The organism is Halomonas salipaludis (assembly GCF_002286975.1).
GTDB classification, from domain to species: domain Bacteria; phylum Pseudomonadota; class Gammaproteobacteria; order Pseudomonadales; family Halomonadaceae; genus Franzmannia; species Franzmannia salipaludis.
The window spans coordinates 394,948-452,618 of record NZ_NSKB01000005.1; the positions used below are offsets into that span (position 1 = coordinate 394,948).

Genomic DNA, 57,671 nt, shown 5'->3' on the forward strand with positions numbered 1-57,671 from the left:
GTCATGAAGTATCTGCACTCCCGCGAAATGAAGGACATGCACGATCGCAAGATCTGGTGCTTCATGGGCGACGGCGAGTGCGACGAACCGGAATCGCTGGGTGCCATTCACCTGGCCAGCCGTGAGCGGCTCGACAACCTGATCTTCGTCATCAACTGCAACCTGCAGCGTCTCGACGGCCCGGTGCGCGGTAACTCGCGGATCATGGACGAGCTCGAGGGCGTCTTCCGCGGTGCCGGCTGGAACGTGCAGAAGGTGGTCTGGGGCCGCTTCTGGGATCCGCTGTTCGAGCAGGACAAGAAGGGCGTGCTGCAGAAGCGCATGGACGAGGCGGTCGACGGCGACTACCAGAACTACAAGGCCAACGGCGGCGCCTATACCCGCGAGCACTTCTTCGGCAAGTACCCGGAGACCGCCGAGCTGGTCAAGGACATGTCCGACGAGGACATCTGGAAACTCAACCGCGGCGGCCACGACCCCTACAAGGTCTATGCCGCCTATCACGCGGCAGTCAATAACTCCAACGGCCGTCCCACCGTGATCCTGGCGCACACCGTCAAGGGCTATGGCATGGGCGGTGGCGACGGCGAGGCCGCCAACGAGGCGCACCAGCTCAAGAGCATGGAATACGAGGCGCTCAAGCGCTTCCGTGACCGCTTCGGCATTCCGCTCTCCGACGAGCAGCTCAAGGAGATGCCGTACTACAAGCCCGACGACGACTCGCCGGAAATGAAGTACATGCACCTGCAGCGCGAGCGCCTGGGTGGCTACCTGCCGCAGCGCCGCAACGACTTCGAGGCGCTCGAGATCCCGGCGCTGGAGGACAAGACCTTCGCCTCCCAGCTGGGCGGCTCCAAAGGTCGCGAAGTCTCCACCACCATGGCTTTCGTGCGCGTGCTCAACGGCCTGGTCAAGGACAAGAAGATCGGCAAGCAGGTAGTGCCGATCATCCCCGACGAGGCGCGTACCTTCGGCATGGAGGGCATGTTCCGCCAGCTGGGTATCTACACCTCCGAAGGCCAGAAGTACGAGCCGGTGGACAAAGGCCAGATCATGTTCTATCGCGAGGATCAGAAGGGCCAGATTCTCGAGGAGGGCATCACCGAGGCTGGCGCTATGTCGGCGTGGATCGCCGCCGCCACCTCGTACAGCAACAACAACCTGACGCTGCTGCCGTTCTACGTCTACTACTCGATGTTCGGCTTCCAACGCATCGGTGACCTGGCCTGGGCGGCCGGCGACCTGCAGGCGCGCGGCTTCCTGGTCGGCGGCACCGCCGGCCGCACCACCCTCAACGGCGAGGGGCTGCAGCACCAGGACGGCCATGGCCATATCCTGGCCTCGACCATCCCCAACTGCCGCAGCTACGACCCGACCTATGCCCACGAAGTGGCGGTGATCGTCCATGACGGCCTGAAGCGCATGTTCGTCGACAAGGAGAACTGCTTCTACTACCTGGCGGTGATGAACGAGAACTACGAGCATCCCGAGCTCGAGACGGTGCCCAGCGAAGACATCATCAAGGGCATGTACCTGCTGCGCGAGACCCAGGGCAAGAAGGGCCACGTCCAACTGCTGGGCTCAGGCACCATCCTGCGCGAGGTCGAAGCCGCCGCCGAGATGCTCAAGGAGGAGTGGGACATCGGTGCGGATATCTGGAGCGTGACCAGCTTCAACGAGCTGCGTCGTGAAGCCCTCGAGGTGGATCGCCAGGCCTTCCTCAACCCCGAGGACGAGCCGGGCAAGCCCCACGTCACCACCTGCCTGGAAGGGCGCAAGGGCCCGGCCATCGCCTCCACCGATTACATGAAGCTGTTCGCCGACCAGGTCCGCGCCTGGGTGCCGACCGACTACCATGTACTGGGTACCGATGGCTTCGGGCGTTCCGACACCCGTGAGAAGCTGCGTCACTTCTTCGAGGTCGATCGCAAGTTCGTTACCGTGGCTGCGCTCAAGGCGTTGGCCGACCGCGGCGAGCTGGACCGCAAGGTGGTCAGCGAGGCGATCAAGAAGTACGGCATCGATCCCAAGAAGCCTAACCCGCTGATGGTGTGAGCCGTTGACCCGCTGATCTGGAACCGGCGGCGTGCCGCGATAGGCCCGTCGGTTCCGAGCACGATTTGGAAGGAGCGCGACCTTGAGTAGCGAAATCATCAAAGTCCCCGACATCGGCGGTAGCACCGATGTCGAAATCATCGAGATCGCGGTGTCCGCAGGCGACGTCATCGAGGCCGAAGACACCCTGATCACCCTGGAGTCCGACAAGGCCAGCATGGACGTGCCATCGCCCAAGGGCGGCAAGGTACTGAAAGTGCTGGTCAAGGAGGGCGATACGGTCTCCGAAGGCGACGACATCGTCGAGCTGGAAGCCGAGGGCAGCGGCGACAGTGATGCCGGCAGCGCCGATCAGGGCGCGAGCAAGGCGTCCAGCGGCGAGCAGGCGGCGGCCGAACCGGCGCCCGCCGAGGACAAGCCGGCAGCCAAGTCCGGCGCTGGCGGCAAGCAGACCGTCGAGATCAAGGTGCCCGACCTGGGCGGCTCCAGCGATGTCGAGATCATCGAGGTGGCCGTTTCGGAAGGCGACGAGGTTGCCGAAGAGGACACCCTGATCACCCTGGAGTCCGACAAGGCCTCCATGGATGTGCCCAGCCCGCATACCGGCAAGCTGGTCTCGCTCAGCGTCAAGGAGGGCGATACGGTCTCCGAAGGCGACGTGATCGGCAGCATGGAAGTTAGCGGCGAGGGCGGCGATGAGGCCGAGGAGCCGGCTGCCGCCGAGCCCCAGCAACAGGCCGCTGAGCCCGAACCGCAGCAGGCAGAGGCCGCATCCGGCGAGCCGGAGCGCAAGGAGATCCGCGTGCCGGATCTGTCCGGCTCCTCTGATGTGCCGATCATCGAGATCGCTGCCAGTGCCGGTGACGAGGTCGACGAGGAAGACCCGCTGATCACGCTGGAGTCCGACAAGGCCTCGATGGACGTGCCGAGCCCCTACAAGGGCAAGCTGCTGGAGCTTACCGTCAAGGAGGGCGATACGGTCTCCGAGGGCGATCTGATCGGCTATATCGAGGTGGCGGGCAGCAAGCCGGCAGCCAAGGCCGAGCCGAGCGCGGCGAAGGCTGAATCACCCAAGGCCGAGGCGCCCAAGGCCAGCAAACCGGCGCCGGCAGCGGCCGGCACGCCGAGCCCCGAGGCCCAGATGGCGGCCCACAAGCCGCGCGACGGCAAGCTGGTCCACGCCGGCCCGGCGGTACGCATGCTGGCCCGCGAACTGGGCGTCGACCTGGGGCTGGTCAAGCCCAGCGGCCCCAAGGAGCGGGTGCTCAAGGAGGATGTCCAGGCCTACGTCAAGCAGGTCATGGCCGGCAAGGCCGAGACGCCGGCAGCGGCGGCTCCCGCCGCGGCTGGCAGCGGCATTCCGCCGATCCCCGACCAGGACTTCAGCCAGTTCGGCGAGATCGAAGAGAAGCCGATGGGCCGCCTGATGAAGATGGGCGCCACCAATCTGCACCGCAGCTGGGTCAACCTGCCCCACGTCACCCAGTTCGATGAAGCCGACATCAGCGAGCTGGAGGCCTTCCGCAAGTCGATGAAGGCCGAGGCCGAGGCCCAGGGCGCCAAGCTCACGCCGCTGCCGTTCCTGATCAAGGCGTGCGCCTTCGCCCTGCGTCAGTACCCGCAGTTCAACGTCAGCCTCAAGGCCGACGGCGAGACCCTGGTGTGGAAGAAGTACGTCCACATCGGCCTGGCGGTGGACACCCCGGATGGTTTGATGGTGCCGGTGATCCGCAACGCCGACCAGAAGTCGCTGATCGAGCTGGCCAAGGAGAGCGTCGAGCTGGCCAAGAAGGCGCAGACCAAGAAGCTCAAGCGTGAGGAGATGACCGGTGGCTGCTTCACCATCTCCAGCCTGGGGTCGATTGGTGGCACCGCCTTCACGCCCATCGTCAACGCCCCGGAGGTCGCCATCCTGGGGGTCTCCAAGGCGCAGATGAAGCCGGTATGGGATGGCGCGGCCTTCCAGCCGCGGCTGATGATGCCGCTGTGCCTGTCCTACGACCACCGTGCGGTCAACGGTGCCGATGCGGCACGCTTCACGGCGCTGCTGGGACAGCTGCTGAGCGATATCCGCCGCCTGCTGATGTAAGGCAGCGCGCGGTAGTCGAGACGGCGCCTGCGGGCGCCGTCTTGCGTATGGGCCACCGCCAAGGCGAGCGTCGGGCGCCAGACCAAAGTGCAACTTGTTGTTCAACCTTATGTATTGAAAGCTTTTTTATAAAAAGTGGCAGGAGTCTTCGGCGAATGGCCGGCTTGTCTAGGCGTCTCGCGCGGGGTATTGTCGCGCTAACTGTGCTTACCTCTGGTCATGGCCCACATTTATAAAAACGTTTTCAACTCGTTCAAGGAGCAGTACCCATGCGTTTGATCCTGTTGGGCGCCCCGGGTGCCGGCAAAGGCACCCAGGCCCAGTTCATCTGCGAGCGTTTCAAGATTCCGCAGATATCCACCGGTGACATGCTGCGTGCAGCGGTCAAGGAGGGCAGTGAGCTGGGGCTCAAGGTCAAGGAGATCATGACCAGCGGCGGCCTGGTGTCCGACGACATCATCATTGCGCTGGTCAAGGAGCGCATCGCCCAGCCGGACTGCGAGAACGGGTTCCTGTTCGACGGCTTTCCGCGCACCATTCCCCAGGCCGATGCCATGAAGGAGGCCGGGGTCAAGCTCGACCACGTGCTGGAGATCGCCGTGGCCGACGAGGAGATCGTCAAGCGCCTCGCCGGGCGTCGTGTGCACCCCGGCTCGGGGCGCGTCTACCACGTCGAATACAATCCGCCCAAGGAGGACGCCAAGGACGATGTCACCGGCGAAGCGCTGATCCAGCGCGACGACGACCGTGAGTCGACGGTGCGCAATCGCCTGGCGGTCTACCATGAGCAGACCGCGCCGCTGGTCGACTACTACCAGGCGTGGGCTGAGCAGGATCCCGAGGCCGCGCCGGCCTACCACCGCGTGGAAGGCGTGGGCAGCGTCAATGACATTACCCGCCAGGTGATCGACGCCCTGGAGGGCTGACCCAGCCAGTTGTCGGTAGCTGCAACGGCCCGCATTTTGCGGGCCGTTGGCGTATAATCCCGGCGTTCGATTTGCCCACCGAGAGCGATGCCCCATGCCCACCCTGCTGGCGTTAGACGCCTCTTCGACCGCCTGTTCCGTGGCCCTCTGGCACCAGCCCGCCGGGCGTGATGCCGACGTCGTGGCGCGCTTCGTCGAGGCGCCCCGTGAACACACCCGACGGCTGATGCCGATGGTCGACGAGGTACTGGCCGAGGCGGGCGTGGCGCTGGCCGACCTCGACGCCCTGGCCTACGGCCACGGCCCCGGCTCCTTCACCGGCCTGCGGATCGCCGCGGGCACTGCTCAGGGCCTGGCCTACGGGCTCGGCAAGCCGTTGCTGGGCGTCTCGACCCTGGCTGCCCTGGCGCTGGCCGGCCATCGTCGCCTGCACCTGCGCTACGTGCTGCCGGCGCTCGATGCGCGCATGGGCGAGATCTACGTGGGCGCCTACCGCTGCCAGGACGGCGAGCTCACCTCGCTGGCCGCTGAGGCGGTCATGCCCCCCGAGCGGCTGACGTTGCCGCCCGGCCATGAGGAGGCCGATTGGGTCGGCGTCGGCTCGGGGTGGACGCTGTGGCCGTCGATGAACGCCAACTTGCAGGCCGGCATCAGCCAGCACCTCGATGACTGGCAGCCCGCTGCCGAGGAGCTGGTGCGGCTGGCCGCCCAGCGCTACGCCGCCGGTGAGCGTACCGCCCCTGCGCAGGCCCAGCCGGTCTACCTGCGCGACCAGGTAGCGTGGCAGAAGAGCCGTTGAAGGCGATGGCCGACAGCGCTGAGGTGATCGTCTGCGGCGAGGGCCTCGAGCACCTTGCCGCCCGCTATGGCCTGGCTTGGCAGGCCGAGCAGTGCGCCGGGCTGAGGCTGGTGCGCGAGGCCAGGGCTCTGGTACTGGCCGGCGATGAAGGCCGCTACGGCAAATCGCTCAAGGTCGATTTCGTGGGCGGCAAGGCTGGCCATCGGCGCCGCTTCGGCGGTGGGCGGGGGCAGCTGGTGGCCAAGGCCTGTGGGCTTGGCAAGGCCGCGGCACCGTCGATCGTCGATGCCACTGCGGGCCTGGGCCGCGACGCTTTCGTGCTCGCCAGCCTCGGCGCGCGGGTGCTGATGATCGAGCGCGTCGCGGCAATTGCTGCCCTGCTCGAGGATGGCCTGAACCGCGCCGCCAGCGAGCCCGAGCTCGCCGAGATCAGCGCCCGCCTGGCGCTGGCCCACGGCGATGCCGCCCGCGAACTGGCGGCGCTGGTCGCCGCAGCGCATTTCTCCCCCCAGGTGATCCACCTCGACCCGATGTTTCCGCATCGCGACAAGTCGGCGCTGGTCAAGAAGGAGATGCGGGTATTCCGCGAGCTGGCCGGCGACGATACCGACGCACCGCGGCTGCTCGAGGCGGCGCTGGATATCGCCACCCACCGCGTGGCGGTCAAGCGACCGCGCAAGGCGCCACCCATTGCCGGCCCCGCGCCTGGCCACGCCATCGAAGGCAAGACCAGCCGCTACGACCTCTACGTTCACCGCTCGCTGTCGGCTTGAGTCTCGGGTGTCGCAGTGAGCTGCATCAGACGCTGGCGCAGCGCCGGGTCGAACAGCTCGCGGGCACGCTGGGCGGCATCGACCAAGCGCGCGTCGTAGCATAGCCGTTCATCCTGCTGCCATAGCCAGCGCTCCTCGATCAGGCTGTCGACGAGGCCTGCAAACAGCCGTTGATCGAAGAATTCCGGCGCATCGAGTCCCGACAGCAGCGCCAGGCGCTCGGCGAGCTGGCGGCCGCGCTCGGCGAGGTCGTCGCGGCTCAGCCGAGCGCTGGGGGCAGCCAGTAGCAGGTTGAGCAGCAGGTAACCGCGCTCCAGGGTCGGCTGGATCAGCTGGCTGAGCAGGCGCAGCTGCTCGAAGGCCTCGAGGTGCGGGGCCGGGCGCTGCCAGCGTTCGCCGTCATGGCTGAGCAGGCCCTGGGCGGCCAGTTGCGAGACGGCCTGGTCGAGGGTCTCGCTAAGGTCCTCGGGCACGGCCAGGAAGAGTTCGCGGGCGATGATCGGCCAGCCCGGCGCCAGGCGCTCGATCAGCTCACCCTGGTGCAGGGCGGTATGGTTGCGAAAGGCAAACGCCACCAGCGCCGGAGCGGCGAACAGGTGCAGCACATTATTGCGGTACCAGCTGAGCCGTTCGGCCTGGTCGGGACTCGCCAATACCAGCTCGCCGAGGGCCTGGTCGCGGCGCTGGACCATGCCCAGCTCTGCAACCCGCGCGATCCACTGGGCGGGGTCGCCGGCGGGGCGCTGCGTGACCGGGCAGCAGTCCGCCAGCAGCGCCAACTGACGCGACAGCAGCCGCGTCTCGATGGCTCGGTGAGGCGTGGCCAGCAGCACCAGCGCCACCAGATTGACGGCGTTGAGGGTGGCGGCGGCGTTGATGCGCCGTGCCAGTTCGTCGCCAAGCGCCGGTACCGCCTGGCTGAGCCAGTTCGGGCGGGTGCTGTGCTCGTGGCGCCAGCGAGGGGCGTGATGGTCGAGGAAGGCATCGGCGATCAGCGGTTCGCCGACGCTGACCGCGACGCGGCCGAAGGGTTCGCGCAGTTGCCTGGCGACTCGCAGCAGGCCCAGCGGCGACTCCTTGCGCTTCTTGCCGCCGTGCAGTTCGTGCTGATAGCTGCCGCCCTCGAGGATGCGCTCATAGCCGATATACACCGGGATGAAGGCCAGCGGTCGGCTGGCGTCGCGGCTGTGCGAGCGCAACGTCATGGCCAGCATGCCGGGCCGCGGTGGCAGCATACGGCCGCTGCGCGAGCGCCCGCCCTCGATGAAATACTCGAGAGGGTGGCCGCGGGCGATCAGGCGATGCAGGTACTCGTTGAACACGGCCCCGTAGAGGCGGTTATCCTTGAAGCTGCGGCGCAGGAAGAAGGCGCCGCCGCGGCGCAGCAGCCCGCCGATCAGCGGCATGTCGAGGTTGCGCCCGGCGGCCACGTGGGGCGGCATCAGGCCGTCGCGGTAGAGCACGTAAGAGAGCAGCAGGTAGTCGACGTGACTGCGGTGGCAGGGCACATAGACCAGGGTATGGTCGCCGGCCAGCGCCTTGACTCGTGCGAGCCCCTGGACCTCGACGCCGTCGTAGAGACGGTTCCACAGCCGCGTCAGCAGCTGGTCCATGAAGCGCAGCACCGGATAGGACATATTGGAGGCGATCTCCAGCCCATAGCGCCGCGCGCGGCGTTCGATGCGTCGCGGCGAACGGCGCTGGGCGCTGGCCACTTCCTGAATCACCTGGCGCACCGCGGGGCTTGCCACCACGCCGTCGACCAGGGTGCGGCGGTGGGAGAGGTCGGGGCCCAGTACCCGACTGCGCATGCGCCGGAAGTGCACCCGCAGCAGGCGTGCCGCCTTGCGGTTGGTGAGCGCATCGTCGCGACCGTCGCGTAGCTCGGCAAGGCGCAGCGGCGCACCGAAGTGCACCTCGACGTTGCGGCCGTTGACCAGCACCGACCACAGCCGGCGCAGGCGCCCCACCAGTTGCCAGTCGTCGTCGGCGAGCAGCTTGGCCAGGCCGAAGCGCTTGCCCGGCGCACGGCTCCAGAAGATGCTCACCGGCACCAGCTGGACATCGCTGCCCGTGGCGTGGTCGAGATGCTGCAGTGCGCTGAGGAAGGGCGCGCGGTGCGTGCGGTGTCGCCAGCCTCGACGCGGCGGGCTGAGGCTCAGGCGTGCAGGGTGCGCCCGCCCGGCCAGGGTCAGGGTGGCATCGGCGTCGGGCAAGCCGTGCTGGCGGCACAGCTCGCCGAGCAGCGCCGCATCGGAGCTGGCGGGATGCGGCAGTACATAGAGGGTGGGCAGTGCCGGGTCGAGGGCCAGGCTCGCCGGGTCGGGTTCGATCAGGCGCACCTCGACCCAGCGTGACAGCAGCCAGCGTAGCGGGTGTCGCAGAGCGTTCGCGGCCATTCCTTTGCCTTGTCGCGGGATGTCGGCACCAGTATAGCGGCGGCGCGGGCCCCGCTGCAGCTTTCGTTAGGCCGGCAAACGTGCGTCAATGCCGATTGACCACGGGGAGGATGTGCATGCGCGGGGTATGGCGAGAGGGCAACCGTTTCATGCTGCTGGCAGAGGCCAAGTGCTTCATTCCGGAAATGTTCAGCGCCATCGAGGCGGCCCGGGAATCGATACTCATCGAACTCTACCTGATGGAGTCGGGGCGGCTGGCCAGCGGCTTGATCGATGCCCTGGGGCGTGCCGCCGAGCGCGGGGTCTGCGTGATGCTGATGCTCGACGGCTACGGCGGCATGGGCCTGGCTGACGACGAGCGCCGTGAGCTGCGCGAGCGCGGCGTGGCGCTACGCTTCTTCAACCCGCTGGGCTTTCACTCGCTGGCGCGCAACCTCAGCCGCGACCATCGCAAGCTGGTGGTGGTCGACGGCGAGGTGGCCTTTACCGGCGGCTTCGGCGCGGTAGATGCGTTCCTCGACGCCTGGTACGAGGTGGCGGTGCGTATCGAGGGGCCGGTGGTGGCCGACTGGATGCGGCTGTTCTCGCGGGTCTGGGACTCGCCGTTGACCCGCGGTGACGGCGCGGCGCGGCTGGTGCGCCAGCTGGCGGTCGCCCCCCACGACAGCGACGACTACCAGGGCATGCGCGGCCGCGTGGTGTGGGGGCAGGGCTATCGCTACCAGGCCATCCGCCACTCGCTGCAGCAGCAGGTCTCGTCGGCGCGCCAGCGCATCTGGATCTGCACCCCCTATTTCGTGCCGACGCTGTCGCTGCGCCGACGGCTGGCGCGGGCCGCGCGGCGCGGCGTCGACGTGCGCCTGCTGCTACCCGGCGACGCCCACGACCATCCCGGCGTACGCTACGCCGGGCAGCGCTTCTACGGCCGCCTGCTGCGCGCCGGGGTGCGCATCTTCGAATTCCAGCCGACCTTCATCCACGCCAAGTTCTCGCTGGCCGACGACTGGTGCACCCTGGGCTCGTGCAACTTCGACCACTGGAGCCTGCACTGGAACCTGGAGGCCAACCAGGAGGTCGACGATCGCCGCTTCGCCCAGGACGTGGCGGCGCTGTTCGAACGCAACTTCACCACCAGCCACGAGATCGACCCCGTGCAGTGGGCCCAGCGGCCGCGCCTGCAGCGCCTCAAGGAGTGGCTGTTCGGCAGTCTCGACGGGATGCTGACGCGGCTCCGCTAACGATCGACGCCAAAACTTCTTATTGAAGCTCACAGCTAACGTATTCTCTATTAGCAAAGAGGGACGCCAGCGGCAGGTCGAAGAGGAGGTGTCGATGCCATGGATGGCATCGGTAGCGCCCAGGGAAGGTTTACAGCGCCTCCTCGCAGGCCTGCCGGTGAGTCAGTCCCGAGTTGCGATCTATCTGGGATACAGCTTTTAACGCTTTCCACGTCCGCCGCGAGCCTTCTTGCGCGGGCTGGGCTTGGGCTTTTCCGGCGGCACCCGGTAGTTGAGGTAGAGATCGAGCACCAGCTCGGGCAGCTGCTGGACCAGCCCCTCGAGGCGCGTCGGGTCGACCATCTCGGCCATGTCGGGCTCGTCATCGAACAGCCCGGAAAGCGCCATGAACGGCAGCAGCAGCGCCGCGGCACCCTCTTCGTCGCCGTCGAACCAGGCCGGTTCGTCGAGGAACACCGCCTCCATGAAGCCGGCGCACCAGTCGCCGATCGGCGTCTCCTCGGGGGGCAGGCCGGCCAGGGTCAGCTCGAAGGGCAGCTCCGGCAGCAGGCCCTGCTCAAGGGCTGAGACGGCGTTGGCCTTGAGCGTCTCGAGCAGGCCGATGATCTCGTCGCGCTCGGCATCATCGCTGAATGCCGGCTCGCCGTGGAACAGCTCACCGATCCATACCGCCGGATCGAGCTCGCGCGGCGCCACCGCCAGTGCCACCAGGTAGCCGTGGCTGCTGATCAGGTCGAGGGCGTCCTCGCCGACCCGCTCCGAGGCGAGGAAGTCATCGAGACGGTCGAGGGCGTCATCGTCGAGGAGCGGCTGGGGGGGCGGCGTATCGGACATGGGACTCTCTGGCTGGACGGCGGCGAATTGGCCGGTCATTCTAGCACCCCATGACCTTTTCAGCGCTCCCCGTTCCCGCTCGCGACTATCTTGAGGGCCTCGATGCCACACAGCTCGAGGCCTGCCTGCAGGCCCAGGTCGAGGCCGCCTGGCAGCGCTGTCGCGAGGTGCACCCCGAGCTGCCGCGGCCGCGGGTGTGGTGCGACCTGCGCGGCAAGAGCGCCGGCCAGGCCCACTTCGGCCGCGGTGGGCTGCGCTTCAACGCGCGCCTCTACGCCGAGAACCGCCACGCCTTCCTGGCCGAGGTGGTGCCCCACGAGATGGCCCACTGGCTGGTCCAGCACCTCGCCGATGGATCGCGGGCAAGGCCCCATGGCCGCGAGTGGCAGACGGTGATGCGCCGGCTGTTTGCCCGCGAGCCCCACGTCACCCACCGCTTCGACGTCAGCCGTGCCAGCCCCGCGCCGCACTGCTATCGCTGCGCCTGTCGCGCCCACTTCTTTACTCCGCGTCGCCATGCATTGGCGCGTCGCGGCAGCCGCTATCGTTGTCGACATTGTGCTCAGACCTTGGTCTATGCGCCGCGGGAAGTTGACGAAAAATCGTCATAAGTTACTGTTGTTAAATGGATATTTGTTAATACCAATGTCTAAAAGGCGGACGCCCTGCAGGGGTATATGCTGGGTGTGTTTTTAGGGTCGACGCGCTGCAGCATTTTTCGCCGTCGGCAATCGTCATTCCATAACCACTCATGGACAGGGGTTAATCGATGACCGAACAGCAGCATGTCTATCCGGTGAGCGAGTCGTTCGCTGCCAATGCCTGGGCCGACAACGAAAAATACCTGGCGATGTACCAGCAGTCGGTCGATGCACCCGATGCGTTCTGGGCCGAGCAGGCCAAGCGGCTCGACTGGATCAAGGCGCCGACCAAGATCAAGAACACCTCCTACGCTTCCGACAACGTCGACATCCGCTGGTACGAGGATGGCACCCTCAACGCCTCGGCCAACTGCCTCGACCGCCATCTGGCGACGCGCGGCGACCAGCCGTCGATCATCTGGGAGGGCGACGACCCCAACCTGTCCAAGACCATCACCTATCGCGAGCTCCACGCGCGGACCTGCCAGCTGGCCAATGCGCTCAAGTCGCTGGGCGTCAAGAAGGGCGATGTGGTCACCCTGTACATGCCGATGATCCCCGAAGCGGCCATGGCGATGCTGGCCTGTGCGCGGATCGGCGCGATCCACTCGGTGGTGTTCGGCGGCTTCTCGCCGGACGCCCTGGCCCAGCGCGTCATCGACTCGCAGTCCAAGCTGGTGATCACCTCCGATGAGTCGGTACGTGGCGGCAAGCAGGTGCCGCTCAAGGACAACGTCGACGCCGCCCTGACCCGCGATGGCACCGACGTCGCCGAATCGGTGCTGGTGGTCAAGCGTACCGGGGGCGATATCGACTGGCACGAGGGGCGCGACGTGTGGTTCGACGAGCTGGTCGACCAGCAGTCCAGCGACTGCCCCGCCGAGGAGATGAACGCCGAGGATCCGCTGTTCATCCTCTACACCTCCGGTTCCACCGGCGCGCCCAAGGGGCTCAAGCACACCACCGGCGGCTACCTGACCTTCGCCAGCCTGACCCACCAGTACGTCTTCGACTACCAGGAGGGCGAGGTCTACTGGTGCAGCGCCGACGTCGGCTGGGTCACCGGCCACAGCTATATCGTCTACGGGCCGCTGGCCAACGGCGCCACCACCCTGATGTTCGAGGGGGTACCCAGCTACCCCACCAACGGCCGCTTGGGCGAGGTGATCGACAAGCACAACGTCAGCATCCTGTATACGTCGCCCACCGCGATCCGCGCGCTGATGGCCCACGGCGACAAGGTCATGGACTCCAGCAAGCGTACCAGCCTGCGGCTGCTGGGCTCGGTGGGCGAGCCGATCAACCCCGAGGCCTGGGAGTGGTTCCACCGCGTGATCGGCAACGGCAAGTGCCCGATCGTCGATACCTGGTGGCAGACTGAGACCGGCGGCATCATGATCACCCCGCTGCCGGGCGCCACCGACCTCAAGCCGGGCTCGGCGACGCGGCCGTTCTTCGGCGTGCAGCCGGCGCTGGTCGACAACGAGGGCAATATCCTCGAAGGTGCCACCGAAGGTAACCTGGTGATCCTCGATGCCTGGCCGGGCCAGGCGCGGACCATCTGGAACAACCACGAGCGCTTCGTCCAGACCTACTTCTCGACCTACGAGGGCATGTACTTTACCGGCGACGGTTGCCGCCGCGACGAGGATGGCTACTACTGGATCACCGGGCGTGTCGACGACGTGCTCAACGTCTCCGGGCACCGCATGGGTACCGCCGAGATCGAGTCCTCGCTGGTCGCTCACTCGGCGGTGGCCGAGGCCGCGGTGGTGGGCTTCCCCCACGATATCAAGGGCCAGGGCATCTATATCTACGTGACCCTGACCGACGGCAGCGAACCCAGCGATGCGCTCAAGAAGGAGCTCACCCAGTGGGTGCGCAAGGACATCGGGCCGATCGCTTCACCTGATATCATCCAGTGGGCGCCGGGCTTGCCCAAGACGCGTTCGGGCAAGATCATGCGCCGTATCCTGCGCAAGATCGCTGCCAACGAGTGTGACGGCCTGGGCGATACCAGCACCCTGGCCGATCCCACCGTGGTCGACGACCTGATCGAGAACCGCGCCAACCGCTGAGTGTCGACATGAACGGCGAGCGCTATGCGAATAGCGCTGTCGTCTACAGCGAATGCCGGCCTTAGCAAGCCGGCATTTTCATGTCTAGTGGCGATGCCTGATGAAACCGCGCAGGGTTGAATGTGCGGGCTTGGGATTCTTCATCGCCATGGGGTAACATGCCGTGTAACAATGGCGAACCCGCCCCTAGGCGCCGAAGGGGCGGCTGCGCGTTGGCAATGGCCGCGCGTTCGCGATAAGAGGAACCGGAGGAGTCTCAATGGCCTTTGCCCAGAAATTCATCGTCGCCGATGACCATCCGCTGTTCCGTGCGGCCCTGACCCAAGCGCTGCGACAGCTGGCTCCCCAGGCCGAGATCGTCGAATCCGATACCATGGAGGCGACTACTGAGGTGGTCACGCGGCATCCGGATGCCGATCTGATTCTGCTCGACCTGCACATGCCCGGGGCGCACGGCTTCTCCGGGTTGATCCAGCTGCGCGGCCAGATGCCCGATATCCCTGTGGCAGTGGTCTCGGGCAGCGACGAGCCCTATGTGGTGCGGCGCGCCATCGACTACGGCGCCTCGGGCTTCATTCCCAAGTCGTCGTCGCTATCGCTGATCGCCGAGGCGGTGGGCGAGATCCTCGACGGCGAGGTGTGGCTGCCGCCGGAACTGGCCGAGGCGCTGGGCGAGTCCAACGAGGAGGAGACCAAGTTCGCCGAAGCCATCGCCTCGTTGACGCCGCAGCAGTTCCGCGTGCTCAACATGCTCACTGAAGGGCTGCTCAACAAGCAGATCGCCTACGAGCTCAACGTCTCGGAAGCCACCATCAAGGCCCACGTGACGGCGATCCTGCGCAAGCTGGGCGTGCACTCACGGACCCAGGCGGTGATCGCCGCGCAAAAGCTCGAGGTCGAACCGCCCAAGGTCGAGTCCTAGCGTCCAACTGCTCGGGTGCGCAAGCCGAGATAGCTGACAAAACCCCATCGGATGTCGTGTCCGGTGGGGTTTTTCGTGGTCAGTCTGTTTTCGCGGCTTTCTCGGCGACAGGCCTGCGCGGGGGCGCTGTAAACCATCCCTGGGCGCTACCTGCGCCCTGCTGTGCTCACGCATCCTGCTTCGCTTGCAGGACCGGAGCTGGCCATCCTTGGCCAGCTCGTTCGGAGCAGTACTCCGAACCCATGGCGCAGAACCCCCGCTTCGCTCTGTCCCCGAGGCCGCTGTGTCGTGGACACTTACCTTCTTACTACCGTCCCGCGCGGCTGGCCTGCAGGGTGCGGGTCAGCAGGGCGCGCAGCGCCGCCGGGCGCACCGGCTTGAGCAGCAGCTGGTAGCCGGCGCGGCGTACCTCCTCGGCGACCTCGTCGGTGCGGTCGGCGGTGATCACGATGCCCGGCACGGCGCCGTCGAGGCGTTCGGCGAGGGCCTCCAGCGCCATCATCCCGGTAACCTCGTTGTCGAGGTGGTAGTCGGCGAGGATGGCGTCCGGGTCGCCCTCCAGGTGGCGCAGGATCGACTTGGCGCCGCCGATCGAGGTGGCGGTGAACACCTCGCAGCCCCAGCCGCTGAGCATCGCCTTCATGCCCTCGAGAATCAGCGTCTCGTTGTCGATGCAGATGATCTTGGCGCCGGCCAGCTTGTTGCCGCCGCGCCGCGACGGCCGCTCCTCGTCGCTGTCACGCGGCGCCTGGGCGGCGACCAGCGGTACGCTAACCGAAAACACCGTGCCGACCCCTTCCCAGGAGCGCACCTGGATCGGATGGTCGAGGACCCGGCTCATGCGGTCGGCGATGGACAGCCCCAGCCCCAGGCCCTTCTCGCTCTCCTTGTGGCGCGAGGCCTGATCGAGGCGGCGGAACTCCTGGAAGATCTCCGAGAGCTTCGATTCGGGGATCCCGGGGCCGGAATCCCAGACCTCGATGGTGAGCCGCCCGCCCCGACGGCGGCAGCCCAGCAGCACGCGGCCGTGCTGGGTGTAGCGAATCGCGTTGGAGAGGAAGTTCTGCACGATGCGGCGCAGCATCTGGGCGTCGCTGTCGACCCAGCAGCCGGTGGTGACCACCATCAGGTCGAGGCCGCGCTCCTCGGCCATCACCTCGAACTCGGCACGCAGCGGACGGATGATATCGGCCAGCGCGAAGTGGCTGCGCCGCGGCGTCAGGGCGCCGGCGTCGAGCTTGGAGATGTCGAGCAGGGTGCCGAGCAGCTCCTCGGCGGCCTGCAGCGAGTTGTCGATATGCCCGATGGTGCGCTTCATGTCCTCGGCGTCGACCTCCTGGGCCAGTGCCGAGGTAAACAGCCGTGCAGCGTTGAGGGGCTGCAGCAGGTCGTGGCTGGCCGCCGCCAGGAAGCGGGTCTTGGAGGCGTTGGCGTCCTCGGCGACCTGCTTGGCCTGGCGCAGCGCCTGCTCGGCCTCGGCGCGCACGCGGTTCTCCTGGCGCAGTGCGGCGTTGGCTTCCGACAGCGCCTGGGTACGCTCGCGAACCCGCTCCTCGAGGTTCTCGTTGGTCTCCTTCAAGGCGATCTCGGCCAGGCGCCGTTCGGTGATGTCCTGGTACAGCGAGAAGAAACCGAGGATGGTGCCGCTGTCGCCGAAGTGCGGCGTGTAGGTGACCAGCATGTAGCGGGTGCCGCCGTCGCCGTCGTCCAGCGAGATCTCGAAGCTGACCCGCTCGCCGGCCAGGGCGCGCTTCATCCACGGTGCGCGGTCGCGGGCGATATGCGCCGGCATCACCGCCTCGACGCGCTCGCCGATCACCGCGTTGCGGTCGATGTCGAAGGCCTGCTCGTAGGCACGGTTGGTGAAGAGGTAGCGGCACTCCTTGTCGAAGTAGGCGATCAGTGCCGGCACGTTGTCGGTATAGATGCGGATATTGTTCTCGGAGCGGATCAGCGCTTCCTCGATGCGCTTCTGCTGGGTGATGTCCTGGTAGGTGTAGACGAAGCCGCCGCCGGGCATCGGGTTGCCCTGCACCTCGAGCACGGTGCCGTCCTGGCGGTAGCGCACGTAGCGGTGCGGGTGGCCCTGGCGGATGTTGTCGATCAGCAGCTCGACGTGCTCCTCGGGGTCGCCGGGGCCGTACTCGCCGTTGTGGGCGTTGTAGCGGAAGATCTTGTCGATCGGCGCGCCGACCCGGATCAGGTGGTCGGGGAAGCGGAACAGCTCCAGGTAGCGCTGGTTCCACACCACCAGGCGCAGGTTCTGGTCGACCACGCTGATGCCCTGGTTGATGTTCTCGATGGTGGCCTGCAGCAGGGCGCGGTTGAACTCCAGCACCTGGGAGGCCTCGTCGACGATCGAGATCACGTCCGAGATACCGATGCCGCGGCCCTGCAGCGCCGAGTTGACCACGATGCGCGCCGACGAGGCGCCGAGCACCGAGGCCAGGAAGCGCTCGGTGAACTGGATTACGTCGATGGAGGCGCGGGCGGTATCCTCGAGTGGCTTGCCGGTACGTAGGGCGTAGTCGTCGAAGGCCCGCGACACCTGGCCGGCGCCCAGAAAACGCTCGCACAGCACCTTGAGGTCGCCGACCGTGGTGGCGCCGGTCCAGGGCCGGTTGACCGAGGTCTGGCGGGTCTCGACGCTGTCGACGAACAGCGAGGCCTGGATGCGTTCGACCACCCGCTGCGGGGTCATCTGCGAGACGAAGATATAGAAGAACAGGTTGAGGCCCAGGGAGAGCATCACGCCGTGGGTGAAGCTGTCGCCGATATTGAGGCCGAACAGCTGGGTCGGTGCCAGCCAGTTGATGCCCAGCGGGCCGCCGACCAGCCACGCCTGGGGCAGTACGCCGGCGGTGATCAGGGTCGGCATCAGCAGGGTGTAGGCCCAGATGCCGAAACCGATATTCATGCCGACGATCACCCCGAGGCGGTTGCCGCGTTTCCAGTACAGCCCGCCGAGCAGCGCCGGGGCGAACTGTGCCGCGGCGGCGAACGACAGCATGCCGGTGGAGGCCAGGGTGCCGTATTCGGCGATCAGCTGATGGAAGCCGTAGGCCAGCGCCAGGATGGCGACGATGGTGATGCGCCGTGCGCGCAGCACCAGGCGGCCGTAGTCGCGGGGCTTGGTGTCGAACCAGCGTAGCCGGAACAGTGCCGGGATCACGATCTCGTTGGAGATCATGATCGATACCGCCACCGCGGCCACGATCACCATGCCGGTGGCCGCCGAGAAGCCGCCGATGAAGGTCAGCAGGGTCAGCAGCTGGTTGCCGGCGGCCATGGGGATGGCCAGCACGAAGGTGTCCGGCTCGACGTCGCCGCCGGGGAACATGATCAGGCCGGCGGCGGCCAGCGGCAGCACGAAGAAGCCGATCGCCACCAGATAGAGCGGGAACAGCCAGCGTGCCTTGGTGGCATCGTCGCGGTGGGTATTCTCGACCACCGCGACGTGGAACTGCCGCGGCAGGCAGAAGATCGCCAGCATGGCGAGCAGGGTCTGGGCCCAGAAGCTGCGGCCGAAGTCCTGGGCGGCGAGCTGCTGCTGCAGTTGCATCTGCTGTTCCGCCTGGCCCAGCAGGTCGCCGAGCCCGCCAAACAGCCCCCAGGTGACGTAGGCACCGAGGATCAGGAAGGCCAGCAGCTTGACCAGCGACTCGAAGGCGATGGCGTGCACCAGTCCCTCGTGGTGCTCGGTGGCGTCGGTATGGCGGGTACCGAACAGGATCGCGAACACCGCCATCACCGCCGCTACGTAGAAGCCGGTGTCGGCGAATAGCGGCGTACGGGTCATGTCCGAGGTGTCGGTCAGCACCATGAACGAGGTCGACACCGCCTTCAGCTGCAGGGCGATGTAGGGCAGGGTGCCGATCAGCGCCACCAGGCTGGCGAAGGCGGCCAGCGACTGGGTCTTGCCGTAGCGCGAGGCGATGAAGTCGGCGATCGAGGTGACGTTCTGGTGCTTGGCGACGCGAATCATCTTGGCCAGCACCGGCCAGAACAGCAGGAAGGTGAGGATCGGCCCGACGAAGATGCTGGCGAACGACCAGCCCGAGGTTGCCGCCTCGCCCACTGCGCCGTAGAAGGTCCAGGAGGTACAGTAGATGGCCAGCGCCAGGCTGTAGATGACCGGTCGCCGGCGGCTGGCGCCGTGCAGCCGGGCATGGCGGTCACCGCGCCAGGCGATGGCGAACAGTACCGCGATATAGGTCAGTGAAATGGCGATCAGCAGCCAGCCGGCGAACATGCATCCTCCCCTTGGTCTGCGAGCATTCTAGAGCAATGGCACGGCGGGTCGCAGTGGTGGCCGCCGTTGGCGCTCAGCCGGCGTCGCACACCGCCCGATAGAGCGGATCGTCGTCGGCCAGGTTGCGCAGCGCTGCGAGCTGCGGTCGGCGCGGCTCGCCGGCCAGCGGTACCAGCTCTTGAGTGGTGCAGTTCATCAGGTAGGCCTGGTGGCTGACCAGGTCCATGTGGTGGCGCTCGAAACGGTAGCGGATGAACTCCACCAGGCGCTCACCGTCGCTATCGGTGACCGACATGTTGGCCTGGTCGACCACCTCGAAGGCGTTGGCGATGGGGAAGGCGTAGGTCCAGGGCCGCCAGAACGCGCCGCCGTGTTCCACCGCCACCACCTCGGTAGAGTCGGGGAGCTGCTGCTGCTTGTGGCTCAACCAGGTGTATTCGTGATGAATCTGATAGCCCAGCACGCCGAGGCCGGCACAGGCCGGGATGATCCAGCGCGGCAAGCGCTTGCCGCTGAGAAAGCGCAGCAGCAGCCCGAGGCCGGCAGCGCCGAGGCCGGCAAAGGCGGCTGCAATCAAGTGCCATATCATAAGGTACCTTTCTGAAAGCAGTCGGGCTTCCCTGGGGGAAGCCCGACGTGTTGCGGTGAACGAGCCCCGGCGCCTGGCGCCGGGGGCCATTATGGCTTAGTGGTCGATGGCACCACCAGCACCTTTGGGATAGCGCACGCTTTCCACCAGGTCCTGGATCTCCTGGGGAGGCTCCTCGGTGGCGTTGGATACCGCGAAGGCCACGGCGAAGTTGATCATCGCGCCGACGGCACCGAACGACAGCGGCGAGATGCCCAGAATCCAGTTGTCCGGGGTATTCGGCAGCATGTTGGTGCCGGGGATGAACAGCCAGCCCAGGTAGGTGAAGATGTACAGCAGGGTGGCGACCAGGCCGGCAAGCATGCCGGACACGGCGCCCTTGCTGTTCACTCGCTTGGAGAAGATCCCCATCATCAGTGCCGGGAACAGTGACGCACCGGCGATCCCGAAGGCCAGGGCGACCGTCTGCGCGGCGAAGCCCGGCGGGTTGAGACCCAGGTAGGTCGCCAGCAGGATGGCACCGGCCATGGAGATCCGCGCCGCCAGCATCTCGCCCTTCTCGGTGATATTGGGGTTGATGGTGTTCTTGATCAGGTCGTGACTGATCGCCGAGGAGATGGCCAGCAGCAGGCCGGCTGCAGTGGACAGGGCAGCGGCGATACCGCCGGCGGCGATCAGGCCGATGACCCAGCCCGGCAGGTTGGCGATCTCCGGATTGGCGAGTACCAGGATGTCATTGTTGACCTCCAGTTCGTTGCCTTCCCAGCCACGCTCGGCGGCGGTGTCGGCAAAGTCCGGGTTGGCGTCGTTGTAGACCTGGATGCGGCCATCGCTGTTGAGATCGTTGAACTCGATGAGACCGGTCTCTTCCCAGGTCCTGATCCACTCTGGGCGCTCCTCGTAGACCAGTGCGTTGTCCATCGCCTCTTCGTAGTTCTCGACCTGGCCGGCAGCGTCCGGATAGACGGTGGTCAGCAGGTTGAGACGCGCCATCGAGGCCACCGCCGGTGCGGTCAGGTAGAGCAGGGCAATGAACACCAGCGCCCAGCCGGCTGACCAGCGTGCATCGGCGACCTTGGGTACGGTGAAGAAGCGGATGATAACGTGGGGCAGGCCCGCGGTGCCGACCATCAGCGACAGGGTGAACAGCACCATGTTGAGCTTGTTGTCGACGTCGGCGGTGTAGTCGCGGAAGCCGAGCTCATTGAGCACCGAGTTGAGCTTTTCGAGCAGCGGCAGGCCCGATTCGGTGTGGGTGCTGAACATGCCGAACATCGGGATCGGGTTGCCGGTCAGCTGCAGCGCAATGAATACCGCGGGAATGGTGTAGGCGATGATCAGCACGATGTACTGAGCCACCTGGGTGTAGGTGATGCCCTTCATGCCGCCGAAGACCGCATACAGGAACACGATGAAGGCGGCGATCCAGATGCCCCAGGTGTTGCTGACTTCGAGGAAGCGCGAGAAGGCCACGCCGGCGCCGGTCATCTGGCCGATGACGTAGGTCACCGAGGCAACGACCAGGCACACCACCGCGACGATGCGTGCCGGCGTGCTATAGAAACGATCACCGATGAAGTCGGGCACCGTGAACTTGCCGAACTTGCGCAGGTAGGGGGCCAGCAGCATGGCCAGAATCACGTAGCCGCCGGTCCAGCCCATCAGGAAGCTGGAGTTGGCGTATCCCCCGGAGGCCAGCAGGCCGGCCATGGAGATGAACGAGGCCGCCGACATCCAGTCGGCGGCGGTAGCCATGCCGTTGGTGATGGGATGCACGCCGCCGCCGGCGACGTAGAAATCCTTGGTCGAGCCGGCACGGGCCCAGATCGCGATGCCGACGTAGAGGGCAAACGAGGCCCCCACGAACAGCAGGTTGATGGCAAACTGACTCATGTCCGGTTACTCCCCCAGGCCAAACTGTGCATCGAGCTTATTCATGCGCCAGGCATAGAAGAAGATGATGCCGATGAAGGTCAGGATGGAGCCCTGCTGAGCGAACCAGAAGCCCAGGTCGGTCCCGCCGATAGGAATGCCGGACAGCAGCGGTCGCAGTAGAATGGCGAAGCCGTATGACACCAGTGCCCAGACGATCAGGCAGCCGGTTATCAAGCGCACGTTGGCCTTCCAGTATGCAGCGGCATTGGATTTATCATCTGCCATTGTGATGCTCTCCACGTGTGTTGGAAGTGTTGGTGTGGTGATGAGAGTTGGTGTGACCCAGCAAGGCAATCGCACCTATCGAACGTTGGCCGTGTCGTTATCCAAAAGCATATGACTAACGTCGACCCTGTCATCTACGTGAGATTGCCCTGCATGATTCATGACTGATAGTGGTCAATAGATGCCTAAAAATAAATCCCAGACTTTGGTATCACGCCTTTTGTTGAAGTTTATTCGTAGATCCTTTCTTCAGTTAAATCATTGTCTTACATGGTGTGTCGAAAATAACTTGGGCGACCTGGTGAGGCACTATAGGACGATGGTATAGCGTCGCTAGGCAGAACTTTATACCAAAGGCGACGCCTCATTGAACGATAGTCTAGCTGTCGGCTGGGTGGCTGGCTTTGTTATTCTGTAGATATGAAGAAAGATAAGTAAGGCAGGGTTAACCGAAAGTATACGAGCGGAAAGTCTTACGCGTTATCGAGGTTGCTACCATGGTCGATGTCGATCTTTCCCAGCCGCCGTTCACGCTGCTCGATGACGCAGGACGTGAGCGGGTACGTGGCGGCGTCGACCTGGCCTATTTCGACACCCAGGAAGTCATCCTCGATGCCGGCCAGCCCGGGGAATTCGTGTTCATGATCCACAAGGGCGAGGTGGCCGAGCTCGACCCGACCATGCCGGCAGCGGCGGCGCGAATCGGTCACTACACCGCCGGTGACCTGTTCGGTGCCATCAGCATCCTCAATGGCAAGAGTCGCTACCGCTTCCAGGCCGAGCAGGAGAGCCTCTGCTATTTGCTGCCCAAGGCGCTGTTTCAGCGGCTGTGCGATGACTACCCGGCGTTTGCCGAGTTTTTCCGCCAGAGCCTGACCCACAAGGCGCGTTTGCTCACCGAGCGGCGCGCCGAGGGTGGGGTGACCATGGCCGGTTTCATGCTGGCGCGCATCGGCGAGTGCATGCGCGAGCCGTTGGTGGTCGATCAGGCGACCAGCATCTTCGATGCGGTGAGCACCCTCAATGCCAGTCACGCCGACAGCCTGCTGGTGTGCGACGGCGAGCGCTTCGGCATGGTCACCAAGACCGACCTGCTCAATGCCGTGGTCATCGAGGGCCTGGACCAGCAGCGCCCGGCCATCGAGGTGGCGCATTTCGAACTGGTCACCGCCGGCGCCGAGCAGTATCTGTTCGAGGCGCTGGTGCGCATGACCCGTCACGAGGTGGCACGAGTGGTGGTGGTCGAGGAGGGCAAGCCGGTGGGCGTGGTCGAGCTCACCGACGTGCTGAGCTTCTTCTCCAGCCGCAGCTACGTGGTCAGCCTGCAGGTCGAGCAGGCCGATAGCCTCGACGAGCTGGCCCGTGCCAGCGCGCGTACGCCGGAGCTGGTGCGTGCGTTGATGGCCCAGGGGGTCAAGCTGCGCTTCGCCATGGGCCTGCTGGCGGCTCTCAATGGCCGCATCATGGCCAAGGCGTGGGGCTTCGCCATCGACGAGGTGCATCGCGACGCCAGCTGTCTGATCGTGATGGGCAGCGAGGGGCGCGGCGAGCAGATTCTCAAGACCGACCAGGACAATGCGTTGATCCTGGCCGACGGCCACGCCTGGCCGGAGTGCGAGGCGCAGATGCGCGAGGTCACCGAGACCCTGATTCGCCTCGGCTACCCGCCGTGCCCGGGCAATATCATGGTCTCCAACCCCGACTGGGTGGGTAGTGTCAGCGAGTGGCGCGAGCGCATTGCGCGCTGGGCCGCACGCCGCGACGGCGATAGCCTGATGAAGCTCGCCATCATGCTCGACGCCCACGCCGTGGCGGGCCAGACCGCACTGCTCGAGCAGGTGCGCGACGAGTTGTTCGAGCGCTGCCGTCGCGACGAGATACTGCTCTCCTATTTCGCGCGCACCGCGCTGCGCTTCTCCACGCCGTTGACGCTGTTCGGCTCGCTGAAGAAGCCCCAGCACGGCATCGATATCAAGAAGGGCGGCATCTTTCCCATCGTGCACGGTGTTCGCACCCTGGCGCTGGAGCGCGGCATTCGCGCCACCTCGACCCTCGACCGGCTCGACGCCCTGGCCGAGGACGGCCGCCTCGAGGCCAATTTCGCCGAGGATCTGGGCGAGGCGCTGGCGCTGTTCACCGAGCTGCGCCTGCGTCAGCAGCTCGAGCGTGACGGCGACGGCGAGGATGCCAACCGGGTGGTGGTGCAGCAGCTCTCGTCGCTGGAGCGCGACCTGTTGCGCGAGGCGCTGCACATGGTCAAGGACTTCAAACAGCGGCTGTCACAGCGCTTTCATCTGGAATACAGCTGAGGCTCCGCTTCGGCCTGGACAACGACGATAACCGAGCCATGGAGGTTCACATGCTGCGCGCTCTGCGCCGAGCCAGCGACCGACGTCGTCATGCCGAAGGCGAGTATGGCTGGCTGTTTCACCCTTATACCGGCAACGAGATGGTGGCCATCGACTGCGAGACCACCGGCCTCGATACCCGCTGTGCCGAGCTGGTATCGATCGCCGCGGTCAAGGTGCGCGACGGCCGGGTGCTGACCAGCGAGTCTCTCGACCTGCGCCTGCAGCGTCCGGCCAGCCTCAACGGCGACTCGATCCGTATCCACGGCCTGCGCGGCATCGATCTGGCCGGTGGCGACTGTGTCGAGGAGGCGCTGGACAAGCTGCTCGACTTCATCGGCAACCGGCCACTGATGGGCTGGTGCCTGGACTTCGACATAACGATACTCAACCGCCACCTGCGCCCGCGCTTCGGCTTCGACCTGCCCAATTCGCTGATCGAAGTCTCGCAGCGCTACGTGCGCGACCTGCGGCGCGCGCATCCCGAGATCGAGCCGAACCTGCGCTTCGAGGCGGTGGCCAAGGCCCTCGACGTGCCGGTGATCGGCCGCCATACCGCGCTGGGCGACGCAGTCACCGCGGCACTCATGTACCTGCGCCTGGAGAAGGGCGCGATGCGCGGCGACTGACGTCGTTGCGCGGCGACTGACGTCGTTGCGCGGCGATGGTAAGATGGCCGGCCATTTCCGGCCCCGATGCTGCGATCATGTCCGAGATACTTCCTCCCCAGGCGGCGGGCGTCAGTGACGCCCGCGACAAGCGTGAGTTCAACAAGCTGCAGAAGCGCCTGCGTCGGCAGGTGGGCAACGCGATCATCGACTACGGCATGATCCGCGACGGCGACAAGGTCATGGTCTGCCTGTCCGGGGGCAAGGACTCCTACACCATGCTCGAGATCCTGCGCAGCCTGCAGCGCAGCGCGCCGGTGGACTTCTCGCTGGTGGCCGTCAACCTCGACCAGAAGCAGCCCGGCTTTCCCGAACACGTATTGCCCGAGTATCTCGACGCTGCTGGCGTCGACTACCATATCCTCGAGCGCGACACCTACTCGGTGGTCAAGGAGAAGACCCCCGAGGGCAAGACCACCTGCGCGCTCTGCTCGCGGCTGCGGCGCGGCTCGCTGTACGGTTTCGCCGAGGAGATCGGTGCCACCAAGGTGGCGCTGGGCCACCATCGCGAGGATATTCTCGAGACGCTGTTTCTCAACATGTTCTTCGGCGGCAGCCTCAAAGCGATGCCGCCAAAGTTGCTCGCCGACGATGGCAAGAACATCGTGATCCGGCCGCTGGCCTACTGCCGCGAGGCGGACATCGCCGAGTTCGCCCGGCGCATGGCGTTCCCGATCATTCCCTGCAATCTGTGCGGTTCGCAGCCCAACCTGCAGCGCCAGGTGGTCAAGGAGATGCTCGCCGAGTGGGAGGCCAAGTACCCCGGGCGGCTCGAGACCATGTTCAAGGCGGTCACCAACGTGGCCCCCTCGCAGCTCGCCGACCGCGAGCTGTTCGACTTCGTCGGGCTCGAGGACAAGCAGGCGCGGATGCAGGCCAATCGTATCGAAGCCTTCGATCTGGCCCGCCAGGCCTAGTCGCCGACGCTGCGATGCAGATGCACAGCGCCCCCGCCGATCGCTCGGTGGGGGCGCTGTAGTTTCGCAGTCGGGATGGCTAGTGGCAGCCGTCGCCCTCGGCGAGAGACTCGAGTGCTGCCAGGTCGAGGATATTGACCTCGCGGCCGGCCACCGCCACCAGCTGCTGCTGCTGGAAGCGGCCGAGGATGCGGCTGACGGTTTCCACTGCCAGGCCCAGGTAGTTGCCGATATCGGCGCGCGACATCGACAGCCGGAAACTGTAGGCGGAGTAGCCGCGGCGGCGGAAGCGATTCGACAGCCCGAGCAGGAAGCTGGCCAGGCGCTCGTCGGCGGTCTTGCGTGACAGCAGGCGCATCATGCGGCGGTCGTCGCGCATCTCCTTGCTCATGCTGCGAAACAGCTGTGTGCGCAGCTCCGGTAACTGTTCGGAGAGATGGTCCAGGCGGTCGAAGGGGATCTCGCATACCGTGGTGGTCTCGAGGGCAGTGACCGTTCCGGGGTAGCGTTCGTCGTCGATGGCGTCGAGGCCGACCAGCTCGCTGGGCAGATAGAAGTTGGTCAGTTGGTCCTCGCCGTTGCCCTCGCTGGCCAGCTGCTTGAGGCTGCCCGAGCGCACCGCAAACACGCTGGTAAACGCCTCGCCCTGGCGGAACAGCGCCTCGCCCTTCTTGAGCGGCGCGCGACGGCGAATGATGGCGTCGAACTGGTCGACGTCGGAGAACTCCAGGGCCAGTGGTAGGCACAGTGAACTCAGGCTGCAGGTCTGGCAGCGCGTCTCGTGCAGTCGTGCGCTTCTAGGGGCGGTGACGGGGGCTGGCATGACCTCCTCCTGGGTGGTGGCGTTGCCCTCAGTATGGTAGATCGTGGCGCTACGGCAAAGGATGCTTTCCGGCATGATCAGAGGATCCTCGAGTAGCGCGGCCCCTGGCCGGGCGTGAGATGGGCGTCGAAGGCCATCGCCAGGTGGCGAATCAGCAACTTGCCGATCGGGGTGGCGGTCAAGGTCAGGCCGCGGCGGATCATCAGGCCGTCGCGTTCGGCCCCCTCCAGCTGGCGTAGGCTGTCGGCAAAGTAGTGCTCGGCGTCGATGCCGAAGCGGCTGCCGAGCTCGGCCAAGTCGAGGTGCATGTCGCACATCAGGCGCTCGATGGCGTAGCGGCGATATAGGTCGTCCTGGCTCAGGCGCACGCCGCGCTGGGTCGCCAGGCGTCCGGCGTCGAGCGCTGCCTCGTAGCCGGCCAGGTCGCTGGGATTCTGGGCATAGAGATCGTCGACCCGCGAGATCGCCGAGACCCCGAGGCCCACCAGGTCACTGTCGGCGTGGCTCGAGTAGCCCTGGAAGTTGCGCTGCAGGGTGCCCTGGCGCTGGGCCACGGCGAGGCTGTCATCGGGACGCGCGAAGTGGTCCATGCCGATATGCACATAGCCGGCGGCCTCGAGCATGTCAATGGTAGTGCGCAGGATGGCCAGCTTCTCCTCGGCACTGGGCAGGTCGGCCTCGCTGATACGTCGCTGCGGCGCGAAGCGCTGCGGCATGTGCGCGTAGTTGAACACCGAGAGCCGTGCCGGGGCCATGTCGATGACCTGCTCGAGCGTCGCGGCGAAGCTGTCGCGGGTCTGGTGGGGCAGGCCGTAGATCAGGTCCATGTTCAGCGAGCGAAAGCCCAGCCGGCGTGCCTCGTCGACCAGGGTTTCGGTAAGCACGCGGGGCTGCACGCGGTTGATGGCCTTCTGGACCCGCAGGTCGAGGTCCTGGACGCCGAGGCTGATGCGGTTGAAGCCCAGCGCCTGCAGGTGACGCAGGGTCAGCATATTGGCTTCGCGGGGGTCGATCTCGATGGCGTAGTCGCGCTGCGGGTCGCTGCTGAGGCCGAAGCGGCTGTGCAGCCGGTCGACCAGGTCGCCCATCTGGTCGAGGGTCAGGAAGGTTGGGGTGCCGCCGCCCCAGTGCAGCTGGCTGACCGGCCGTGAGGTGTCCAGATGCCGCGCGGCGAGCACCATCTCGCGGTCGAGCCTGGCCAGGTAGGGCTCGGCCAGGCGGGTGTTCTTGGTGGCGATCTTGTTGCAGGCGCAGTAGAAGCAGATCTTGCGGCAGAACGGTACGTGCACGTAGAGCGACAGCGGCCGGCCGCCGGCATTGCTGCGCGACAGCGCTTCACTAAACGCCTCGGCGCCGACGCCGTCGTGAAACGACAGCGCGGTAGGGTATGAGGTGTAGCGCGGCCCGCTGACGTCGTAGCGGCGAATCAGCGCCTCGTCCCAGGCGGAGGACGCCGCCGCCTGGGGCGGCGCGATGGGCGTGGCGTAAGACATGGTGGGCACTCCTGACGAGGATCTTGCGCCCATGCTAGCGCCGGCGCGGCGCGGCGATCTTGCCTTGGGTCAAGTCACCGTGCATTCGTGCCCAGGCCATCGCAGGTAGCGGCGCCGCTCGGGGCTGAACCGTCTCAAGACCTACGAAGAGGCGTCGTCAAACCGTCCTTGGACGCTGCCTACGCGATCCACGGAGTGCAGCAGCACCGCTCGGGACTGATCCGTCGGCAGGCCTACGAGGGGGCGCTGTAAACCCGTCCCTGGGCGCTACCTTGCGCCATCCATGGCGCAAACCCCCTCTTCGGCCTGCCCCCGGCGTCCCTCGCTTCAGTGTCCCGCGCTGCCCGGCAGCAGCCGCCATAGCTGCCAGAGCGCAAAGGCGATGATGCTTAGCGCGGCCACCGCGCGGGTGGCGGGGTGGCGGATCAGCCGCGCCAGGCTGTGGGCGGCCATGCCAGTGGCCAGCACCGCGGGCAGAGTGCCGAGCCCGAAGGCAGCCATCAGCGCCGCACCCTGCAGCGGGCTTGCCAGGGTTAGGCTCCAGGCCAGCATCGAGTAGACCAGCCCGCACGGCAGCCAGCCCCACACCGCGCCCAGCGCCACCGCCTGGGGGATCTTGACCACCGGCATCAAGCGTCGGCCGAAGGGCTCGATATGGCGCCACAGGCGCCGGCCCAGCCGCTCGACCACGAGTAGGCCCTTCCACCAGTTGGCGATGTACAGCGCCATCAGGATCAGCATGATCGCCGCCAGTACCTGGAACACCAGGCGTACCTCGCCGGCCAGGCCGCCGACCAGGGTACCGAGCCCGGCGACCAATGCCCCGGCGACCATGTAGCTGGCGATGCGGCCCAGGTTGTAGCCCAGCAGCAGGCCGCCGAGGCGTGCCGGGTGGCGCATGCTGGGCGGCACGGCGAAGGTCAGCGCGCTCATGATGCCGCCGCACATGCCGATGCAGTGGGCGCCGCCAAGCAGGCCGAACACGAAGGCGGCGGCCAGCGGTGGGAGGTCGAGGCCGGTGGGATCCATCAGTGCGGCGGGTCGTCCTGCTGTCGCGAGTCGTCTCGGGCGGCGGCCTGGTCGCGGCGGCGCTGGCGCTCCTCAGGGGTGAGGTCGTTCTCGTCCTCGTCGAACAGGATACGGTGGGCGGGGCCCTCGAGGTCCTCGAACTGATCGTTGCGCACCGCCCAGAAGAACGCCCAGACGGCCAGGGCCAGCAGGATCAGCGTCAGCGGAATCAGCAGATAGAGAATCGTCATGCGGGCTCCGGTAAGGGGGTGGACGATGCGGGACTGCGCGGCTGCATACGGGTCAGGCGCAGGGCGTTGCCGACCACTACCAGTGAGCTTGCCGACATGCCCAGCGCAGCGACCCAGGGCGGCACGATGCCGAGGGCGGCAATCGGCAGTGCGGTGGCGTTGTAGCACACCGACCAGATCAGGTTCTGGCGGATGATGCGCCGCGTGGCGCGGGTCAGTTCGACCGCTTCGACGATACGCTCAAGGCGTGGGCTGAGCAAGACGGCATCGGCGCTGGTGCGGGCCAGGTCGGTGGCGCTGTTCATGGCGATCGAGACGTCGGCACCGGCCAGCACCGGCACGTCGTTGATGCCGTCACCGACCATCACCACCTGCTCGCCGTCGGCCTGGTAGGCCTCGATCCGCGCTAGCTTGTCCTCGGGGCTGGCGCCTGCCTGCCAGTCGTCGATGCCGAGTTGGGTGGCAAGCGCCGCCACCGATGCCGGAGTGTCCCCCGACAGCAGGCTGACCGCCAGGCCCTGGGCCTTGAGCCCCTCCACGGTGGCCGCCGCGTCTTCGCGCAGGTGGTCGCGCAGGCCGAACCAGGCCAGCGGCTCGCCGTTGGCGGCGAGCAGCAGCCACTGGCCGTCGCTGGGTGGCTCGAGGTCGTGCTCGGGGGCGGCGAAGGCCGGCTTGCCGAGGCGATAGGTCAGGCCGTCGATGTCGCCCTCGAGGCCCAGTCCGGGGCGGCTGACCACCTCGCTGGCGCGCAGCGTGGCCAGCCGGTGGGGGCGAAACGCCCGGGCGATGGGGTGTTCGGAGTGGGCCTCCAGGGCGGCAGCCAGCTGGCGCAGCCGTGCGGCGTCGAGCTGCTCGCCCAGCGGCCGGGTGTCGACCAGCTGCATCTCGCCGCGGGTCAGGGTGCCGGTCTTGTCGAAGATCACCCGGGTCGCCTGGGACAGCCCCTCGATGGCGTGGGCGCGGGTCACTAGCACGCCGCGCCGGCGCAGCTGGCCGTGGCCGGCGGTGAGCGCGGTGGGGGTGGCCAGTGCCAGCGCGCAGGGGCAGGTTACTACCAGCACCGAGAGGGTCACCCACAGCACCCGCGAGGGGTCGATGAACCACCACACCGCGGCCACGCCAACCACCACCAGCAGCAACCGCAGCACGAACAGGTGAGCCATGCGTGCGGCGGCCTCGGCGATCTTGGGGCGGCTGGTGAAGGCGCGGTCGGTGAGGTCGACGATGCTCGCCACCCGCGCCTCGCGGCCGGCGTGGGTGACGCGCACGCTGAGCGGGCTCTCGACGTTCTGGCTGCCGCCGGTGACGGTGTCGCCGACGCCGCGGGTGACCGGCAGGTACTCGCCGCTGAGCATCGACTCGTCGAGGCTCGACTCGCCGGCCTCGATCACGCCGTCGGCGGGCACGCTGTGGCCGGGCTTGACCAGCACCAGGTCGCCAGGGCTGAGCTGGCTGGCGGGCAGGATGCGCTCTTCGCCGTCCGCGGTGAGGCGGATAGCCGACAGCGGCAGGGCGCCGGACATGGCGTTGCCGCTATGGCCGCTGCGGCGCCGCGCGCGGGCCTCGACGTAGCGGCCGAACAGCAGGAAGCAGGTGAACATTGCCACCGAGTCGAAGTAGACCTCGCCAACGTCGAAGACCACCGCATAGCCGCTGGCCAGGTAGGCGCCGCCGATGGCAATCGATACCGGCACGTCCATGCCCAGGGTGCGCGTGCGCAGGTCGCGCAGCGCATTGCGGAAGAACGGCTGGGCCGAGAACAGCACCACCGGCGTGGTCAGGGCGAAGGAGAGCCAATGGAACAGGGCGTAGAAGTCGGCGCTGATCTGGCCCGGCTCGGCGACGTAGATCGGCACCGAGAACATCATCACCTGCATCATGCCCACCGCGGCGACGATCAACCGCCGCACGTTCATGCGCTCCTCGTGCTGGAGTCGCGCCTGGGCGGCGTCCGGCTCGTAGGGCTGGGCGCTGTAGCCGATGGCAGCCATCTCGGCGAGAATCCGCGACAGCGACACCCGCGCCGGATCCCAGCTGACCCGCACGCGATGGTGGCTGAGGTTGACGGCGCTGGCGGTGATGCCGTCGAGGGCGTTGAGGCGATGCTCGATCAGCCAGGCGCAGGCGGCGCAGGTGATGCCGTCCACCGCCAGGGTGGCCGCCACGCCGTCGCCGTCGGGATGCACGAACTGCTGCTGCAGGCCGGGATCGTCGAACACCGCCCAGGTCTCGGCCTTGACCGCCTGGCGGTCATCGGGGCGCTCGGGCAGCTCGGTGCGAAAGCGGTAGTAGCTGGCCAGGCCGCCGTCGACGATGGCATGCGCTACTGCCTCGCAGCCGGGGCAGCACAGCGCATGGCGCTGCTGGTCCAGCTCGATGGACCAGGGCGCACCAGGGGACACCTCGCTGCCGCAGTGGTAGCAGCTGCTCGGCGCCGCCACGGCGAGAGACTCGCTCATGCTGGCCTCAACCGGGCCCGCCCGGCGCCAGTACGATAGCCTCGTCGGCGGGGAAGGTCGCCTCGCCGCTCAGCCGCCACTCCGGGGTCTCTTGGTCCGGTTGCAGCTGCAGGTACCAGCGGTAGGCGAGCCGCTCCTCGGCCTGGCCAACGTAGCGGCCGTCGCGTACGTGCTCGAGGGTGAAGGCCTGGTCGCGGTCGTCGCGGGTCGGGAACAGCAGCTTGAGAATCAGCCGCTCGGGGCGGTCGTCGCCGGCCAGGTCGAGGGTGATATCGCCGGTCTGGTCGTCGATGCGCAGATCGCCGGCGAGATTGAGCTCGGCGGCGCGCTGCTGCTTGGCCAATATCATATTGATCGCTCGGCCGTGTTCGTAGTAGTCCTCCTGGACCATGCCGTCGGCGGAGCGCACGGCGATAACCAGCATGGTGGTGCTGACAGTGACAGACGTCATCAGCAGGCCCAACAGGAACCAAGGCCAGAACTGCTTGTACCAGGGGGTGACGGGGGTAGTGCTCAAGACTATCTCCTGATCTGTCCGATAAAGCGCGACTCGCGCGTCTGGCTGATGCTGGCATCGGTCTGCGATACCAGGCGAACTTCGATGGTCTTGCTCGGCATGTCGATCTGCTCGGGGTCGAGGGTCAGTTCGATGGCCGCCAGCCGCGAGCTGTTGGCGCCGACGCGCAGGGTGTCGTTGCCGACCAGGGTCAACCCCTCGGGGCCGTCGACGTGAATGCGATAGGTATGCTCGCGGTCGTCGAGGTTGCGCACATTGAGGGTATAGACGTTGCTGATGCGACCGTCACGGGTCTGCTGGTAGAGGCTGTTGCGGTCGCGCTCGAGGTCGAATTCCAGCGGCACGCGCTCGCCCAGCGCCCAAGCGAACAAGCCCACCATGACCAGCAGCGCGGCCAGGTAGCCGGCCAGGCGTGGGCGCAGGATATGCGTCTTGCCCCCCTCGAGGGCCCGTTCGGTAGTGTAGCGCACCAGCCCGCGCGGGTAGCCCATGCGATCCATTACGCTGTCGCAGGCGTCGATGCAGGCGGCGCAGCTGATGCACTCGTACTGCAGGCCGTCGCGGATGTCGATGCCGGTGGGGCAGACCTGCACGCACAGCTCGCAGTCGATGCAGTCGCCGAGACCCTGGGCCCTGGGGTCGGCATTGCGCTTGCGCGAACCGCGTGGCTCGCCGCGGGCGGTGTCGTAGGAGACGATCAGGGTGTCGCGGTCGAACATCACCGACTGGAAGCGCGCGTAGGGGCACATGTAGATGCACACCTGCTCGCGCAGCCAGCCGGCGTTGAGGTAGGTGAAGACCACGAAGAAGCCGACCCAGAAATAGGCCCAGCCGTGGGCCTCGAGGGTGGGCAGCGCCACCACCAGTTCGCGGATCGGCGTGAAGTAGCCGACGAAGGTCACCCCGGTGGCCAGCGCAATCAGCAGCCACACGGCGTGCTTGGCGGTCTTGCGCCAGGCCTTGTCGACGCTGAGTGGCTGGCGATCGAGCTTGATGCGGCGATTGCGGGTGCCCTCCAGGCGATGCTCGACCCAGATGTAGAGAAAGGTCCAGACGCTCTGCGGGCAGGTGTAGCCGCACCACACCCGCCCGGCAAACACCGTGATCAGGAACAGGCCGAAGGCGCAGATGATCAGCAGCCAGGAGAGCAGCATGAACTCCTGGGGATAGAAGGTGCCGCCGAGGATATGAAACTCCCGCGCCGGTAGGTCGAACCACACCGCCGGCCGGCCGCTCCAGGTCAGCCAGGGCATGCCGAAGAACAGCAACATCAGCGCCCAGTTGGCGCTGCGCCGCAGGCGCTGGAACAGCCCCTTGATCTCGCGCACGTAGATATGTTGCCGGCTGGCGTACATGTTCTGCTGCACGCTGGCAGGCGGGTATTGGCCGACTGCCGGGTCGGGTGTGACGTCTCGGCTGGGGATCCGTTCGGACATGGCGATGTCACCGCGCGCACGGGGCGCTGAAACAGGAAGAGAAAGGGAATTGTACCGCCGACACGAGGCCGGCGAGGCCGGTGCGACCGCGGGCCGCACCAGCCTACGAGGTCAGCTGCCGGCGCAGGGCGGCGCCGGCAACGGATCACTCCTCGTCGTCGTCCAGGCTGAGGCTGTAGACGTAGGCGGCCACCAGGTGGACGCGCTCTTCACCGATATAGGCGGCCTGGGCCGGCATATGGCCGTTGCGGCCATTGCGCAGCGTCTGGCGTACCGAGTCGGCCACGCTCTGCCCCGGTGCCTGGTAGAGCCAGATGTCGTTGGTCAGGTTGGGCGCGCCCAGGGCCTGGTTGCCGAGGCCTTCGGCGCCGTGACAAGCAGCACAGGAGGCGGCGTAGATCGGTTGCCCCTGGCTGGCGCGCTGTTCGTCGTGGTCGAGCTCGGAGAGCGACAGCACGTACTGGGTGACGTTCTCGATGTTGTTGGCACCGAGCTGCTGCCAGGACGGCATCAGGCCGTTGCGGCCACGTACCAGGCTGGTGACGATGTTGTCCGGTTCACCGCCGTAGAGCCAGTCGCCGTCGGTCAGGTTGGGGAAGCCGTAGCCGCCCTGGGCGTTGGCGCCGTGACACACCGCGCAGTTGTTCTGGTAGATGCGCTCGGCGACGCGCATCGCCTCGGGATCCCGCGCCAGCTCGGGGATCTCGATCTCATCGTACTGGGCGAAGATCGGCATGTAGCGCTGCTCGGCGCGGGCCACCTCGTCTTCCCACTGGCCGACCTGGCTCCAGCCGAGGATGCCGCGAAAGTTGCCCAGGCCGGGGTAGAGCGCCAGATAGCCCAGCGAGAAGATGATGGTGCCGATGAACAGCATGAACCACCAGCGCGGCAGCGGGTTGTCATACTCCTCGATACCGTCGGCGGCGTGACCGGTGGTCTCGACGTTGCCCTCGGCGTCCGGCACCTTGTCGGTACGCCGATTGGCGAACAGGATCCAGGCGCTGAAGGCGATGGTGCCCAGCGTGATGACGATGATCCAGGCGCTCCAGAAGCCGGAGAGGGAGTCATCCCAGAGATTGCTCATGTGTTCTTGTCTCCCTTGTCGGTGCGGGATTCGGCGTCGCGAGTGTCAGGCTCGCGGACCGGGGCGCTGGCGTCTTGCGACGGCTCATCGTCATCGGCGAACGGCAGGTTGGCGGCCTCATCGAAGTCCGGCTTGCGGCGTTTCGAGTAGGCCCACCAGGTGATGCCGAGAAAGGAAACCAGCACCAGAAAGGTGATGATGCCGCGAAAGGTTCCGGTATCCATGATCAACGAGTGCCCTCGAGCACGGTGCCAAGTTGCTGAAGATAGGCGATCAGCGCGGTGATCTCCTGTTGGCCGCGCACCTCGGCGGTGGCGTTTTCGATGTCCTCGTCGGTGTAGGGCACGCCCATGCTGCGCAGCACTTGCATCTTGCGCGGCGTGCTATTGCCGTCGAGGGTACGTTCGAACAGCCACGGATAGGCCGGCATGATCGACTCGGGCACCACGTCGCGCGGGTTGTACATGTGCGCGCGGTGCCAGTCGTCGCTGTAGCGGCCACCGACACGGGCCAGGTCCGGGCCGGTGCGTTTGGAGCCCCACAGGAAGTTGTGCTCGTAGATGAATTCGCCGGCCACGCTGTAGTGACCGTAGCGCTCGGTCTCGGCGCGGAATGGGCGGATCATCTGCGAGTGGCAGCCGACGCAGCCCTCGCGGATGTAGATATCGCGCCCTTCGAGCTCCAGTGCCGACAGCGGCTCGAGGCCCTCGACCGGCTCGGTGGTGTCCTCCTGGAAGAACAGCGGCACGACCTCGGCCAGGCCACCGAAACTGATCACCACGAGGATCAGCACGGAGAGCAGGCCGACATTCTTTTCGACAATCTCGTGTTTCATGCTAACGACTTCCCCGGGTTGCTCAGGCGGTCTGCGGCAGCGGCTGCTGGGCAGCGGTGCTACGCTTGATGGTCATGTAGGTGTTCAGGGCCATCAGCAGCATGCCGGTGATCCAGAACAGGCCGCCGATCCAGCGCACGATGTAGCCGGGCCCGCTGGCCTCCACCGATTCGATGAAGGTGTACATCAGGGTGCCGTCGGCGTTGACGGCGCGCCACATCAGGCCCTGCAGGATGCCGTTGACCCACATCGCGGCGATGTACAGCACGGTACCGATGGTCGACAGCCAGAAATGCACGGCGATCAGCTTGACCGAGTACATCTCGGTCTGGCCGTAGAGCCTTGGCAGCAGGTGGTAGATCGAGCCGATGGTGATCATCGCCACCCAGCCGAGCGCCCCGGAGTGGACGTGGCCGATGGTCCAGTCGGTGTAGTGCGACAGCGCGTTGACGGTCTTGATGGCCATCATCGGCCCTTCGAAGGTCGACATGCCGTAGAACGACAGCGCCACCACCAGGAAACGCAGGGTCGGATCGGTGCGCAGTTTGTGCCAGGCGCCGGAGAGGGTCATCATACCGTTGATCATGCCACCCCAGGAGGGCGCCAGCAGGATGATCGACATGATCATGCCCAGTGACTGGGCCCAGTCGGGCAGCGCGGTGTAGTGCAGGTGGTGGGGGCCGGCCCACATGTAGATGATGATCAGCGCCCAGAAGTGCACGATCGACAGCCGGTAGGAGTAGACCGGGCGCTCGGCCTGCTTGGGCACGAAGTAGTACATCATGCCGAGGAAGCCGGCGGTGAGGAAGAAGCCGACCGCGTTATGGCCGTACCACCACTGCACCATGGCGTCGATGGCGCCGGCGTAGATCGAGTACGACTTCATCATGGTCACCGGGATCGCCGCATTGTTGACGATATGCAGCACCGCCACGGTGAGAATGAAGGCGGCGAAGAACCAGTTGGCGACGTAGATGTGTGGCGTCTTGCGGATCTTGATCGTGCCCAGGAAGACGACGGCGTAGGTCACCCATACCACGGCCAGCAGGATGTTGATCGGCCACTCCAGCTCGGCATACTCCTTGGAGGTGGTGAAGCCCATCGGCAGGGTGATCACCGCGGCGACGATCACCGCCTGCCAGCCCCAGAACGTGAAGGCGGCGAGCTTGTCTGAGATCAGGCGCGTTTGACAGGTGCGCTGAACCACGTAGTAGGAGGTGGCGAACAGCGCCGAGCCACCGAAGGCGAAGATGACGGCGTTGGTGTGCAGGGGGCGCAGGCGGCCGAAGCTCGTCCACGGCAGTCCGAGGTTCAGTTGCGGCCAGACCAGCTGAGCGGCCAGGATGACACCGATGGCCATGCCAACGATGCCCCAGACCACCGTCATGATCGCGAACTGCCGAACTACCTTGTAGTTGTAGGTCGGGTGTTCAAATGCTGTGCTCATGTCAGGTTCCCATCGAACGCGAGTGGGGGATACGTTCCGGACGCTAGTGTGCCCGGGCGTGGCTGCCCCCATAATGATGCAGATCAAGATATCGGGCGGCGATTCTAGCGCAGCAGCCGCCCAAGCTGAACATCCATTCACGCTTAAGCGTAGACCCCATCAGGAGATGAACGTGACCCACAGGCAGGGACGAAACGAGGTTGGCGTAGTACCCCAGCAGGTGGCGGAGTGGCTCGTCGAGGGGCGTCAGGGCACCCTCGAGGTGGTCGCTCACGGCCGTCTCGAGGTAATCGGAGAGGCGCGCGTGGGACGCCTGCTACTGGCCCACGGCGCAGGCGCCGGGCAGGATTCCACGTTCATGCAACGCTTGCGTGAGGCACTCGCCGAGCGCGGTGTGCAGGCGCTCGGCGTGGAGTTCGATTACATGCGTCGCATGCGCCAGGAGGGCCGCCGCCGGCCGCCGCCGCGGATCGATAAACTGGTCGATGAACTGGCCGCCTGGTGCGACATCGTGTCACATAATTCGCTGCCCGCCCCGTGGCTGGGTGGCAAGTCGATGGGCGGACGTGCGGCCAGTCTACTCGCCGCGCGTGACGAGGCCCCCGGGCTAGTGCTGTGTGGCTACCCGTTTCATCCGCCGGGCAAGCCGGACGCCACCCGGCTTGCCCACTGGCCGCTGCTGGCCTGTCCGATCCTGGTGCTGCAGGGCAGTCGCGATCCGTTCGGCAATCGCGACGAGGTCGAAGGCTATCGGCTGCCGGCGCAGACCCAGGTGCACTTTCTCGAGGATGGCGAGCACGACTGGAAACCGCGCAAGATGTCGGGTCGCACCCAGGCCTCGCTGATCGACGAGGCGGCCGCGACGATCGCCGTGGCAATGCGGGCAAGTCGATGAAAGTCAACCAAAAGCGTGGTTGCTGGAGGGAGGCATGATGAGCCTGGCATAATGCAAAAAGCGTTGACATCGAAACCGCGCACTGTAGAATGCGTCGCCACGTACCGAGGGGTGGTTAGCTCAGTTGGGAGAGCACCAGCCTTACAAGCTGGGGGTCACTGGTTCGAACCCAGTACCACCCACCATCGCCCAGCGATGGGGCCTGAGACAGCAGGCTTGGATACGTAGGAAACACAGCGGACCGGTAGTTCAGTTGGTTAGAATGCCGGCCTGTCACGCCGGAGGTCGCGGGTTCGAGTCCCGTCCGGTCCGCCAGTTTTCCAATCGGCAGTTCGCTGCCAGCAGCACCAGGCAAGATGCGCGCTCTGGCCGACAGGCCTTATCGCCACTGCGGACCGGTAGTTCAGTTGGTTAGAATGCCGGCCTGTCACGCCGGAGGTCGCGGGTTCGAGTCCCGTCCGGTCCGCCATGTCTGTGCCTGTCTTATTTTGTCGTACGCGTGGGTGATTAGCTCAGTTGGTTAGAGCACCAGCCTCACATGCTGGGGGTCACTGGTTCGAATCCGGTATCACCCACCATCGCGGACCGGTAGTTCAGTTGGTTAGAATGCCGGCCTGTCACGCCGGAGGTCGCGGGTTCGAGTCCCGTCCGGTCCGCCATATCGACAACCCCGAATTCTGCAGACCCCGAGCCGAGGCTCGGGGTTTTTGCTGTCAGCCTTCCTCGAACCACTCCACCAGCGTCGGAAAGACCTCCTGCATTGCGCTGGGGTGGGTCAGCATGTCGAGATGGCCGTAGTCGCGACTGAGCCCCTGGTCGCGACCCAGCACCAGGTGGCGCTGGCGGTGCGGGCCGCACTCCGCGGCGAAGCGTGCCACATCGGCGGGGTGGCCCAGGGCGCGATCCGCGGCACCGGCGATATGCAGCACCGGCGGCAGGCCGCCGTCGGCCAGCGCCGCGGCGTAGTCGAAGCCGTCGCGACGGTCGACCCATGGCCTGGGGCGCACCCAGTCGGCGCCCTGGCGATGGCTGCCGGCATACTCGTCGTCGCTACCCCAGCGCAGCGCCCGCGCCGGCAGGTAGCCGCACACTCCTCTCGCCAGCGGCGCCAGCCCCTTCCAGATCAGGTCGACGTAGAGCAGCCGCTGCGGGGTCCAGCTTTTCACGCTACGCTTGGTACCGAAGTAGGCTTGGCGCGCGACGCGATCGCGCAGCGTCGCAGAGCGCGCCAGGCTCGAGGCGAGCAGCACCCCACCCCAGGAGTGAGCGACCAGATGCAGGCGCGCGGCGCCGGACAGCGCCAGGCAGGCCTCGATTGCCGCCGGGATCTCGTCGACGATGACGTCGGTCTGGTCCAGCGCGATGCCGCGTGCCGGCTGCGGCGGTGCCTCGCCGCGGCCGCGCTGGTCGGCGACGAACACTTCATAGCCGTGGCGGGCCAGCCACGGTGCCAGGCCCTTGCCCGAGCGACTGTGAAAGATACGCCCCGACTCGATGGCGCCGTGCCAGCACAGCACGCAGCCGCGCGGTCTGCCCTGCGGACGAAAGCGGGTGAGGTGCACGGCGCCCTGTGCGAGGGGCACGGCGTGGCGTTCGACGGGGCTGACGGCAAGGTCGGACATGAGGGCTCCTTGGCGATGATGAAATGCCGCTACGGCCTTGGAGGGTGTCTACAAATTACTGCGCTTGGCCATGCTGCGTTGAAATCACCTTCAAAATGCTCATTTACACACTCGTAAACTCGCGCGCGAGCCCGGTCCGTTTTTCAGCTGATTTCGCCTTGCCTGGCCTTCGCTCGTGACTTTTGTAAACACCCTCTTGGTCGGGATTGAGTCTCTGGGCGGTTCGTCTACACTCTACCGCAGAATTGTCATACAGTTGTTTGAATTTTGCCGCAAACGAGGCAGCCGCCGTGACCGACTATCCACACCTGTTCCGTCCCCTGACCCTGGGCAGCGTGACGCTGCCCAACCGCGTGCTGATGGGCTCCATGCACACCAATCTCGAGGAGGCGCCGGACGGCTACGCGCGCCTCGCCGCCTTCTATGCTGAGCGCGCCCGCGCCGGGGTTGCGCTGATCGTTACCGGCGGCATCGCGCCCAACCCCGAGGGCGCGGTGTTCCAGGGCGCTGCCAAGCTGACCTGCAGCGAGGAGGCCGAGCGCCATCGGCCGGTGGTCGAGGCGGTGCACGCCGAGGGCGGGCGCCTGTGTCTGCAGATCCTCCACGCCGGGCGCTACGCCTACTCCCCCGAGCTGGTGGCACCCTCGGCGCTGCAGGCGCCGATCAACCCCTTCACACCGCGTGCGCTCTCCAGTGACGAGGTCGAGCAGCAGATCGACGACTATGTGCGCTGCGCCAGCCTGGCCTGCGACGCCGGCTACGACGGCGTCGAGGTGATGGGCTCGGAAGGCTACCTGATCAACCAGTTCCTGTGCCTGCGCACCAACCAGCGCGAGGACGCCTGGGGCGGAGCATTCGAGAACCGCATGCGCTTGCCGGTGGAGATCGTGCGGCGCATCCGTGCCGCCCTGGGCGACGATTTCCTGATCATCTTCCGGTTGTCGATGATCGATCTGGTCGAGGAGGGCAGCAGCTGGGACGAGATCGTGACCCTGGGCCGGGCCATCGAGGACGCCGGCGCCAGCCTGATCAACACTGGCATCGGCTGGCACGAGGCGCGGGTGCCGACCATCGTCACCAGCGTGCCGCGGGCGGCCTTCAGCGAGGTCACCCGGCGCATGAAGGCCGAGTTGTCGATTCCGCTGATTGCCACCAACCGCATCAATATGCCCGAGGTGGCGGAGCGGGTACTGGCCGACGGCCACGCCGACATGGTCTCCATGGCGCGCCCCTTCCTCGCCGACCCCGAGTGGGTGGCCAAGGCCGCCGAGGGGCGCAGTGCCGAGATCAATACCTGCATCGCTTGCAACCAGGCGTGCCTCGACCACACCTTCCAGGGCAAGCTGACCTCGTGCTTGGTCAACCCGCGCGCCTGCCACGAGACCGAGCTCATCATCGAGCCCGCCGCCGAGCCGCGCGATATCGCGGTGGTCGGCGGTGGCCCGGCGGGCCTGGCGACCGCAGTGACCGCGGCCAGCCGCGGCCACCGGGTCACGCTGTTTGAGCGTGCCGGCGAGCTCGGCGGCCAGTTCAACTATGCGCGCAAGATTCCCGGCAAGGAGGAGTTCGACGAGACCCTGCGCTACTACAAGGTGATGCTCGACAAGCACCGCGTGCGGGTGCGCCTCAACTGCGAGGCCGACGCCCATACGCTGCGCGACTTCGACGCTGTGGTGCTGGCCAGCGGCGTGCGGCCGCGGCGCCTCGATCTGCCCGGCAGCGAGCATCCCAAGGTGATGAGCTACGCCACGGCGATCACCCACCCCGAGCGAGTCGGGCGGCGGGTGGCGATCATCGGCGCTGGCGGCATCGGCTTCGACGTCGCCGAGCTGCTGACCCATGTCGACCACCCGGCGCTGGATACCCACGCCTGGTGCGACGAGTGGGGCGTCGACCTGGGTGTCGCCGAGCGCGGCGGGCTCAAGCCACGCCAGCGCCCCGAGGTGCCGCGCCAGGTGTTTCTGCTGCAGCGCAAGGCCTCCAAGCCCGGCAAAGGGTTGGGCAAGACCACCGGCTGGGTGCACCGTGCCGCGCTCAAGCAGCGTGGCGTTGAAAGCCTGGCCGGCTGCGAGTACCTGGGCATCGACGATGACGGCCTGCATCTCCGCCACGACGGCGAGCCGCGCCTGCTCGAGGTCGACAGCGTGGTGGTGTGTGCCGGGCAGGAGTCGGTGCGTGAGCTGCTGGCGCCACTGCAGGCAGCAGGCGTCGCGGTGGAGATCATCGGCGGCGCCGATGAGGCCGCCGAGCTGGATGCCAAGCGCGCCATCGATCAGGGGACGCGGTTGGCGGCGCGGCTCTAGGCTCTGTCCGAAAAAAGGCTGCGCTCGGCCATACTGCGTTAAACATCGGCTCAAAGTACTCATTTACACCCCGTAAACTCCGTCTTTTCGCCGATTTTTGCCTTGTCTGACCTTCGCTCGCCAACTTTTCAGACAGAGCTTAGGCGTCGGCGTAGCAGGTCATTGCCCCGGCCAGCAGCAGGGCAATTAGATCAGCCTGGCGGTGGGTGTCGGTCTTCTGGAACAGGTTGCGCAAGTGAAAGGCTACGGTGGTGGTGGCGATTGACAGCCGCTCGGCAATCTCGTCGGTGCGCCAGCCTTCGGCCAGCGCCACGGCGATGCGTGCCTCGCCCGGGGTCAAGCCGAATAGACTGGCCAGCATCTGCTGGGAGAGCTGACCGCGGTGCTCGGGGTCGGCCAGCATCACCACCACCGAAGGGGCCGAGACCATCATCGCGTCGGGATGCGGCAGTGAGCAGGCCAGTAGCAGCAGGTCGCGACGTTCGCCGGGTCGTGGCAAGCGTAGGCAGCGAGTGGTGTCCTCGCCAGCCTGGCTGGCCGCCAGCGCGGCGTCGAGGATCTTCTTCAGCGCCCGAGAGTCGCGCTTGCTAAGTGCCATCAAGGAGTCGTCCAGACGCAGACCGTTCTGTTCGCAGACCAGGAGCTGTGCCTGACGGTTGGCGAATAGGTGCTTGCCCTCGTGGTCGAGCAGCACCATGCCCGGCGCCACCAGGTCCAGCGCTCGGGTGGCGGCGCCGAAGGCCTGCTTGGATGTTTCGTGGCGCAGTTGGGCCATGGCCCGACGCAGTTCGTCGAGCTCCTCATGAGCCTTGTGACGCATGCGCTGCACCTGACGCAGGCGGGCCTCGATGGTTGCCAGCAACAGGTCGAAATCGACCGGTTTGACCAGGTAGTCATCGGCGCCGAGACGCTTGCCGTCGATGATTTCGCTAGGACCGGAGAGGGCGGTGAGAAACACGAAAGGCGTATCGGCAAGGTCGGGTCGGCGTTGGCGGATGTCCTCGAGTATGCGGTAGCCGTTATGCCCCGGCATGTTGATATCGCACAAGATCAGATCGGGAGCCGCCTGCTCGAGCTGACGCATCGCCTCGTCGCCGTCGGCGGCTTCGATCACGCCGTAGCCGGCTTCCTTGAGTTCTTCGCAGATGTCGTGACGCAGATCGTGTTGATCCTCGGCGCATAGGATCAGCGGCGATCGCGGGGCCGTGGTGGGTGTCATTGAGCCTCTCCCGTTTCAATAGCGGCCGTATCGGCATGCGGCAGTAGCAAGCGGAAGGTGGTGCCTGTGCCGGGGCGCGAATGGACATCGATGTCGCCATGCTGGATGCGTGCCAGATGACGGGCGATATTGAGTCCAAGTCCGATGCCAGGCTGGTCGGTGGCATTGGAGGAGCGAAAGAAGCGTTCGAACAACTGCGCTTGATCCGCTGCGTCGATGCCGCGTCCGTGATCGCGAACGGCACAGTATATGCTTGCCTCGTCATGCCCCAGGCAGACCTCGACGGCGCTGTCGTCGGGCGAATACTTGAGGGCATTGGAGAGCAGGTTGGTGAGGATCTGCTCGACCAGCACGGGATCGCAGTAGGCCATGATCGGCGTGTCATCGCCGGGACTCAGGTGGATGCGCGATGTGCCGCTGGCTTCGCCATGCAGGCGACAGCATTGCTCCGCCAGTTGGCGCAGGTCGCAGCGTGTCGAAGCGGCCTCGATCTGGCCGCCATCCAGGCGGGCGGCGGTCAGCGAGCTGCCCACTAGACGCGTCATGTGGGCGACCGAGTCGCGCAGGCGTCGGTAGCGTTGCTGTCGCTCCTCGCCACCCAGGCGCTCGCCGCGCCGCTGCAGGCGCTGCAGGCCGGAGTCGATCACCGCCAAAGGGGTGCGGAACTGGTGCGAGACCATGGCCGCGAAGCTGCGGTAGAAGTCGCTGACGCCGCGTTCGCGCTGCAGGGCGCGTTGCAGTGCCTCGGTGGCCTGCTTGTAAGGTGTGATATCGGCCAGCCGCATGACATGACCACCATCGCGGCTAGCGCTCATGGTCAGCTGCAACCAGCCCAGCTCGGTGATATGCAGATCGCAGCGTAGCGTACGTTCGCGAGGATCGTTGGCGGCGTCCTCCAATTCGCCGTTATCGTCGCACTCACGGAGTACCGCCAGGGCGTGTTCGAGGGAGCACCCCAGGGGGAGTGCTCGACTGGCCTCGGGCAACATCTGGATCAGCTTGGGATTGACCAATGCCAACCGTCCATCGGTATCGAAGGCAGCAAAGGCATCCGGCGCCGTATCGATGGCAGCGGCCACGCGATGTCGCGCCGCCTCGAGATCCTGGGTGCGACGTTCCACTTCGACTTCCAACTGGTCGCGATGCTCGGCCAGCGCCTGCTGGGCGGCGCGGCGCTGACGCAGCGCACCGATGAGCAAATAGCCCAGGGCCAACCCGCAGAGCATCAGCCCCACCACCGAAGCGATCACCTGCAGGGTGCTGTCGCGGTGCCGGTCGAGGCGTTCACCGGTGGTTTCCCACTCCTCGACCATCACGGCATTGGCAATGCGGTTGAGATCTTGCATCAATGGCTTGAGCTCGGCGTGGATGCTATCGGCCGCCGCCACTGCGTCTGGCGCGATGGCGTCGAGTTGCGGTTCGATGGCCGCCAGGCGTTCGAAGGCGTCATCGACCCGCTCGGCGAACCCCAGCGCCGCCAGGTAGCGACGCTGAGGCCCCTCGTCGAGCAATACCAGCCGGCTGGTCAGCACGTCATAACGGAGTGCCGGTCGGGCGGCCTGGTCACCCAGCGTGAGGCGATGCACTTCTTCATCGAGCCGGTGGCTGGCCACCTGCGCCTGGGTGATAACCCACAGCATGTTCTCGCTGACGTTGCTGCGCATGTCCTGCTCGACCTGGATCAATCGCACCAGGGAGAACGTCAGCAGTCCGGCGAAGGCGATCATCGCCAGGGCCGGCAGTGCATAGGCAGGGCGGCGGCGCCAGACCATCAGCGGATCTCGAGTTGCTCGAGCTGCCACACCCAGCGGTAGTCGTAGCGAATATCCTGCAACTCGCTGTGGTCGTCACGCGGGTAGACGATCCACAGCGGCCCCTTGTCCCGGGGGGTGAGCGTTTCGCCGTCCATGGTGTCGGCCAGTAGTACATCGTAATCGTGAAAATCCTGCATGGGGATGTCGATGATGTAGTCGTTCAGCGCCGTGGCGACGACTTCATCTCCCTGAGCCCCGACGGCATCGAGCAGGTCGCGCATCAGGACCCCTTCGAAGTGGCTGACGCCGTCAGTGACAACGGTTGTCGTATCCAGCGTCTGGCGGGGCAGGCTGGCGAACAGGCTGCGGTCGATGTGCGCCTCCTCGCCAATATTGGGGTGGGCGATATCGCCGCTGACGCGGAGTAGAGGTGTCGTGTCGGGCGGCGGGAGTGCGGCGGCTGCGACAGGCAATGCGATGCCTGCCAGCAGCCCAGCGGCACGCAGGCGAAAGGAGACGGCGGTAATGTCGGAGTCGTCGCACTCTAGCATGATGGCCTCATATGGCGATGGGGGTATGGTCACCATAGCTAATATTGTGAATCTCATCTTCCGGCTACGCCTGCGATCTGTCCCCGTCTGAATGAACGGGGGAAGCCTTGATGGTGTGCACTAGGCTTGGGTCACACAAAAACAGCAGGGGAATCAGTATGCGAGTCGCAGGCCGAGCGGGTGCGGCGCTGCTGGCACTGGTAGTGGCGCAGGGTGTCGATGCCTATCCGCAAATGACGTTCTCACAAGAACCCAACGACACGCCTGAGCAAGCCCAGTCGGTTAGCGGCGAGGCGAGGCTGGTCGGCGAGGTGTCCGGCGATGATCGTGACCTGTTCTGGTGGGGATTGGATGACAACCACACCGACCGGGTGTGGCAGGCCGAACTACAGGGGGATACCGAGGGAGCCATCGAGGCGCGGTTCTCCTGGCCCGCCGAGGAAGAAGCGTCGGCGCCGAGCGGGGTCGCACAGTTCGGTGAGGCGGAGCCCGAGGAGGCCGCCGCCGAGGAGACACGACTGCTGTCCCTCGAGGCCAGTGCGTCCCAGCCCAGGCAGCGTCTCCAGCAGCTGATTGTTCCCCCAGGAGAGCACCTTATCAGCTTGCTGCCTCAGGCGGCGGGGGGCGAGTACCAGCTGACCCTGACCGAAGCAGGGCGTTTGCGGGTGCGTGGCCAAGTGGGGCCCGACGAAGCAGATGACCTGGAGGTGACGCCGGATCGACAGTGGTTCTTCCATCTCGATGTGCCAGAGCACGAGATCCCCCTGCGGCCGGAGGAGGATGCCGAGGCGTTGCTATGGCGGCTCGATCTGCTGGGTGAGCTGGGCGTGTCGCTGGAAGCCTGGATCGAGAATGACGCCGGTGAGCGGATTGCCGAGGTACATGCCGATTCACCCGTTCAGCACCACTGGGGGCGGTTGGATCTTACCGGGGACGTTCGCCTGCACCTGCGCAACCCGGAGGGGAGCGCGATTGGTCGGGTCGGGCTGGCGCTGGTCGAGGATGGTCAACGCCCTGAGCCTGCTGCGGATGAGCAGGACGTCGTCGAGGTCGAGGCCGCGTCGGAAGAGGAGGCACGGTGGTTCGGGCTTGGCGAGACGGTGTCGCTCGAGCTGGTGCCGCGCGAGCGCCAGTACCTGGCGTTCTCCCTGGATGAGTCGGCGGTGGGACAGCGCCTGGATGTGGTAGGCGACACGGACCGCGATATCGAGGTCTGCCTGAGCCAGCGTGATGACCGCGACCCGGTGTGCCGGGATGGGCCAGCCGAGGCGCTGTTCGACCAGATGCAGCTTGCAGCAGGGGACTACCTGCTGCAGCTACGACTGTCGCGGCGGGCCGATGACCCGATCCCCACCCAGGTGCGGCTGATCGAGACGGACTTGCCCGATCGGGAAGGCTGGGTGGCTACCCCCAATGATGATCGCGACTGGGCTGCGGTGCTCAGGGCTGATGAGGTCCGCCAGGGCCGCTTCGCGGGGACAGACACCGCCTGGTTCGAGCTCCTGGTCAGCGATGAGACGCAGGTCTGGGCGTTCCAGGCCGAAGGCGATCCGATCGAGCGCCTGGCGCTCTACCATGATGGCGATCGCCGCCCCTTCCTCGACAGTGAGCAGTCCCGGCGTGGTGACCCGCTGCCGCAACGGCGGCTGAGCCCGGTGCGTCTGCTGCCGGGGCGCTATCAGGTGCGCCTGGAGGGGGATAGCACCGATTATCGTCTCGAGGCCCTGCCCCTGGGAGAGCCTCAGCCGGGCCGCGAGATGGAACCCAACGACGAGCCGGAAGATGCTAATCCGCTATGGCTGGGAGAATCCGTCGAGGGGCATTTCCATAGCGAGGATGATGAGGACCACTTCCACTTTCACCTGCCCGGCGACAACCGCCTGGTGCTGGATTTTGAGCCACCGGCAGACGGGACGCTCGAGGCGCGACTGTTCTGGCAGGGTGACGAGCTGCTGCGCACCCTCGACCTGGAGGAGGCCACGCGCATCAGTCGGATGCTGCCCCCCGGCGACTATATCCTGCGACTCGTTGGTAATGGTCCCTCGCAGCACCCCTATCGCATCCGGTTAGGTATTGGTGATCCCTGGCACCATCAGGGTGCAGTGGGGCTACTGGACAATATCGCACAGGCTCCTTTGGTTCCCGGGGACGGGGTTATTGATGAAGAGATGGGGGGCGTGGATGATGCCGAGGGCTATCTGCGACTGCCCGTTACCGAGCTGGCTCGCACCCTTCACTTCGAGGCACGAAGCCCTGGGGGGCGTGTCCGTTTCGTGAATGCCGAGGGTGACGAGCTCGCGTTCGAGGAGACCGACGAGCGGCGTCGCCATGCCGTGACCGTGCCGGGAGGAGAGCAGTGGTACCTCTGGGCCTCCCTCAGTCGCCGCCTGAGGAACTTGACGTTGGAGGACCCAGCGCAGCCTTTCACGCCGGAGATATCGCCCGTTACCGCTGAGCTGGACAGTGAGAGCGTTCGCCTCCCGCCCTTCCTGCCCCATGCCCAGCGCCTCGAGGCTCGTCTGACGGTCCGTAATGAGGGAGAGGATTCCCTGATGCTGCCCTTGAAGGCCCACGCCAGCCATTCGGGCTGGTCGCTTGACGGGCTACCTGAGTCACTCTCCCTGGCCCCCGGGGAGCGTCGTGAAGTACCCCTGACCTGGACGCTGCCGCCTGAGATGCTGGAGAGCGATCCATCATCGCTCTTCGTGGCGGTGGGCGAGCATACGGCGCACCGTGGCCTGGAGCTGGATCCCTCGGCAGCGGCCCTGGATCCGCAACCGGCACCCCCTGTCCCCGAGGCCCTCGATGGAATGGTTGACCTGGCCTGGAGTGCCCTGGGGGCGCACTTCGTCGATGCCGATAGCGGCGAGCCCATCGATGGCCTGCCCCAGCGGCGCGGAGGCTCGGCACGCTTCCTGATTGACGGTATGGCCAGCGCCGCTAGCTCCATCGAGGTCGACGTCGACCCGGGGGAGGCCTTGCCACCTATCCGCCTGGCCGGTGAAGGAGGCACGGTGCACGGCCTGGGCTTCAATCAGCGCTCTCTGCACGATCACAGCTATCGCTGGCAAGCGGTCGAGATCGCGCTGGGTGAGTCCCTGGACGATCTGGACGTGGTCACGAGCGTGACGCTGGACAGCCGCGACGGCGAGCAGTTCTTCGCCTTCGATGCGCCGCTGGAGGCTCGCTATGTGCAGTTGCGGCCGCTGTCGATCTTCCTTGCCGAAGGTGAGCGTCGGCGTTCTCGCCATGGCAGTGGCGAGTTGCGGGTGCTGGGAGAGCCCTCCGGTGCACTGGGGGCGCGTCGTCATGACCTTCTGAATCATGAGCTGGGCGGGCATTGGATCTATACCCTGCCGGATATCGATCGCCTCTATGGCTTTCAGGGGCAGCGCTACACCCATCGCAGCGTTACCGGCGGGCGCAGCGTCCGTGGTGGCCAGCGTATTAACGGCGAGCGTATCGAGATGGTCTTCGCCTTCCTCCAGCATCGGGCGGCGCGGATCGACGAGCTGCGCTGGATCGAGAACCTCGACTGGGACGGCCTGCCGGTGGAGGAGGTTTCGGTATATACCTCCCTTGAGTCACCGGTGGGGCCCTGGGAGCACCAGGCCGATTGGGCGCTGGCACGTGACGGCGAGGGAGCGGCGAGTCTTTCGCTCGCCGAGACGCCGCGGGCACGCTACCTGCGTCTGGCCTTCGACGAGCCTGACATACCGGAAGGCGAGCGTCGGGCCAGCTGGCGTATCCCCGAGGTGCTGCAGGCCATCGAGGCCGATGCCCTGGGCAGCGGCCGCTCGATTCTCGGTCACTGGGGGCTGGATAGCCCCCGCGGCCTGCTGGAAGCGGAGCAGGAGAGGGCCCAGGTGCAGGTGCGTGAGGTCGAGGATGCCGATAGCCATACTGAGGCGCCCTACGCGCTGACGGATGGCGTGGTGGGGCGAGTCGTGGAACCGGGGGATACTCGCCACTATGCCCTGACCCTCGACGCGCCGGATAACACCCTGGCGTTTGAACTGGAAGAGCCGGCACGCGATCGGCTGCGCGCCACCCTGCATGACCCGCAGGGCGACGTCGTGCCCCTCGACTGGTCATCGGCCGGTGCCGGCCGGCGACACGCCGAGGCGGTGGATATTCCGCAAGGCGAGTATCGCCTGACGGTGACCGAGCCGCCGCGCTCCATCGTCTTCCTGTGGGATGGCAGCGGTAGTCTGTCCAGTCACCAGCCGGCGATCTATCAGGCGCTGAACCGCTTCGCCGAGGGGCTGGAGCCCGACAAGGAAGTGTTCAACATGCTGCCTCTGGGCGGGCCCCTGCTGATCGATGGCTGGGCCACACAGCCTGCTCAGGTGGCCCAGACCCTGGCTGCCTATGATGGTGATTTCACCAGCTCGAACTCGGAACCGGCGCTGGCCCTGGCCAGCCGAGCGCTGGCACAGCGCGAGGGGCAACGGGCGATCTTCCTGATCACCGACGCCGAGCAGACCGGGCGCGACCTGGCGGCCTGGGAGTCACTGGCTGAGGTTCGACCGCGGATCTTCAGCCTGGAGGCCACCCATGGCTCACGCAAGGACACTGAAGAGAACCGCTGGTACCAGAATCAGATGCTGAGCTGGGCCCAGGTGGCCGATGGACGCTATCGCTATACCGTCGACCGTACCGACCTGATTCGCGGATTCGAGGCGGGGATGCGTGAGCTGCGCCAGCCCAGCGAGTTCGAACTGTCGATAGCGCGGCGCTACCAGGAGCCACCCGAGCCTGGCAGCCTGCGGGTGGTCAGCACCGACCCCGAACAGCCGGCGGTGGCCGGCGGCGTGGTGCACCTGATCTTCGACGCCTCGGGCTCGATGCTGCGCCAGATGCAGGGCGGGCGGCGCATCGAGGTGGCCCGGCGCATCGTCCAGCAGACCCTCGACGAGCGCATCCCCGCGGAGGTTCCGGTGGCCCTGCGCGCTTACGGGCATACCGAACCCCACAGCTGCGAGACCGAGCTGCTGGTGTCGCCCAGTGCTGGCAATCATGACGCGGTGCGCGACGTCATGGCGGACATCCAGGCCATCAACCTGGCGCGTACACCGTTGGCCGACTCCCTGGATGCGGTACTCGACGACCTCGACGGCTACCAGGACCAGCCGCGCCTGGTGGTGATGCTCACCGACGGCGAGGAGACCTGCGACGGCGACGTGGCCGCGTCTGTCGATAGCCTGATCGAGGAGGGGGTCGACGTGCGCCTGAATATCGTCGGCTTCCATATCGATGAGATCGGCCTGCAGGCCGAGTTCGAGCGCTTCGCCACCCGTGGCGGCGGAGAGTACTTCGACAGCCACGACGGCGACGAGCTGATGGCCGGGCTGAACCAGGCGCTGGCCGCCACCTGGCGGGTGCAGGACGGCGAAGGCGACGAGGTCGCCAGAGGGCGGGTGGGTGATGCCCCCGTCGAGCTGGGCGTTGGCGAGTACGAGCTGGTGGTGGAAACCCAGGCGGGTGAGCAGCGCAGGGCCTTCGCCATCGGGGCGAATCAGAGCAAGACACTGGAGGTGGGAAGTGACGACTAGGTTGGGCTTGCTGGGAGTATTGCTGGCGCTGGCGCCGATGGCCTCGGCAGAAATGATGTGTGCAGGTTCGCCCGGCATGAGCGAGAGCGATCAGCGCTATCTCGAGCAGCGGGTGCTGAGCCTTGACCGCGCCGTGCGCGGCGCCTACCAAGAGCTGCCCTGGGAGAGCCTCAGGGTGAGCGATGCTCAGCAAACGGTGGGGAACCACCCCGATGCGCTCTTTGCCTGGGTGCGCGACGAGACCCGCTGGCTGCCCTATGACGGAGAACTGCGCGGAGCGGCCGGGGTGATGCAGGATCGCATGGGCTCCAGCCTGGATCGTGCCCTGCTGCTGGCGGCGCTGATGGAGGAGGCCGGTCACAGCGTGCGCCTGGCCCGGACCGAGCTACCCACGCAGGCACTCGAACGGCTCGAGTCGGCCTGGTCCCATGAGCCGGTGGCCCGGCGGCCAGACGGCCCCGTCGAGATGGACCTCTCCAGTGCCTCTGTCGCGGCACTGGCCGAGCGGCTCGAGAGCGACCCCGGAGAGCTGGCCGAATCGTTGCATGAGCAGCGGGCGTCGGCCGACGCACGGCAGACACGGCTGCAGGTCGACGGCCGACGCCAGGCCGAGGCGCTGACGGCGTTGCTGGATGGCTCCCTGGCAGCCGCCGACGCTTCGCAGGCTGTCCCGGCGGATCACTGGTGGGTGCAGCGACGCACCGACGACGGCTGGTCGGACTACGATCCGGCCCTCCCTGGGCATTCCGAGGGAGATCGTCTGATTGAGGCGGGCGACGTCGAGCGTCACTACCCTGAGGCGCTTCCCGAGGATGCACGCCACTGGCTGACCATCGAAGTGGTGGCCGAGCAGCTCGAGGGCGATCGGCTAAACGAGGCGGTGGCCTTCGCGCATCGGATGCCTGCCGCTGAGCTGCTGGGGCGGCAGCTGCACCTGGAGCTCTACCCTATGGAGCTGCCGTCGCCCCAGTCGCTGCTCGACGGAAGCGTCGATCTCGATGCCCTGCCGCAGGCCCTGTTTGATCAGGAGCAGTGGGTACCTTACCTGCGCCTGGGCGACAGCCTTGAGCGCCAGGACGCCATCATGGCCGATGGCAGCGTGGTCGAGCTTGGCTCGGATGCCTCCATTGCCGGTGCCTTCGGCGAGGCCGGCAGTGCCCTGGGCGAGGTGAGCGTCGGCGGTTTGAGCGCCGGAGCAGCGGACACCCCGCCGGAGCTGACTGCGGTGATGGCGCGTTTCCACACCGAGGCGCCGGGCCGCGAGACAGATACCGTCGAACGTCCGGTGATGGATCTGATCGGTCCCGCACGGCGCAGCGCGGGTGTCGAGACCTTCGACGTCGACGATGCGCTCCGTGAGCAGCGCGCGGTCGAGTTGTTGAGCACCCTGGAGGTGCTCGGCCAGACGACCTGGGTGCAGCCGGCCCAGCTGGCCGCCTGGCACTACGAGGGGCTGATGGACAATCGCCAGGCGGCCCTGGCCGGGACCTACCTCGGCGCCCAGGGCGATGACAGCTTTATCGGCGAAGCCCTGGAATCGCGCAGCACCCGTCGCTTGGTGCTGGATCAGCTCGCCGCCATGCGACTGGCCTACAGCCCCTATCCCGAGCGAGTCGCGCTGACGCGACTCAATCTGCTGGGCTACGTGACGCTGATGGAGTTCGAGGCGGGCGAGCACCGGCGCCGCGAGGGCTTCGACATCCTCGACAATCGCGTCGCAGTGCCCGACGGCGAGGCGGTGGCGGAGACACGAATCGCTCAGGGGGCGCTGGACACCCTGCTGGAGGCCGAGCTAGCGGTGGAGACGCGCGCTGCCCTGGGCAACACCGCCCGGGCCTTCCTGCATGACCTCGACGAGGGAACCGAGTGGCGGCACGTCGCGAGCCTGGACGGCCTGGTGGCCCTCGACTGGCAGCCGGATCCCGACCTCGAGGCGCACCTCGCAGCACGTCTGGACGAGGGGCAGGCACTGCTTCTGCCCGACGCGCCGGCACGCGATGATGCGCCGACCTGGTGGCAGCTCGATCCCGCCACCGGCGACCTGCTGGGCTACGGGAGAGATCGCCGCGGTCAGTTCGTCGAGGGGATCCTGACCCTGATGAGTGCCGGCGATAACGCCATGGGCGCGGTGGGCATGGTGCAGAGCATCTGGGACTGCCTGTTTACCGCCAGCGATCCGCTGTGCTGCACCCAGGACGCCGCCGCTCAGGAGATGATCAGCAGCGCCGTCAGCGCCGGCCTGGGCGGTCTCGCCGAGGCCCATGACATCAATATCGTCATTGGACGCGAGCTGGTGTCCGGGGGCGCCTTCGACCGGCTCAACTCGGCGGGCATCAGCCAGGCGGCCGGCGACGTGGCCGACGCCGGATCCGAATTTATCGTCGATTCCTGGGGCCGCTGCAACTGAGGAGATGCCAATGAATCAGCCACACACGCGTAAGGCCGCACTAGGCATGGCGGGGCTGCTGGCCTTGCTCGGCCTGGGTGCAGCGACGCCGGCGGCGGCCCAATCGCCCTGCGCCGAGGTGGTTCGGGAGGGGCTACCCGCCCTGGGGTGCAACCGTGCCTTCACCCTGCACGTCAAGGACATGGCCTTCAGCGACGAGCTGAACGGCCAGGCACCGCCGCCCGGGCAGCGCTGGGCCACACTGGACGTACGTTTCGACAGCTGGATGCCCAGCGACCTGGTGTTCGGCCTGGGGTATCCCGAGCCATTGCTGGTGGCCTCGCTGGAGCGCCAGCTTTACCTGCTGGTGGATGACCGGCAGGTGGTGCGGCCGACCCTGCCGGACGGTTCGGCCCTGGAGGATGAGTTCGTGCTGCCGCGGGCGGGGGCCCAGCGCCAGGGGGAGGTCGCGTTTGCCGTGCCCGACGCATCACTGTCGCAGCTGTCGCTGCACTACTACCACGACCAGTACGCGCCTATCGTGGTGCCGCTGCTGGGTGGGCGTGCCGAGCCCGATGAGGGACGCGACGCCGCGAGTTGGCAGCAGGGTCATGATCTCATGTCACTGGGCGTTCACGGCGTCGGCCGTCATGACCGCTGGCAGGGTGAGGCGTCTCCCGAGGGGATGCAGTGGCTGGTGGTGGACCTGCGCGGCCAAGGAGAGTGGCGCACGCCGGTGGACGCCCGGGCGCTGGAAGCGTCGGCCGAGCCCGATGTCGAGTCATCTCTGCACCGGGTGATGGAGTATATTGAGGCGCCGGGACTGCTGCAGGTGGTGGTGGACGGTCGCTACGCCTATGTGCGTGACCTCGAGCTTAGCAGCCTGGGCGATGATCCGGCGCTGCTGCCCGATGCCTGGGCCGGCGGTGAGGCGGTATTCCCGATACCCGATGACGCCGAGCGCATCGAACTGGTGGCCTATATGCCCCAGTTTGGCGGTACCGATATCTCCTCCGAGATTCGTCCGGCGCTGCGCTTTGCGCTGGAGGAGGGCGAGCGCGAGCCGGATGCTGAACCGCGAGAGATGCTAGAAGACGGCCCGATCCGCTTCCGGGTCCATGACCTGGTGCTGCATGACGCTTTCGCCGATCACGTCGCCGAGGAGGGGGAGACGCTGGTCTGGATCGAAGCGGCCATGGCCAACCAGAGCGAGGTCGGCGGCATGATGGAAGTGGGTCATCGCCTTCGCCCGCGTGTGCCAGAGGGAGAGCTGCTGGGAGTCTACCAGGCCGGCCCCATGCCGCAGCCGGAACCCTTCTGGCTGCCGGCCGACGATGAGCCGCGTCACTTCCAGCTGCTCTATCGCTATCCCGCGGACGCCGAGACGCTCGAGTTCGAGTATGGCGGCGTCGCCGTCGTCGAAACGCTGTCGCTGTCCCACTGAGCGGAATCTACGGAGGGGTGATGACCAGCCTGTTCTTCACCGGTGTGATCGCTCTGTGGAGCGTCCAGCGACAGGGGGGGCGCTATGCCATTGCCCTCTGCCTGGCGGTGAGCGTCTCGTCGGCCTGGGCACAAGACAGTGGCTCGCCGGACTGGTCGGCCGCCGACATGCAGCATGAGCTTGAGCTGGAGGCGAGCGTCACCCAACTGGCGTTCTCTCCCGACGGGGCGCTTCTGGCCAGTGCCACCGAGTTCTCCCTCAAGGTGTGGGACCTGGCGTCCGGCACGCTCAAGCACCGGTTGGATGGCCATCGCTCCCCGGAGGTGGACCGCGCGTTGCCCGTCACCGGGCTGGCTTTCAGTCCCGATGGCAGTCTCCTGGCGAGTACCAGCTGGAACCCCGGCGTAATGCCCGATGCCTCGCTCAAGCTCTGGGACCCGGCAACGGGTGAACCGCGCCAGGCCCTGGCGGGTGGCCAGGGGTGTCGGGAAGTCGCTTTCTCGGCCACGGGTGACAGCGTATGGGCGGCCTGCGGCTGCGACGTGCAGCGCTACTCGCTGGAGACGGGCGATGTGGCTGAACGCGCCGAGCATTTCCCCGGTGGGCTGCTACCCCAGGGTGACGCTGAGGCGGCGGCCGCTGAGCTGCCGATGCCCAGGCAGGGCCCCGCCGCCGCGCTCGCCTTGAGTGAGGAAGGCATGCGACTGGCCTGGGCCGGCCAGCCGCCCACCTACCCCATGCCGATTCTGCGTGTCTGGCAGGCCGAGACAGCCGCCGAGGTGGACTATCTCGCCCTCGACCTTCCCGGCGTGACCACCACGCATGACCCCGTGGCCCTGGCCCGGGAGCACTATAGCCTGGAGCTGCCCAATCCGGTGACCGAGGAGCGTATCGAGCAGTGGATGCGGGACTCGGGGGAGGTGCGCGTCATGCTCACCCTGAACAATCTGAAGGACGATGCCTCTCGGGCGTGGCGCTATCGGCTGACCTTCGAGCCGCTGGAGGATGGCCGCTGGGAGCTGGTCCGGGTGGAGCGCAAGCACCAGTGCCGGCGTGGGCCCACCGCGCCGGATGAGTGGACGACTCGGCCCTGTGTCTAGTGGCCATGGCGGAACCCTGCCGGGACGACCCCGTGGCCCCGTTCGTATGAAGGGGGCCACGGGGTCGATGCCCGTCTAGTCTGTCGGTACCTGATGATCTGCTCATACGATAGGGGGACCCATGTGGGACTTTCGGATCGGTCAGTCTCTGGGGCTGATGGCCAAGACGCTACCTTTTATCTTATTTCGGCTGGCCGTCTATTTCGGCGTGGCGCTGGCCTATGTGTTGATGACCGGCGTTGGCGCCGGGGTTGGCTGGGGCATCGGTGGCTTCGGCGATGAGGGCTTTCGTGCCGCCAGCACCTTCTGGGGCGGCGTCGCCGGCTTCGGCATCATCGGTGTCGTCATGTACGTACTGCGTGAGTACCTGCTCTACATGGTCAAGGCTGGGCATATTGCCGTGCTGGTGGAACTGCTCGACGGCCAGTCGCTGCCCCAGGGGCGTAGCCAGATCCAGCATGCCACGGCATCGGTCAAGGAACGCTTTGGCCAGGCCAGCGCCCTGTTCGCCGTGGACCAATTGATCAAGGGGGTGCTGCGTGTCCTCACCGGCCTGGTGCGAGGCATTTTCGGCTTGCTGCCGATTCCCGGCGCACGTCAGTTCCTGCGGCTGCTGCAGATGTTCCTGCGCATCGCGGTGGGCTTCATCGACGAGGTGATCCTCGCCTATAGCTTTCGCACCCGGGCCGACAATCCCTGGGGAGCGTCTCGGGACGGTCTGGTGCTGTACGGCCAGAACCTCAAGCCGATGTTCAAGAATGCCGCCTGGCTGGCGCTGATCGTCTACGGGCTCTCCTTCGTCATCTTCCTGATCATGTTGGCTCCGGCGGCCCTGGTGGCCTATCTGATTCCCGGCGGCTGGTCGGCGACGGGAGTGGTAGTGGCGCTGCTGTTCGCCTGGAGCGTCAAGGTGGCGGTGCTCGAGCCCTTCGCCATCACCTGCATGATGCAGGCCTACTTCAAGACCATCGAGGGGCAGACCCCCGACCCCGAGTGGGAAGCCAAGCTGGATGGCCTCTCTGCCAAATTCCGCACGCTCAAGGGCAAGGCCAGCGAGGCGGGCGCGGCAGGCCACGGCAGCGAAACGCAAGGGGCGCAGCCCTCACGTTGAGCGCTGCCGAGTAGGCTGTCAGCAAGCTAATAACAAGTCGGTAATAGGGAGTGAAACGGACATGACCCATGGGAGCAATAGCGCATGGCGGGTAGGCGTGCTCGTAGCCAGTCTGGGCTTATTGGCAGGGTGTGATGACGCTGCCAATGACCAGCAGGCGGAGGATGAAACCGGCACCTCGGGTGCTGACAGCGGCGAGCTGGCAGACTTGCTGGAGAGCGTTGAGAGCGGTGAGTCGACGCTGTCTATCAGCGGTGCTGTCACCTCCACGGGCGAATACACCACGGCGGATGACCCACGCTACGGCGGAGTCAGCAACGATGTCTTTCGGCCCGCCCGGGGGGGCGGTTCTTCCCGCAGTGGCAGCAATGCCGACGGGCCCTACGCCATTTCAATCTATACCGATGCCACTCACGAGGATGATCCCGACAATGTCGTACGCGCCTGGGTCACGCTGGTGTTGCCGCAAGGCGCCGAGGCGGGTAACCGCTATCAGGTGGCCGGCTTTTCCGATGCCGATGACGACCAGGTCCAGGCCCATGTCCGCGGTGACGGCATGGCCTGGACCTTCTCGCGTCAGGTCTCGGGCAGCGTTTATCTGGGCGAGCACTCTGATCGGGTCGGTGCCGCCTGGCAGCTGGAGGCCGCCGACGGGCGTGGCGAGGACGCAAGCCGGGTGGCAAGCGAGGG

41 protein-coding genes and 5 tRNA genes (2 of these 46 only partly in view) are annotated in these 57,671 nt (G+C 66.4%); 25 read left to right on the forward strand and 21 right to left on the reverse strand.

Annotated features, from left to right (window positions below; all coding sequences use genetic code 11):
• The 5 genes from aceE to CK498_RS15020 form a co-directional block, all read left to right on the forward strand.
• Positions 1 to 2,055, forward strand: partial view of a pyruvate dehydrogenase (acetyl-transferring), homodimeric type gene (aceE, locus tag CK498_RS15000; protein WP_095621656.1) — the 3' portion only. Its footprint begins 618 nt before the window's first position; the window shows 2,055 of its 2,673 coding nt (coding positions 619-2,673); its start codon lies beyond the left edge, outside the window; the stop codon is at positions 2,053 to 2,055.
• Between the two features lie 82 nt (positions 2,056 to 2,137).
• The gene (gene aceF / locus CK498_RS15005; RefSeq protein ID WP_095621657.1) at positions 2,138 to 4,144 is read left to right on the forward strand and encodes a pyruvate dehydrogenase complex dihydrolipoyllysine-residue acetyltransferase; all 2,007 of its coding nucleotides are present in this window, start codon (positions 2,138 to 2,140) and stop codon (positions 4,142 to 4,144) included.
• Between the two features lie 269 nt (positions 4,145 to 4,413).
• On the forward strand, positions 4,414 to 5,070 hold the full coding sequence (gene adk, locus CK498_RS15010; RefSeq protein WP_095621658.1) for an adenylate kinase: 657 nt from the start codon (positions 4,414 to 4,416) through the stop codon (positions 5,068 to 5,070).
• 94 nt (positions 5,071 to 5,164) lie between these two features.
• The gene (gene tsaB, locus CK498_RS15015; protein ID WP_095621659.1) at positions 5,165 to 5,869 is read left to right on the forward strand and encodes a tRNA (adenosine(37)-N6)-threonylcarbamoyltransferase complex dimerization subunit type 1 TsaB; all 705 of its coding nucleotides are present in this window, start codon (positions 5,165 to 5,167) and stop codon (positions 5,867 to 5,869) included.
• Positions 5,870 to 5,874: 5 nt separating this feature from the next.
• Positions 5,875 to 6,642: a class I SAM-dependent methyltransferase gene (locus CK498_RS15020; protein ID WP_095621660.1), complete on the forward strand. Its 768-nt coding sequence runs from the start codon at positions 5,875 to 5,877 to the stop codon at positions 6,640 to 6,642.
• On the opposite strand, the gene plsB is transcribed toward CK498_RS15020, so the two are convergent.
• Positions 6,621 to 9,041, reverse strand: a complete 2,421-nt coding sequence (gene plsB / locus CK498_RS15025) for a glycerol-3-phosphate 1-O-acyltransferase PlsB (RefSeq protein WP_095621661.1) — start codon at positions 9,039 to 9,041, stop codon at positions 6,621 to 6,623. The genes CK498_RS15020 and plsB overlap by 22 nt on opposite strands.
• Before the next feature lie 116 nt (positions 9,042 to 9,157).
• Here plsB and CK498_RS15030 point away from each other — a divergent pair, with 116 nt between their 5' ends.
• Positions 9,158 to 10,279 carry a phospholipase D-like domain-containing protein gene (locus tag CK498_RS15030; RefSeq protein ID WP_095621662.1) on the forward strand — a complete coding sequence of 374 codons (1,122 nt, stop codon included), beginning with the start codon at positions 9,158 to 9,160 and terminating at the stop codon, positions 10,277 to 10,279.
• A gap of 198 nt (positions 10,280 to 10,477) precedes the next feature.
• Here the strand turns inward: CK498_RS15030 and CK498_RS15035 are convergent, their stop codons facing one another.
• On the reverse strand, positions 10,478 to 11,113 hold the full coding sequence (locus CK498_RS15035) for a YecA/YgfB family protein (protein ID WP_095621787.1): 636 nt from the start codon (positions 11,111 to 11,113) through the stop codon (positions 10,478 to 10,480).
• A 50-nt stretch (positions 11,114 to 11,163) separates the two neighbouring features.
• Between CK498_RS15035 and CK498_RS15040 the strand changes: the two genes are divergently transcribed.
• From CK498_RS15040 to CK498_RS15050, 3 genes are all read left to right on the forward strand, one after another.
• The gene (locus CK498_RS15040; protein ID WP_095621663.1) at positions 11,164 to 11,724 is read left to right on the forward strand and encodes a SprT family zinc-dependent metalloprotease; all 561 of its coding nucleotides are present in this window, start codon (positions 11,164 to 11,166) and stop codon (positions 11,722 to 11,724) included.
• A 158-nt stretch (positions 11,725 to 11,882) separates the two neighbouring features.
• Positions 11,883 to 13,832 (forward strand): acetate--CoA ligase, encoded by a 1,950-nt coding sequence (gene acs / locus CK498_RS15045; RefSeq protein WP_095621664.1) that lies wholly within the window; start codon positions 11,883 to 11,885, stop codon positions 13,830 to 13,832.
• Positions 13,833 to 14,091: 259 nt separating this feature from the next.
• Entirely contained in the window at positions 14,092 to 14,754 is a 663-nt protein-coding gene (locus CK498_RS15050; protein WP_095621665.1) for a LuxR C-terminal-related transcriptional regulator, read from the forward strand.
• 307 nt (positions 14,755 to 15,061) lie between these two features.
• Here the strand turns inward: CK498_RS15050 and CK498_RS15055 are convergent, their stop codons facing one another.
• The 4 genes from CK498_RS15055 to CK498_RS15070 form a co-directional block, all read right to left on the reverse strand.
• Entirely contained in the window at positions 15,062 to 19,006 is a 3,945-nt protein-coding gene (locus tag CK498_RS15055) for a hybrid sensor histidine kinase/response regulator (RefSeq protein WP_095621666.1), read from the reverse strand.
• Positions 19,007 to 19,079: 73 nt separating this feature from the next.
• Positions 19,080 to 19,583 (reverse strand): hypothetical protein, encoded by a 504-nt coding sequence (locus CK498_RS15060; RefSeq protein WP_324615541.1) that lies wholly within the window; start codon positions 19,581 to 19,583, stop codon positions 19,080 to 19,082.
• Positions 19,584 to 19,691: 108 nt separating this feature from the next.
• Complete coding sequence (locus tag CK498_RS15065; RefSeq protein ID WP_095621668.1) at positions 19,692 to 21,488, reverse strand: sodium:solute symporter family protein; 1,797 nt, start codon at positions 21,486 to 21,488, stop codon at positions 19,692 to 19,694.
• Positions 21,489 to 21,494: 6 nt separating this feature from the next.
• Positions 21,495 to 21,755: a DUF4212 domain-containing protein gene (locus CK498_RS15070; RefSeq protein ID WP_095621669.1), complete on the reverse strand. Its 261-nt coding sequence runs from the start codon at positions 21,753 to 21,755 to the stop codon at positions 21,495 to 21,497.
• Positions 21,756 to 22,252: 497 nt separating this feature from the next.
• Between CK498_RS15070 and CK498_RS15075 the strand changes: the two genes are divergently transcribed.
• From CK498_RS15075 to ttcA, 3 genes are all read left to right on the forward strand, one after another.
• On the forward strand, positions 22,253 to 24,064 hold the full coding sequence (locus CK498_RS15075; RefSeq protein ID WP_095621670.1) for a putative nucleotidyltransferase substrate binding domain-containing protein: 1,812 nt from the start codon (positions 22,253 to 22,255) through the stop codon (positions 24,062 to 24,064).
• Positions 24,065 to 24,114: 50 nt separating this feature from the next.
• Positions 24,115 to 24,732, forward strand: a complete 618-nt coding sequence (locus CK498_RS15080; protein WP_095621671.1) for a 3'-5' exonuclease — start codon at positions 24,115 to 24,117, stop codon at positions 24,730 to 24,732.
• Positions 24,733 to 24,809: 77 nt separating this feature from the next.
• Positions 24,810 to 25,688 (forward strand): tRNA 2-thiocytidine(32) synthetase TtcA, encoded by an 879-nt coding sequence (gene ttcA / locus CK498_RS15085; protein ID WP_095621672.1) that lies wholly within the window; start codon positions 24,810 to 24,812, stop codon positions 25,686 to 25,688.
• Between the two features lie 79 nt (positions 25,689 to 25,767).
• Here ttcA and fnr read toward each other — a convergent pair whose 3' ends face one another.
• The 11 genes from fnr to ccoN form a co-directional block, all read right to left on the reverse strand.
• A complete protein-coding gene (fnr, locus tag CK498_RS15090; RefSeq protein WP_095621788.1) occupies positions 25,768 to 26,511 on the reverse strand; it encodes a fumarate/nitrate reduction transcriptional regulator Fnr in 744 nt (247 codons plus the stop codon).
• A 77-nt stretch (positions 26,512 to 26,588) separates the two neighbouring features.
• Positions 26,589 to 28,004, reverse strand: coding sequence for an oxygen-independent coproporphyrinogen III oxidase (gene hemN, locus CK498_RS15095; RefSeq protein ID WP_095621673.1), 1,416 nt, complete (start codon positions 28,002 to 28,004; stop codon positions 26,589 to 26,591).
• Positions 28,005 to 28,331: 327 nt separating this feature from the next.
• Entirely contained in the window at positions 28,332 to 29,033 is a 702-nt protein-coding gene (locus tag CK498_RS15100; protein WP_095621674.1) for a sulfite exporter TauE/SafE family protein, read from the reverse strand.
• A complete protein-coding gene (gene ccoS, locus CK498_RS15105; RefSeq protein WP_095621675.1) occupies positions 29,033 to 29,263 on the reverse strand; it encodes a cbb3-type cytochrome oxidase assembly protein CcoS in 231 nt (76 codons plus the stop codon). Before ccoS ends, CK498_RS15100 begins: the two co-directional genes overlap by 1 nt.
• On the reverse strand, positions 29,260 to 31,722 hold the full coding sequence (locus CK498_RS15110; RefSeq protein WP_095621676.1) for a heavy metal translocating P-type ATPase: 2,463 nt from the start codon (positions 31,720 to 31,722) through the stop codon (positions 29,260 to 29,262). Before CK498_RS15110 ends, ccoS begins: the two co-directional genes overlap by 4 nt.
• Before the next feature lie 7 nt (positions 31,723 to 31,729).
• On the reverse strand, positions 31,730 to 32,239 hold the full coding sequence (locus CK498_RS15115) for a FixH family protein (RefSeq protein ID WP_095621677.1): 510 nt from the start codon (positions 32,237 to 32,239) through the stop codon (positions 31,730 to 31,732).
• A gap of 2 nt (positions 32,240 to 32,241) precedes the next feature.
• Entirely contained in the window at positions 32,242 to 33,675 is a 1,434-nt protein-coding gene (gene ccoG / locus CK498_RS15120) for a cytochrome c oxidase accessory protein CcoG (RefSeq protein ID WP_229359095.1), read from the reverse strand.
• A 145-nt stretch (positions 33,676 to 33,820) separates the two neighbouring features.
• A complete protein-coding gene (ccoP, locus tag CK498_RS15125) occupies positions 33,821 to 34,759 on the reverse strand; it encodes a cytochrome-c oxidase, cbb3-type subunit III (RefSeq protein WP_095621679.1) in 939 nt (312 codons plus the stop codon).
• On the reverse strand, positions 34,756 to 34,983 hold the full coding sequence (locus CK498_RS15130; protein WP_095621680.1) for a cbb3-type cytochrome oxidase subunit 3: 228 nt from the start codon (positions 34,981 to 34,983) through the stop codon (positions 34,756 to 34,758). The genes ccoP and CK498_RS15130 overlap by 4 nt, the downstream gene beginning before the upstream one ends.
• A gap of 2 nt (positions 34,984 to 34,985) precedes the next feature.
• On the reverse strand, positions 34,986 to 35,594 hold the full coding sequence (ccoO, locus tag CK498_RS15135) for a cytochrome-c oxidase, cbb3-type subunit II (protein ID WP_095621681.1): 609 nt from the start codon (positions 35,592 to 35,594) through the stop codon (positions 34,986 to 34,988).
• A gap of 22 nt (positions 35,595 to 35,616) precedes the next feature.
• The gene (ccoN, locus tag CK498_RS15140; RefSeq protein WP_095621682.1) at positions 35,617 to 37,041 is read right to left on the reverse strand and encodes a cytochrome-c oxidase, cbb3-type subunit I; all 1,425 of its coding nucleotides are present in this window, start codon (positions 37,039 to 37,041) and stop codon (positions 35,617 to 35,619) included.
• A 166-nt stretch (positions 37,042 to 37,207) separates the two neighbouring features.
• On the opposite strand from ccoN, the gene CK498_RS15145 reads away from it, so the two are divergent.
• The 6 genes from CK498_RS15145 to CK498_RS15170 all read left to right on the forward strand — a co-directional run bounded on the left by CK498_RS15145 (position 37,208) and on the right by CK498_RS15170 (position 38,595).
• Entirely contained in the window at positions 37,208 to 37,936 is a 729-nt protein-coding gene (locus tag CK498_RS15145; protein ID WP_407645860.1) for an alpha/beta family hydrolase, read from the forward strand.
• A gap of 109 nt (positions 37,937 to 38,045) precedes the next feature.
• A tRNA-Val gene (locus CK498_RS15150) sits at positions 38,046 to 38,121 on the forward strand.
• Between the two features lie 53 nt (positions 38,122 to 38,174).
• Positions 38,175 to 38,251, forward strand: a tRNA-Asp gene (locus CK498_RS15155).
• A 77-nt stretch (positions 38,252 to 38,328) separates the two neighbouring features.
• Positions 38,329 to 38,405: transfer RNA gene (locus CK498_RS15160), tRNA-Asp, on the forward strand.
• A 32-nt stretch (positions 38,406 to 38,437) separates the two neighbouring features.
• Positions 38,438 to 38,514: transfer RNA gene (locus tag CK498_RS15165), tRNA-Val, on the forward strand.
• Positions 38,515 to 38,518: 4 nt separating this feature from the next.
• Positions 38,519 to 38,595: transfer RNA gene (locus tag CK498_RS15170), tRNA-Asp, on the forward strand.
• Positions 38,596 to 38,649: 54 nt separating this feature from the next.
• Here CK498_RS15170 and CK498_RS15175 read toward each other — a convergent pair.
• Entirely contained in the window at positions 38,650 to 39,558 is a 909-nt protein-coding gene (locus tag CK498_RS15175) for an alpha/beta fold hydrolase (RefSeq protein ID WP_095621683.1), read from the reverse strand.
• 290 nt (positions 39,559 to 39,848) lie between these two features.
• Here CK498_RS15175 and CK498_RS15180 point away from each other — a divergent pair, with 290 nt between their 5' ends.
• Positions 39,849 to 41,861, forward strand: a complete 2,013-nt coding sequence (locus CK498_RS15180) for an NADPH-dependent 2,4-dienoyl-CoA reductase (protein ID WP_095621684.1) — start codon at positions 39,849 to 39,851, stop codon at positions 41,859 to 41,861.
• A gap of 139 nt (positions 41,862 to 42,000) precedes the next feature.
• Here CK498_RS15180 and CK498_RS15185 read toward each other — a convergent pair whose 3' ends face one another.
• From CK498_RS15185 to CK498_RS15195, 3 genes are read right to left on the reverse strand one after another with little or no spacing between them, the layout of a single operon-like run.
• Positions 42,001 to 43,080 (reverse strand): response regulator, encoded by a 1,080-nt coding sequence (locus CK498_RS15185; RefSeq protein WP_095621685.1) that lies wholly within the window; start codon positions 43,078 to 43,080, stop codon positions 42,001 to 42,003.
• Positions 43,077 to 44,852 (reverse strand): sensor histidine kinase, encoded by a 1,776-nt coding sequence (locus tag CK498_RS15190; protein WP_217987787.1) that lies wholly within the window; start codon positions 44,850 to 44,852, stop codon positions 43,077 to 43,079. Before CK498_RS15190 ends, CK498_RS15185 begins: the two co-directional genes overlap by 4 nt.
• A complete protein-coding gene (locus CK498_RS15195) occupies positions 44,852 to 45,385 on the reverse strand; it encodes a molybdopterin-dependent oxidoreductase (protein WP_095621686.1) in 534 nt (177 codons plus the stop codon). Before CK498_RS15195 ends, CK498_RS15190 begins: the two co-directional genes overlap by 1 nt.
• A 158-nt stretch (positions 45,386 to 45,543) precedes the next feature.
• Here CK498_RS15195 and CK498_RS15200 point away from each other — a divergent pair, with 158 nt between their 5' ends.
• The 6 genes from CK498_RS15200 to CK498_RS15225 form a co-directional block, all read left to right on the forward strand.
• On the forward strand, positions 45,544 to 50,940 hold the full coding sequence (locus CK498_RS15200; RefSeq protein ID WP_176475807.1) for a vWA domain-containing protein: 5,397 nt from the start codon (positions 45,544 to 45,546) through the stop codon (positions 50,938 to 50,940).
• A complete protein-coding gene (locus CK498_RS15205) occupies positions 50,930 to 53,347 on the forward strand; it encodes a hypothetical protein (protein WP_141246958.1) in 2,418 nt (805 codons plus the stop codon). Before CK498_RS15200 ends, CK498_RS15205 begins: the two co-directional genes overlap by 11 nt.
• 10 nt (positions 53,348 to 53,357) lie before the next feature.
• On the forward strand, positions 53,358 to 54,770 hold the full coding sequence (locus tag CK498_RS15210; RefSeq protein ID WP_095621689.1) for a hypothetical protein: 1,413 nt from the start codon (positions 53,358 to 53,360) through the stop codon (positions 54,768 to 54,770).
• A gap of 20 nt (positions 54,771 to 54,790) precedes the next feature.
• Positions 54,791 to 55,870: a WD40 repeat domain-containing protein gene (locus CK498_RS15215; protein WP_095621690.1), complete on the forward strand. Its 1,080-nt coding sequence runs from the start codon at positions 54,791 to 54,793 to the stop codon at positions 55,868 to 55,870.
• Positions 55,871 to 55,991: 121 nt separating this feature from the next.
• Positions 55,992 to 56,981, forward strand: coding sequence for a hypothetical protein (locus CK498_RS15220; RefSeq protein ID WP_095621691.1), 990 nt, complete (start codon positions 55,992 to 55,994; stop codon positions 56,979 to 56,981).
• Positions 56,982 to 57,078: 97 nt separating this feature from the next.
• A protein-coding gene (locus tag CK498_RS15225) for a hypothetical protein (RefSeq protein WP_141246959.1) crosses the window boundary here: on the forward strand, positions 57,079 to 57,671 show its 5' portion. It continues 364 nt past the right edge of the window; 593 of the gene's 957 nt are visible here — the first part of the coding sequence; it begins with the start codon at positions 57,079 to 57,081; its stop codon lies off the right edge, out of view.

Coding starts and splice junctions, on each gene's coding strand:
- adk (WP_095621658.1), top strand. CDS start 4,414: ATGCGTTTGATCCTGTTGGGCGCCCCGGGTGCCGGCAAAGGCACCCAG.
- tsaB (WP_095621659.1), top strand. CDS start 5,165: ATGCCCACCCTGCTGGCGTTAGACGCCTCTTCGACCGCCTGTTCCGTG.
- CK498_RS15020 (WP_095621660.1), top strand. CDS start 5,875: ATGGCCGACAGCGCTGAGGTGATCGTCTGCGGCGAGGGCCTCGAGCAC.
- plsB (WP_095621661.1), bottom strand. CDS start 9,041: ATGGCCGCGAACGCTCTGCGACACCCGCTACGCTGGCTGCTGTCACGC.
- CK498_RS15030 (WP_095621662.1), top strand. CDS start 9,158: ATGCGCGGGGTATGGCGAGAGGGCAACCGTTTCATGCTGCTGGCAGAG.
- CK498_RS15035 (WP_095621787.1), bottom strand. CDS start 11,113: ATGTCCGATACGCCGCCCCCCCAGCCGCTCCTCGACGATGACGCCCTC.
- CK498_RS15040 (WP_095621663.1), top strand. CDS start 11,164: ATGACCTTTTCAGCGCTCCCCGTTCCCGCTCGCGACTATCTTGAGGGC.
- acs (WP_095621664.1), top strand. CDS start 11,883: ATGACCGAACAGCAGCATGTCTATCCGGTGAGCGAGTCGTTCGCTGCC.
- CK498_RS15050 (WP_095621665.1), top strand. CDS start 14,092: ATGGCCTTTGCCCAGAAATTCATCGTCGCCGATGACCATCCGCTGTTC.
- CK498_RS15055 (WP_095621666.1), bottom strand. CDS start 19,006: ATGTTCGCCGGCTGGCTGCTGATCGCCATTTCACTGACCTATATCGCG.
- CK498_RS15065 (WP_095621668.1), bottom strand. CDS start 21,488: ATGAGTCAGTTTGCCATCAACCTGCTGTTCGTGGGGGCCTCGTTTGCC.
- CK498_RS15070 (WP_095621669.1), bottom strand. CDS start 21,755: ATGGCAGATGATAAATCCAATGCCGCTGCATACTGGAAGGCCAACGTG.
- CK498_RS15075 (WP_095621670.1), top strand. CDS start 22,253: ATGGTCGATGTCGATCTTTCCCAGCCGCCGTTCACGCTGCTCGATGAC.
- CK498_RS15080 (WP_095621671.1), top strand. CDS start 24,115: ATGCTGCGCGCTCTGCGCCGAGCCAGCGACCGACGTCGTCATGCCGAA.
- ttcA (WP_095621672.1), top strand. CDS start 24,810: ATGTCCGAGATACTTCCTCCCCAGGCGGCGGGCGTCAGTGACGCCCGC.
- fnr (WP_095621788.1), bottom strand. CDS start 26,511: ATGCCAGCCCCCGTCACCGCCCCTAGAAGCGCACGACTGCACGAGACG.
- hemN (WP_095621673.1), bottom strand. CDS start 28,004: ATGTCTTACGCCACGCCCATCGCGCCGCCCCAGGCGGCGGCGTCCTCC.
- CK498_RS15100 (WP_095621674.1), bottom strand. CDS start 29,033: ATGGATCCCACCGGCCTCGACCTCCCACCGCTGGCCGCCGCCTTCGTG.
- ccoS (WP_095621675.1), bottom strand. CDS start 29,263: ATGACGATTCTCTATCTGCTGATTCCGCTGACGCTGATCCTGCTGGCC.
- CK498_RS15110 (WP_095621676.1), bottom strand. CDS start 31,722: ATGAGCGAGTCTCTCGCCGTGGCGGCGCCGAGCAGCTGCTACCACTGC.
- ccoG (WP_229359095.1), bottom strand. CDS start 33,675: ATGTCCGAACGGATCCCCAGCCGAGACGTCACACCCGACCCGGCAGTC.
- ccoP (WP_095621679.1), bottom strand. CDS start 34,759: ATGAGCAATCTCTGGGATGACTCCCTCTCCGGCTTCTGGAGCGCCTGG.
- CK498_RS15130 (WP_095621680.1), bottom strand. CDS start 34,983: ATGGATACCGGAACCTTTCGCGGCATCATCACCTTTCTGGTGCTGGTT.
- ccoO (WP_095621681.1), bottom strand. CDS start 35,594: ATGAAACACGAGATTGTCGAAAAGAATGTCGGCCTGCTCTCCGTGCTG.
- ccoN (WP_095621682.1), bottom strand. CDS start 37,041: ATGAGCACAGCATTTGAACACCCGACCTACAACTACAAGGTAGTTCGG.
- CK498_RS15145 (WP_407645860.1), top strand. CDS start 37,208: ATGAACGTGACCCACAGGCAGGGACGAAACGAGGTTGGCGTAGTACCC.
- CK498_RS15175 (WP_095621683.1), bottom strand. CDS start 39,558: ATGTCCGACCTTGCCGTCAGCCCCGTCGAACGCCACGCCGTGCCCCTC.
- CK498_RS15185 (WP_095621685.1), bottom strand. CDS start 43,080: ATGACACCCACCACGGCCCCGCGATCGCCGCTGATCCTATGCGCCGAG.
- CK498_RS15190 (WP_217987787.1), bottom strand. CDS start 44,852: ATGGTCTGGCGCCGCCGCCCTGCCTATGCACTGCCGGCCCTGGCGATG.
- CK498_RS15195 (WP_095621686.1), bottom strand. CDS start 45,385: ATGCTAGAGTGCGACGACTCCGACATTACCGCCGTCTCCTTTCGCCTG.
- CK498_RS15200 (WP_176475807.1), top strand. CDS start 45,544: ATGCGAGTCGCAGGCCGAGCGGGTGCGGCGCTGCTGGCACTGGTAGTG.
- CK498_RS15210 (WP_095621689.1), top strand. CDS start 53,358: ATGAATCAGCCACACACGCGTAAGGCCGCACTAGGCATGGCGGGGCTG.
- CK498_RS15215 (WP_095621690.1), top strand. CDS start 54,791: ATGACCAGCCTGTTCTTCACCGGTGTGATCGCTCTGTGGAGCGTCCAG.
- CK498_RS15220 (WP_095621691.1), top strand. CDS start 55,992: ATGTGGGACTTTCGGATCGGTCAGTCTCTGGGGCTGATGGCCAAGACG.